Genomic DNA, 56,486 nt, shown 5'->3' with positions numbered 1-56,486 from the left:
GGCTAATGTAAATAAACAGTTCCTAAACATAAATAATAATCCTGTTTTATACTACTCGCTAAATACATTTTCTAAGAGTAAACTTATAGACGGAATAGTTGTTGTATGTGCAAAAGATGAGATAGAATATTGTAGAAAAGAAATAGTGGAAAGATATAAAATAGAGAAGGTATTAAAGGTTGTTGCCGGTGGAGAGGAAAGATATAACTCGGTATATAATGGCTTAAAGGAATTGCAGGATTGTGAAATTGTATTAATTCATGATGGGGCAAGACCTTTTGTAACTGAAAGAATTATAAGAGATGGCATAGAAAATGCTAAATTGTACGGTGCTTGTGCTTGTGGTGTACTTCCTAAAGATACAATAAAAATTAGAGATGAAAATGGATTTTCATATAAAACTCCTGATAGGAACAAGTTATTCTCTGTACAAACACCGCAATGTTTCAAGTATAGTCTAATCTTTGATTGCCATAGCAAATTGTCACAGAGTAATATTAATGTTACAGATGATACATCAGTAGCTGAGTTATATGGTAATAAGGTATACCTATACGAAGGAAGTTATGATAATATAAAAATCACCACACCAGGGGATATTTATATAGCTGAGAAGATAATTGAAAATTTTTAGATTAGTAACTAAGTCTCTTATCGCTTATGCGGTAAGAGACTTAGTTAAATATTTAGGTTTATTAATTACCCCAACATGGTTATACAAGGTTGTTTATACTATATTTTTAGATACTAATGGAAATACTAAAATAAGGGTTAAATAAGTTTTGATTATATGTTAAAATGTTTAGGTAATTAAATTTTTACTTTTGATGAAGTATTTAGACTATTTTGTTATTTTAAGGATAATATTAAAGATAAATGAAAAAATAAGCCTAATTAGGGGGTATAGATTAGTATGAAAGTATTTAATACAATGACAAGAAAAAAAGAAGAATTCGTTCCTCTAAAAGAGGGAGAAGTTAAGATGTATGTATGTGGGCCTACGGTCTATAATTTCTTTCATATAGGTAATGCAAGAACTTTTGTAGTTTTTGATACTGTAAGAAGATATTTCGAGTATAGAGGATATAAAGTTAGATTTATACAGAACTTTACAGACATTGATGATAAGATGATCAAGAGAGCTAATGAAGAAAGTATTACTGTTAAGGAATTAGGTGATAGATTTATAGAAGAGTACTATAAAGATGCAGATGCTTTAAATATAGAGAGAGCTACTGTAAATCCAAGAGCAACTCATTATATAGATCAAATAGTTGATTTTATAAAGGAATTAATAAATAGAGGTTACGCTTATGAGGTAAACGGAGATGTATACTTTAATACTAAAAAGTTTGAAGGATACGGAAAGTTGTCAGGTCAAAATCTTGAGGAGTTGCAATTAGGATCAAGAATAGATGTGGATGAAAGAAAAAAGGATCCAATGGATTTTGCGGTATGGAAAAGTCAAAAGCCAGGAGAGCCTGCTTGGGAAAGTCCATGGGGAATGGGAAGACCAGGTTGGCACATAGAGTGCTCATGTATGGCGCATGATTTGTTAGGAGAAACTATAGATATACATGCAGGAGGCTCAGACCTATCATTCCCACACCATGAAAATGAAATAGCACAAAGTGAAGGTAGAACAGGAAAAACTTTTGCAAGATACTGGATGCATTCTGCATTCGTAAATGTAAATAATCAAAAGATGTCAAAATCACTTAACAACTTCTTTACTGCAAGGGAAATACTAGAGAAATATGATTCAGATGTTGTAAGAATGTTTATGTTATCAGGGCATTATAGGACTCAGATAAACTTCAGCTTAGAGTTATTAGACTCTACTAAAGCAGCAGTAGATAGATTATATAATTCAATTGCAAATTTAGAAAATTTATTAGGTGAAGTTTCCTTAGATAATATGACTTCTACTGAGGAAGAGTATATTAAGAAGCTTAACTCATATAAAGAAAAATATATAGAGAAGATGGATGATGATTTTAATACTGCAGATGCTATATCTGTTATCTTTGATTTAGCAAGAGAGATTAATACAAATATTGGAACAAGTTCATCAAAGGAATTAGTTGAGTATTCTCTAGACTTGATAAGAGAACTTGGTGAACCTCTAGGAATATTACAAGTTTCAAAAAGAGGTAATTTAGAAGAGGAAATAGAGAGGCTTATAGAGCAGAGACAACAAGCAAGAAAAAATAAAGACTGGGCACTTTCAGATAAAATAAGAGATGATTTAAAAGCTCAAGGAATTATTCTCGAAGACACCCCACAAGGTGTGAGATGGAAAAGAATTTAGCATGATACAAATTTAGAATGGAGAATTCAAATGAATTTTAACTTAATAAAAGGTAAATTTACTATAGAGGATGCTAGACAAATAAATCCTTTAGTGCTGGCCTATATAGGCGATTCTGTTTATGAAGTTTTTGTAAGAGCATATTTAGTAGAAAAGAATAGAGATATGTCCGTACATAAACTTCATAAAAAGGCTATAGAATTTGTCAAAGCACATGCACAGAGTGAGTTTATAAAGAAGCTAGAGGATAAACTGAATGAGGAAGAAATATATTTCTTCAAAAGAGGAAGAAATTCCAAATCAGCTACAACTCCTAAAAATGCAGATATTCAAGAATATAGATTTGCTACTGGTTTTGAATCCTTGATAGGATTTCTGTACATAACAGAACAGTCTGAAAGACTAGAATATCTGCTTAACACTATTGTAGATTTACATGCAAATGGGGGAATATAGATGAAACTTAAAGTGAAGCTAATGGAATATACGCCTAATCCTGAAAAAGTTATAGCATCAGCAGCGAAGCTATGCTACAGTGCTTCAGGAATAGATCAGATACAGGAGAACTTACAAGATGAACGAGCTGAAAAATTTCTTAATATGCTTATGTCATATGGGCATGAATCTCCAGTAGAGCATGTATCATTTACATTTGCTGTTGAGGGTGTATCAAGAAGTTTAACTCATCAGCTAGTAAGACATAGAATAGCTTCATATTCACAACAGAGTCAAAGATATGTGAAGCTTGAGCAGTTCGAGTATATCATTCCTCCTGAAATTGAAAAAAATAGCGAGACAAAAGAGATTTTTATTAGTGCGATGAAAGATAGTCAGCAAGCTTATAGTCAGTTAACGAATATATTAAAGGATAAATACTTGAAAAATGGCATAGAGCCTTTGGCGGCAGAAAAAATGGCAATTGAGGATGCCAGATATGTTTTTCCAAACGCATGTGAAACTAAAATTATTTTCACAATGAATGCTAGAAGTTTAATGAATTTCTTTAGGCATAGATGTTGTAATAGAGCTCAGTGGGAAATTAGAGAGTTAGCTAATGAAATGCTAATTCAAGTTAAGAAAGTTGCACCTGTTCTATTTAGTAAGTGTGGCCCTTCCTGTGTTACTGGGATGTGTCCAGAAGGAAAAATGACTTGTGGAAAAGCGGAAGAAGTAAGAAAAAGATATGTTTAATAGATGTGGTTAGAAGAAGTTATTAGGAGACTTTAATTTTGTCTACGTACTAAATCTATAAAGTGAAAGAGGTAATAGTGTGAAAGAAACTAAAAGAGGTTCAAAAGAAAAAACTATAAAATCAAAGGGAAAAGATAATAACTTCAACAAAGCCATAACTGTAGAAGCTAGGGAAGATATAATTGAAGGTAGAAATGCAGTTATTGAGGCTTTGCGTTCTGATAGAACTATTGAGCAGATATTAATTGCTAACGGTGATATCTCTGGGTCAGTAAATGTAATATTAGGACTTGCAAAAGAAAAGAATGTTGTAGTTAAATATGTTGATAGAAGAAAATTAGACCAGATGTCTGAAACTGGAGCTCACCAAGGAGTAGTAGCTCAAGTTACACCTTACAAGTATTTTGAGGTGGAAGATATATTAAAATATGCGGAAGACAAAGGCGAAAATCCTTTTATAGTTATTCTTGATGAGATAGAAGATCCACATAACTTTGGTTCAATAATTAGAACTGCAGAAACCTGTGGAGCACATGGTATCATTATACCTAAAAGAAGAAATGTTGGCGTTACTCCTACTGTATATAAAACTTCAGCTGGAGCTATTGAATATATGAAAATAGCAAAGGTTACCAACTTAAATTCTACTATAGATAAGCTTAAGGAAAAAGGAGTGTGGGTGTATGGAGCAGACATGGCTGGAGAAGACTTCTGTTTTGAAGCTAATCTTTCTGGACCTGTAGCTCTCATTATAGGAAGTGAAGGAAAGGGTATTCTAAAGCTTACAAGGGAAAAATGTGATGCTCTTATAAAAATACCTATGGTAGGGAAAATATCATCTTTAAATGCTTCTGTGGCGGGAGGTATATTAATGTATGAAATTTTAAAACAAAAAATAAAATGTGATAAAAAGTGAAAAATATTTTTGTAGATGGATATAATGTAATAAATAGCTGGCCAGGATTGAAAGATGTGAAGGGATATAGCTTCGAATCGGCTAGACAGGAATTGATAGAGACTTTAAGTAACTATGCAGCATATAAAGGCCATAAGATCTTTATAGTTTTTGACGCTCATATGGTAAGCGGCAGTATAGAGAAAAGAGAAAAGATTAGTGATTATATTATAGTTATATTTACAAGAGAAGGAGAAACTGCAGATAATTTCATTGAGAGAGAAGTTAACAGAATAGGTCGAAAATCAGAGGTATGTGTCGTGACTTCAGACTCATTAGAACAGCAGATTGTCTTTCAAAGAGGGGCTGTCAGGATGTCATCTATAGAGTTTTATCATGAAATAAAATCTGTAGAATTAAAAATAAAAAGCAGAATAAGAAAAAAGTATTCTGAAAAGAGACATAGATTACAAGATAGGGTTTCTGAGAATATATTGGAAGAACTTGAAAAAATTCGAAGAAGCAAGTGAAATCTATTGACTGTAAATTTAGGTTTAATGTATAATCAATTGTGTGGCCTATATTTGTTGTGGAGGGGATACCTTGGAGAAAAGGGGTTATATTGCTAAAAATTCCTCCTTTGAAGGTAAGTTAGATGAGGAAATTGTTATAGAAGCAAAAAAAGGGGATATTAGAGCTCAAGAGTACCTTATTAACAAATATGAAAACTTTGTTAAATCTAAAGCTAAGTCGTATTTTTTAATTGGTGCAGATAAAGAAGATATATACCAAGAGGGAATGATAGGTTTATATAAGGCCATTAGAGATTTTAAATCCGATAAGTTATCTTCTTTTAAGGCTTTTGCAGAATTGTGTGTTACAAGACAGATAATAACTGCCATAAAAACTGCTACTCGGCAAAAGCATATACCGTTAAATACGTATGTTTCCCTAAACAAACCTATATATGACGAAGAGTCAGATAGAACTTTGTTAGATGTGTTATCTGAGGCCAGAGTTGCAGACCCTGAGGAGCTTATTATAAGTAGGGAAGAGTTAAATCACATACAAAATGAAATTGGTGAAGTATTATCAAGCTTAGAGATGGAAGTATTAATGTCATATCTTGATGGTAAGTCCTACCAGGAAATTGCATGTGACTTAGATAGGCACGCTAAATCAATAGATAATGCACTGCAGAGAGTTAAAAGAAAGTTAGAAAAGTGTTTAAACGATAAATAGAAATACATATTGACAAAATCACTTAATTGTATTAAAATTGATAATCGGTATATAACTTTTAATATAACTTTTACGATGATTTTGAAATAAGTGAGCGAGAGTAGTTCAGTGGTAGAACACCAGCTTCCCAAGCTGGCTGTCGCGGGTTCAATCCCCGTTTCTCGCTCCAATGATAAAATTGCCCATGTAGCTCAGTCGGCAGAGCGTCACCTTGGTAAGGTGGAGGTCACCGGTTCAATCCCGGTCATGGGCTCCAATAATATTTAAAGTTCACAACACACCAGGGTGAGTTTACCTAAATAAAATGTTTATGAAACAAGGAGGAACAATAAAATGTCAAAAGCAAAATTTGAAAGAAACAAACCACACGTAAACATAGGAACAATAGGACACGTAGACCACGGTAAAACAACATTAACAGCAGCAATAACAACAGTATTATCAAAAAAGGGATTTGCAGAAGCATTTGATTATGCAGCAATAGATAAAGCACCAGAAGAAAGAGAAAGAGGAATCACAATCAACACAGCACACGTTGAATATGAAACAGAAAACAGACACTATGCACACGTTGATTGTCCAGGACACGCTGACTATGTTAAGAACATGATAACAGGAGCAGCACAGATGGATGGAGCTATCTTAGTTGTAAGTGCAGCAGATGGTCCAATGCCACAAACAAGAGAGCACATACTACTAGCATCAAGAGTTGGTGTTGACTACATAGTAGTATTCTTAAATAAAGCTGACATGGTAGACGATGCAGAATTATTAGAATTAGTAGAAATGGAAGTTAGAGAATTATTAAGCGAGTACAACTTCCCAGGAGATGATACTCCAATCGTAGCTGGATCAGCATTAAAAGCATTAGAAAACCCAACAGATGAAGAAGCAATAAAACCAATAATGGACTTAATGGCTGCAGTAGACAGCTACATTCCAACTCCAGAAAGAGCAACTGACAAAGCATTCTTAATGCCTGTAGAAGATGTATTCACAATAACAGGAAGAGGAACAGTTGCAACTGGAAGAGTTGAAAGTGGAATATTAAAAGTTGGAGACGAAGTAGAAATCGTAGGAATAAAAGAAGAAAAGGGCAAAACTGTATGTACAGGAGTAGAAATGTTCAGAAAGCTTCTTGATCAAGCGATGGCAGGAGATAACATCGGAGCATTATTAAGAGGTGTTCAAAGAGATGATATCGAAAGAGGTCAAGTATTAGCAAAACCAGGTTCAGTACATCCACATAAGAAGTTCGTAGGTCAAGTATACGTACTAAAAAAAGAAGAAGGTGGAAGACACACTCCATTCTTCGATGGATATAGACCACAGTTCTACTTCAGAACAACAGACGTTACAGGATCAATCAAATTACCAGAAGGAATGGAAATGGTTATGCCTGGAGACCACATAGACATGAAAGTTGAATTAATCACTCCAGTAGCAATGGATGAAGGATTAAGATTTGCTATAAGAGAAGGCGGAAGAACTGTAGGTTCAGGAGTTGTTTCTAAAATAGAAGAGTAATTATAAGTTGTAGGACTGGGTTTCTATACCTAGTCCTTTTAAAAGTATAGAAGGTTAATGTAAATTAGTGCTAATATATACTTTTAATTTCAATTGACATAATAACTAAGTTGTGATAAATTATCTAAGTAATGCACATTTATAAATAGCAACAAACAATGTTTTGACATTATAGATAAGCATGTTTCAGGAGGTGGAAGCAATGAGAATAAAAATAACATTAGCATGTACAGATTGTAAACAAAGAAATTACAACACAATGAAGAACAAAAAGAATGATCCTGACAGATTAGAAATGAGAAAGTACTGCCCATTTTGCCATAAACATACAGCTCACAAAGAAACAAAATAACATTACATAGAGGCGTTGAATTAAAATAATGAGGATGTGAAAAAATGGCTGCACAGGACAATGTAAAAAAAGTAAATAAATCAGCAGCATCCGGAAACGGAGTTATTAGTTTTTTTAAAGAGTTAAAAGCAGAAACTAAGAGAATAACTTGGGCCTCTAAAGAAAATGTAAAAAAAGCAACAGCAACAGTTATGACATTTTGTGTTATATATGTAATAATAGTTGGATTACTTGATTTTGGATTTAAGAATCTTATTGGAGTAATCTTTAAATAACATAAAAAGGAGGTAGGGGTCGAGAGAAGATTCCCGTCCCTTGAATTATGGCAGATAAAGCTAGATGGTATGTAGTACACACATATTCTGGTTATGAGAATAAGGTTAAAGCAAACCTTGAAAAAACCATCGAAAATAGAAATTTATATCATTGGATAGATGATGTTCAAGTTCCTATAGAAGAACAAGTTGAAATTAAAGATGGTAAGAAGAAAATAACACAAAGAAAGATTTTTCCGGGATATGTCTTAGTGCATATGATAATGACAGATGATTCTTGGTATATAGTTAGAAATACTAGGGGAGTAACAGGATTTGTAGGTCCGGGATCAAAACCAGTACCGTTAACTGATGAAGAAGTTAAGGCAATGGGTATATCTGAAAAACCTATTAATGTAGATATTGAAGTCGGAGAAAACATTAAAGTTAAATCTGGCCCATTAGAAAACTTCCCGGCTATTATTCAAGAAATCAATACTGAAAAGAGAAAAATCAAAGCATTAGTTAACATGTTTGGCAGGGAAACCCCTGTTGAACTTGATTTTAATCAAATAGAAAAATTAGATTAGTTTGTAAGACGTAAGTCTTAACAAGTGGGAGGACAAAAGTCCGTATAACCACATTTTAGGAGGTGTAAATTCATGGCTAAAAAAGTAGTAGGAATGATTAAACTTCAACTTCCTGCAGGAAAAGCAACTCCAGCACCACCTGTTGGACCAGCACTTGGACAGCATGGGGTAAACATTATGGGATTCTGTAAAGAATTTAACGCTAAGACTGCTAACCAAGCAGGACTAATAATTCCTGTAGTAATCACTGTATATCAGGACAGATCTTTTAGTTTTATACTAAAAACTCCACCTGCAGCAGTATTATTAAAGAAAGCAGCAGGAATTGAAAGTGGATCTGGCGTACCAAACAGAACTAAAGTTGCTAAAGTAACTAAAGAACAAGTTAGACAAATAGCTGAAACAAAGATGCCAGACTTAAATGCAGGAACTATTGAAGCTGCTATGAGCATGGTAGCAGGAACAGCAAGAAGCATGGGAATAGTTGTAGAAGAATAGTTAACCAAAATAGTGGGAGGTAATAACCGTTAAAACCACGAAGGAGGATACAAAATGGGAAAGAATTACAATGAAAGCGTTAAGCTTGTTGATAGAAGTGTTCTATATACATCATCAGAAGCTATAGAGCTTGCTGTAAAAACATCAAAAGCTAAATTTGATGAAACTATTGAGCTAGCATTAAGACTTGGAGTTGATCCAAGACATGCAGATCAACAGGTTAGAGGAGCTGTAGTACTTCCTCACGGAACTGGTAAAAAAGTTAGAGTTTTAGTTTTTGCAAAAGGCGATAAGGCTAAGGAAGCTGAAGCTGCAGGCGCTGAGTTTGTAGGAGCAGAAGAGTTAGTTGATAAAATACAAAAAGAAAACTGGTTTGATTTTGACGTAGTTGTTGCAACTCCAGATATGATGGGTGTTGTTGGTAGACTAGGTAGAGTATTAGGACCTAAGGGTTTAATGCCGAATCCAAAGTCAGGTACAGTTACTTTTGATGTAGCAAAAGCTGTAGCAGACATTAAAGCTGGTAAGGTTGAATATAGAGTTGATAAAACTGCTATAGTTCACGTTCCAATTGGTAAAAGATCATTTGGAGAGCAAAAATTACTTGAAAACTTCCGTGTATTGATGGAAGCTGTTATAAAGGCAAAACCAGCAGCTGCTAAAGGTCAATACTTAAAATCTGTAGTAGTTTCAGCTACTATGGGACCTGGAATAAAAATAAATCCAGTAAAAGCATTAGATTAATATTGACATAGATTAAAAGTTAATGTACAATATTAGAGGTTAATAAGTAAATATTCCGTAGACAGTAGGTGCGAATGCATAACGGTTATACCAACCTACCGAGGGTTCCGATATAAGTGATTATAACTGGTCTCTCTACGTCTACGGGGAGACCTTTAAATTTGTATAACATTAATTTTAAACTGTGAGGAGGTGGACACACAGTGGGAAAAAATAGAGAAATAAAAGAAGCTAAAGTGTTAGAAATAAAGGAAAAAATGGAAAAAGCTCAAGGTATAATCTTCGCTAAGTATCAAGGATTAACTGTTGAAGAAGATACAGAGCTTAGAAAGCAATTAAGAGAAGCTGGTGTAGAGTATAAAGTTTACAAAAATACTTTAACTACATTAGCAGCAAGAGAACTAGGATTTGATGGTGTTGAAAGCATCCTTGAAGGACCAGTTTCAGTAGCATTCGGATATGAAGATCCAACAGCTCCTGCAAGAATCTTAAATGATTTTGCAAAAAATCATAAGAAGATGGAGTTAAAAGGTGGAGTTGTTCAAGGAGAAATATTTGATACTGATAAAGTTCAACAACTTGCTAAAATACCACCAAGAGAAGTTTTACTTGCTCAATTACTTGGAAGCTTCAAAGCTCCAATGTCAAACCTAGCATACTTATTAAATGCTGTTAAAGAAAAGAAAGAATCAGAAGAAGCTTAATTTGAATAAATAATAATTTGTTGAAGAGAAATTTTGGAGGTGTCTAATAATGACTAGAGAAGAAATAATTCAAGCTATAAAAGAAATGAGCGTTTTAGAATTAAACGAGTTAGTAAAAGCATGTGAAGAGGAATTCGGAGTAAGCGCAGCTGCTCCAGTAGCAGTTGCAGGTGTTGCAGCACCAGGTGCAGCAGCAGAAGAAAAGACTGAATTCGACGTAGTATTAGCTAACGCTGGATCAGAAAAGATAAAGGTTATAAAAGCAGTTAGAGAATTAACTGGTTTAGGATTAAAGGAAGCTAAAGAAGTAGTTGACGGAGCTCCTAAGACATTAAAAGAAGGCGTAAGCAAAGAAGATGCTGAAGCTATAAAGGCAAAACTTGCAGAAGTTGGTGCTACTGTAGAAATAAAATAGTATCTTATAAAAAAGAGGCACTTTTTATATAAAAAGTGCCTCTTTTAAAATTTAATGACATTATTTATTGACAAATGTTTATTATTATGGTAATATAATAAATTGCATTGATTAGTTAAATATAATGCAAATATTTTAGTTTTATATCAAAGATTGAATTAATTATAAAAAAAAGGTTATACTAAAAAGATGGTAATGTAATCAATCCAAAATCACATTTAAAGAGGTTGTGTTTTTGGTTATTTTTAGTTTATGCAAGGGGTGAAAGTCAATGGTACATCCTGTCCAGGTTGGTAAGAGAACGAGAATGAGCTTTTCCAAACTTAAAGAAGTTGGCGATATGCCTAATTTGATTGAGGTGCAGTTAGATTCCTATAATTGGTTTCTAAGAGAAGGCTTGCAAGAAGTGTTTGATGATATTAATCCTATTCAGGATTATACTGCTAATCTTAATCTTGAGTTTGTAGGCTACAAGTTAGATATGGATAATATCAAATACTCAGTTGAAGAATGTAAAGAAAGAGATGCTACATATGCAGCGCCTTTAAAAGTAAAAGTAAGATTACTGAACAAGGAAACTGGTGAAGTAAAGGAACAAGAAGTGTTCATGGGAGACTTTCCTCTTATGACAGAACAAGGAACCTTCATCATTAATGGTGCGGAGAGAGTTATTGTAAGTCAGTTAGTAAGATCACCAGGTGTATATTACGATATGGCAGTTGATAAAACAGGTAAAAAGCTTTTTTCATCAACTGTAATACCAAACAGAGGTGCTTGGCTAGAATATGAAACAGACTCAAATGACATAATATATGTGAGAATAGACAAGACAAGAAAATTACCTATAACCATACTTATAAGATCTATGGGATATGGTACAGATGCTGAAATAACAGAGTTTTTCGGCGAGGATGAAAGATTGAAAGCTTCCATAGAGAAAGATAATACAAAGACTCGTGAAGAAGCATTACTTGAAATATACAAGAGATTAAGACCAGGAGAACCACCTACAGTTGACAGTGCACAATCACTTATTGAATCCTTGTTCTTCGATCCTAAGAGATATGATTTATCAAGAGTTGGAAGATACAAGTTTAATAAAAAATTAGCTCTTCATTTGAGAATTGCAAATCAAATATCAAATGAAGATATTGTAAACCCACAAACAGGTGAGATTCTCGTACAAAAAGGCGAAAAGATTGATAGAGAGAAAGCAATTGAAATACAAAATTGTGGTATAAGGGCAGTAGATATTCAAGTTGAAGATAAAGTTCTTAAAGTAATAGGAAACAATTTTGTAAACATACATAGCTTTATTGATTTTAATATAGACGATTTAAATATAAAGGAACTTGTACATTATCCTACATTAAAGGAAATTTTGGATAACTACAGTGATGAAAGTAGTATAAAAGAGCAACTAAGAAAGAATATCCACGTGTTAATACCAAAACACATAATAAGAGATGATATATATGCTACTGTAAGCTATGAATTAGGATTAGCTTATAATATTGGTCATACAGATGATATTGATCACCTTGGTAATAGAAGAATTAGATCTGTAGGAGAACTTCTTCAGAATCAATTCAGAATAGGTCTTTCAAGAATGGAAAGAGTAGTTAAAGAAAGAATGACTATTCAAGATCAAGAAGTTATAACTCCGCAAGCGTTAATAAATATAAGACCAGTAGCAGCATCCATAAAAGAATTCTTTGGAAGCTCTCAGCTTTCACAGTTCATGGATCAGACAAATCCATTATCAGAGTTAACAAATAAGAGAAGACTTTCAGCCCTAGGTCCAGGAGGTCTTTCAAGAGAAAGAGCAGGATTTGAAGTAAGAGACGTTCACCACTCACACTATGGTAGAATGTGTCCTATAGAAACACCTGAAGGTCCAAATATAGGACTTATTAACTCATTAGCAACTTATGCTAGGGTAAATTACTATGGATTTATAGAAACTCCTTATAGAAAAGTTGATAAAAAGTCAGGTGTAGTTACTGAGAAACTAATATATATAACAGCAGATGAAGAAGATGAGTACCTAGTAGCACAGGCTAACGAACCTATTGACGAAAATGGACATTTTGTTGATAGTAAGGTAACAGTAAGAAACAAGGAAGATATAATGGTTGTTCCTCGTGAAGATGTTGATTTTATGGACGTATCACCAAGACAATTAGTTTCAGTAGCTACAGCTATGATACCGTTCCTTGAAAATGATGATGCCAGCCGTGCTCTTATGGGATCAAACATGCAGCGTCAGGCAGTGCCATTATTAAAGCCTCAAGCCCCTGTTGTAGGAACTGGAATAGAGTATAAGGCAGCTGTTGACTCAGGAGTACTACCTAAGGCTAAAAATGCTGGAACAGTTGTATATGTAAGTGCTAACGAAGTTAGAGTTAAGAGAGACTCTGACGGAGGAATAGATGTATACAGACTTCTTAAGTTTAAAAGATCAAACCAAGGTACTTGTATAAATCAAAGACCAATAGTTAATAAAGATGAACGTGTAGAGAAGGGTACAGTATTATCAGATGGTCCTTCTACTGACTTAGGAGAAATAGCATTAGGTAAAAATATAAGAATGGGCTTCATAACTTGGGAAGGATACAATTATGAAGATGCTATGCTTATATCTGAAGAATTGGTAAAGAATGATGTATTTACATCAATTCATATAGAAGAATATGAAGCTGAAGCAAGAGATACAAAATTAGGACCAGAAGAAATAACAAGAGATATACCGAACGTTGGAGAAGATGCATTAAAAGACATAGATGAAAGAGGAATAATAAGAATAGGTGCTGAGGTAAGATCTGGAGATATACTCGTAGGAAAGGTTACACCAAAAGGAGAAACTGAACTTACAGCTGAAGAGAGATTACTTAGAGCAATCTTTGGAGAAAAGGCTAGAGAAGTTAGAGATACTTCACTTAGAGTTCCTCACGGTGAAGCAGGTATAATTGTTGATGTTAAAGTATTTACTAGGGAAAATGGAGATGAGCTTCCACCTGGAGTTAATAAACTAGTAAGATGCTATATAGCTCAAAAAAGAAAAATATCTGTTGGAGATAAGATGGCAGGAAGACACGGTAATAAAGGGGTTATCTCTAGAGTATTACCAGAAGAAGATATGCCATTCTTACCAGATGGAAGACCACTTCAAATATGTCTAAATCCACTAGGGGTTCCTTCACGTATGAATATCGGTCAGGTACTTGAGGTTCACCTAGGATGGGCTGCAAGTGAATTAGGTTGGCATATAGCTACCCCTGTATTTGATGGTGCAACTGAAAGGGAAATAATAGAGTGCCTAGTAAAGGCTGGATATAGAGAAGATGGAAAGACTGTTCTTTATGATGGAAGAACAGGTGAACCATTTGACAACCCAGTAACCGTTGGATATATGTATATATTAAAGCTTGCACACTTAGTTGATGATAAGATTCATGCTAGATCTACAGGACCATACTCACTAGTTACTCAACAGCCATTAGGTGGTAAAGCGCAGTTTGGCGGACAGAGATTTGGAGAAATGGAAGTTTGGGCACTTGAGGCATATGGAGCAGCTCATACACTTCAAGAAATACTAACTGTGAAGTCCGACGATGTAGTTGGAAGGGTTAAAACTTATGAGGCAATTGTAAAAGGTGAAAACATACCTGAACCAGGAGTGCCAGAGTCATTTAAGGTACTTATAAAGGAATTACAAGCATTATGCCTTGATGTAAAAGTCCTAAATGATGACAATGAAGAGATAAAATTAAGAGAGTCAGTAGATGAAGAGGCAGAAGATTTAGGTGTCAATATTGAAGGAAATGAAGAATTGGTTCCACCAGTTCCTACTGATGATTATATCGAGAATGAAGATAGTGATGAAGAGTTAGAAATTGATTATGAAGATTTATCTTTAGATGATCTTCAAGGTGAATTGGAAATAGATGATTTTGGTGATGAACACTAGGAAGGGAGGATGTACCCTTGTTTGAATTAAATAATTTTGATGCACTGCAAATAGGATTAGCTTCTCCAGAGAAGATTAGAGAATGGTCTAGAGGTGAAGTTAAAAAACCAGAAACTATAAACTATAGAACTCTAAAGCCAGAAAGAGATGGATTGTTCTGTGAAAGAATATTTGGACCGATAAAAGACTGGGAATGTCACTGTGGAAAGTATAAAAGAATAAGATACAAAGGTATAGTTTGTGACAGATGTGGAGTAGAGGTTACAAAGGCTAAAGTAAGACGTGAGAGAATGGGGCATATAGAACTTGCTGCCCCTGTATCTCATATATGGTATTTCAAAGGAATACCATCACGTATGGGACTTATATTAGATATGTCTCCTAGAGCACTTGAAAAAATATTGTATTTTGCATCTTATGTAGTATTAGATCCAAAAGAAACACCATTATTAAAGAAGCAGCTACTAAATGAAAAGGAATATAGAGAAGCAGCTGATAAATATGGTGAAGAGAACTTTGTTGCTGGTATGGGAGCAGAATCAGTTAAAAAACTTTTAGAGGAAATAGATCTTGAACAGCTTTCAGCAGAGTTAAAAGAAGATTTAAAGAGCAGTACTGGGCAAAAGAAGGTAAGAATAATCAGAAGGTTAGAAGTTGTAGAATCCTTTAGAAAGTCTAGCAATAGACCAGAGTGGATGATTATTGATGTAATACCTGTAATACCTCCAGATTTGAGACCTATGGTTCAGCTGGATGGTGGCAGATTTGCAACGTCTGACTTAAATGATCTTTATAGAAGAGTAATTAATAGAAACAATAGACTTAAAAAACTTTTAGATTTAGGTGCTCCAGACATCATAGTAAGAAACGAAAAGAGAATGCTTCAGGAAGCTGTAGATGCACTTATTGATAACGGCAGAAGAGGAAGACCTGTAACAGGACCAGGAAATAGGCCGTTAAAATCATTATCAGATATGTTAAAGGGTAAGCAGGGAAGATTTAGACAAAACTTACTTGGAAAACGTGTTGACTATTCAGGACGTTCCGTTATAGTTGTAGGACCTGAACTGAAAATGTACCAATGTGGTCTTCCAAAAGAAATGGCGCTTGAATTATTTAAACCTTTTGTCATGAAGAAATTGGTAGAAAGCGGAGTAGCTCATAATATTAAAAGTGCAAAAAGAATGGTAGAGAGAGTTCAAACTCAGGTATGGGATGTACTTGAAGAAGTTATTGCAGACCATCCAGTTCTTTTAAACCGTGCTCCGACGCTTCATAGATTGGGAATTCAGGCATTCCAACCGGTACTTGTTGAGGGTAGAGCAATAAAGCTTCATCCATTATCATGTACAGCATATAATGCGGACTTTGATGGAGACCAAATGGCTGTCCATGTTCCATTATCTGTTGAAGCTCAAGCAGAAGCAAGATTTTTAATGCTTGCAGCACACAATATAATGAAGCCATCTGATGGTAAACCAGTTGTAGTTCCTACACAGGACATGGTGCTTGGTTCATACTACTTAACTATAGATAAAGATGGCGAAAAGGGAGAAGGAAGAAGTTTCTCATCACCAGATGAGGTAATCATGGCTTACCAGCTTAGCGAAATAAGTATTCACGCAAAAATAAGAGTGAAGATGGTTAAGATTAAGGATGACAAGGAGATTACTGGAATAATAGAAACTACTCCTGGAAAAATCATATTCAACGAAGCTATACCACAGGACTTAGGTTTTATAGATAGAAGTAAACCAGAAAATGAATTTAAGTTAGAGGTTGATTTCCTTGTTACTAAGAAAAACCTTGGAAAGGTTATAGATAAGTGCTACATGAAACATGGAGCAACTAAGACGTCTATAATGCTTGATAACATAAAAGCTAAAGGATATCACTACTCAAGTATAGGGGCTATTACTGTATCTACATCAGATATGGTTGTTCCAGAGAATAAAAAGAAGTTGCTTGAAGAAGCAGATGCTGCAGTTGATAAAATTGAAAAAATGTACAGAAGAGGATTTATATCAGAAGATGAAAGATATGAAAGGGTTATAGAAAAATGGACTAAGACCACTGAAGATGTAGCTGATGCACTTATGAATAACTTGGATAAGTTTAATCCTATATTCATGATGGCTGATTCAGGAGCCAGAGGTTCTAAGAGTCAGATAAAACAGCTTGCTGGTATGAGAGGTCTTATGGCTAACCCATCTGGTAAGATTATAGAATTACCTATAAGATCATCCTTTAGAGAAGGTCTCGATGTACTTGAATACTTTATATCAACACACGGAGCAAGAAAAGGTAATGCCGATACAGCTCTTAAAACAGCGGACTCTGGATATTTGACAAGAAGACTTGTTGATGTAAGCCAAGATGTTATAGTTAGAGTAGAAGATTGTGGAACTCGTGATGGCTACGAGGTTTCTGAAATAAAAGAAGGAAATGAGACTATAGAAAGTTTAGCAGAAAGACTTACAGGAAGATACTCCAGTGAAGATATTCTAGATCCTAAGACAGGAGAAGTAATTGTTGCAAGAGATGCTTATATGGATTCAACAGTTGCTGACAAAGTAGAAGATGCTGGAGTTAAGAAAGTAAAAATTAGATCTGTATTCACTTGTAAATCTAAGCATGGCGTATGTTCAAAATGTTATGGAATGAATATGGCCACTGCGCAAAAGATAAATATAGGCGAAGCAGTTGGTATAGTTGCAGCACAAAGTATAGGAGAGCCAGGTACTCAGCTTACAATGAGAACCTTCCATACTGGTGGAGTTGCTGGAGCTGATATAACTCAAGGTCTTCCTAGAGTTGAAGAATTATTCGAGGCTAGAAAACCGAAGGGTCTTGCTATAGTAAGTGAAGTTTCTGGTACTGTAAAAATGGAAGAAACAAAGAAAAAGAGAATAGTATCTGTTATTACAGCAGGTGGAGAAGAAGTTACCTATGATATACCATTTGGATCAAGACTTAAGGTATCTAACGGTGACGTTATAGAAGCCGGAGATGAAATTACAGAGGGATCTATTAATCCACATGATGTTTTAAGAATCAAAGGAGTTCTTGGAGTTAAGAACTACCTTTTATCTGAAGTTCAAAAGGTATATAGATTACAGGGTGTTGATATCAATGATAAACACCTTGAGGTAGTAGTAAGACAAATGACAAGAAAAGTTAAAATAGAGGAATCAGGAGATACTGAATTACTTCCTGGAACTATGATAGATATATTTGATTTTGAGGAAGAAAATGCAAGAGTAGAAGCTCAAGGAGGAGTTCCAGCTGAGGGAAGAGTTGCGTTGCTTGGTATAACTAAAGCTGCGTTAGCAACAGAATCATTCTTATCAGCAGCTTCCTTCCAAGAAACTACAAGAGTCTTAACTGATGCCGCTATAAAAGGAAAAGTTGATCCGTTATTAGGATTAAAGGAAAATGTAATTATTGGTAAGCTTATACCTGCAGGTACAGGAATGACAAGGTATAGATCAATAAGAATAAACACTGAAAAGGAAAATGAAGAGAATTTATTAAGTAATGAAGCATAAGCTTAACATTTAATTTGTTGACATACTGGTATTAAAGTGATAAAATACATCTGTGTGTTTTTGATGGAGGCAAAGTTTCAGCTTTGTCTCTATAACACTGTAAGGGGGAGCGGAGATTATGATTTGCAGACTTGAGGGAAACAAAGTTGTTGGTGTTAAACAAACAGTAAAAGCTATTAAAAATAATGCTGCTAAAACTGTTTATATAGCTAAGGATGCTGATGATAAGTTGATACAGTCGGTAAAAGTATTAGTTGATGAGAATTCCCAAAGTGTACTATATATAGACACGATGAAAGAATTAGGAAAACTTTGCGGGATAGATGTTGGTGCGGCTACAGCCGCAGTGCTAAACGACTAGTTTTCTTAATAAAGAAGCTTACAGATATTATTTAACATAAATAAAGTGTTACAATTTAGTTATTAAATTAGTTTAATACTAATTTAATTCATATCTTTAAAGGAGGTGTAGATATGCCAACTATAAGCCAATTAGTAAGAAAAGGCAGAAAGACAATAGGTACAAAATCAACAGCACCAGCATTAAAGGAATGTCCTCAAAAGAGAGGAGTTTGTACAGTAGTAAAAACTACAACGCCTAAGAAGCCAAACTCAGCGTTAAGAAAAATCGCTAGAGTTAGACTAACAAATGGATTTGAAGTAACTGCGTACATTCCAGGTGTAGGTCACAACTTACAAGAGCACAGCGTTGTTCTTATAAGAGGAGGAAGAGTTAAAGACCTTCCAGGTGTTAGATACCACATAGTTAGAGGAGCATTAGACTCAGCTGGAGTAGCTAACAGATTACAATCAAGATCAAAATATGGTGCTAAGAGACCAAAACAAAAATAAGATTTGGTCAAATTAAGTTGAAAAGTAGTGCTGCGTCTTCAGCATTTATATATAGATTTATAGATAATTTGCAGAAGTACAAAGCACTTTGCGGTTAAATGTACTATAAGTTATAGAAAATTTTAACCGAGTACCGATGAACTTAAAAGTTAAAATTGTTAAGGAGGGAAGAAAAGTGCCAAGAAAAGGACATATAGCTAAAAGAGATGTGTTACCAGATCCAATGTACAACAGCAAAGTTGTTACAAAGTTAATAAACAGTGTAATGGAAGATGGTAAAAAGGGAGTAGCTCAAAAAATATGCTACGACGCTTTTGAAATAATTCGTACAAAAACTGATAGAGAACCAATAGAAGTTTTTGAAGATGCAATGAATAATGTAATGCCACTTCTTGAAGTAAAAGCAAGAAGAATAGGTGGTGCTACATATCAAGTACCTATGGAAGTTAGACCAGAGAGAAGACAGACATTAGGTATTAGATGGATGCTTATCGCTGCAAGAAAAAGAGGCGAGAAGTACATGAGAGAAAGACTTGCTAACGAATTAATGGATGCAGCTAACAATACAGGTGCAGCTGTTAAGAAAAGAGAAGATACTCATAAAATGGCTGAAGCAAATAAGGCTTTTGCACATTATAGATATTAATATCACAAAACTGTTTTGGAGTTACCAAAACAGTTTTGTCAAATTTAAAATTCATACGTAAAAGGAGGAAATTTAAGTGGGAAGAGAATATCCATTAGAGAAATTCCGTAACATCGGTATTATGGCTCACATCGATGCTGGAAAAACTACGACAACTGAACGTATACTTTTCTACACAGGAAAGACTCACAAAATAGGTGAGGTTCACGAAGGTGCTGCAACAATGGACTGGATGGTTCAAGAGCAAGAAAGAGGAATAACTATAACTTCAGCAGCAACTTTCTGTCAATGGAAAGGTTATGCGATAAACATAATAGATACACCAGGACACGTGGATTTTACAGTAGAGGTTGAAAGATCATTAAGAGTTCTTGACGGATCAGTTACTGTATTAGACGCAAAGAGCGGAGTTGAACCGCAAACTGAAACTGTATGGAGACAGGCAGACAATTACAAAGTACCAAGAATGGTATATGTAAATAAAATGGACTCTACAGGTGCTGACTTCTACATGTGTGTTAACACATTAAGAGATAGATTACACTGTAATGCAATTCCAATTCAGATTCCAGTAGGAGCTGAAGACCAATTTAAAGGAATTATAGATCTTGTTAAAAATGAAGCTATAATATACGAAGATGATTTAGGAACAGTTATGGACTCAGTTGAAATACCAGCTGAATTAAAAGATAAGGCTGCAGAATACAGAACAGCTTTACTTGAAGCAGTAGCTGAACAAGATGAAGAGTTAATGATGAAATATCTTGAAGGCGAAGAGTTCACAGAAGAAGAAATAGTATTAGGACTTAGAAAAGGTGTTATAGCTAACGCTATAGTACCAGTAGTATGTGGATCATCATATAAGAACAAGGGTGTTCAACCAATGATCGATGCTGTAGTTGCATACATGCCATCACCATTAGATATCCCAGCTATACAAGGAACTAACCCAGATACTGGTGCAGAAGACGAAAGACCAGCAGATGATAATGCTCCAATGTCAGCATTAGCATTTAAGATTGCAACTGACCCATTCGTTGGTAAGTTAGCATTCGCGAGAATATACTCAGGTGTAGTTAAGAGCGGTACTTATGTACTTAACTCAACAAAAGGTAAAAAAGAGAGAATAGGAAGAATTGTTAAAATGCACGCTAATCACAGACAAGAGGTTGAAGAACTTCGTGCAGGTGATTTAGGAGCTATAATCGGATTAAAGGAAACAACTACTGGTAATACACTTTGTGATGAATCAGCTCCGATTATACTTGAGAGCATGGAATTCCCAGATCCAGTTATAGATGTTGCTATAGAGCCAAAAACTAAAGCTGGTCAAGAAAAGATGGGTATTGCTTTAGCAAAACTTGCTGAAGAGGATCCAACATTTAAAACATTTACTAACCAAGAAACTGGTCAAACAATTATATCTGGTATGGGTGAGCTTCACCTTGAAATAATTGTTGACAGACTTCAAAGAGAATTTAAAGTTGAGTGTAACGTTGGTAAGCCACAGGTTGCTTACAAAGAAACAATCAGAAAAGCTATTAAAGCTGAAGGTAAGTTTGTTAGACAGTCTGGTGGACGTGGTCAATACGGTCACTGTTGGATAGAAATGATTCCAACAGAAGGAGAATATTCATTTGAAAATGCTATCGTTGGAGGAGCTATTCCTAAGGAATACATTTCACCAATTGATAATGGAATACAAGAGGCTGCGGACAGCGGTATAATCGCAGGATATCCTGTTATCAACTTTAAGATTAAATTAGTTGATGGATCATACCACGATGTTGACTCATCAGAAATGGCATTTAAGATTGCTGGATCTATGGCATTTAAGAATGCAATGGCAAAAGCAGAGCCAGTATTACTAGAGCCTATGATGAAGGTTGAGGTTATAGTGCCTGAAGAGTATATGGGTGATGTAATGGGTGACATTAACTCAAGAAGAGGTAGAATTGAAGGAATGGAAGCTAGAGCTGGTGCTCAAGTTATTAGATCATTCGTACCACTTTCAGAGATGTTTGGTTATGCTACAACATTAAGATCAAGAACTCAAGGTAGAGGTGTTTACTCAATGGTATTTGATCACTATGAAGAAGTACCAAAGAGTATACAAGAGCAAGTAGCAGGAAGCAGAAATGCTTAATTAATAAAATAGATTACTACATTTAAGGAGGAATAATAAAATGTCAAAAGCAAAATTTGAAAGAAACAAACCACACGTAAACATAGGAACAATAGGACACGTAGACCACGGTAAAACAACATTAACAGCAGCAATAACAACAGTATTATCAAAAAAGGGATTTGCAGAAGCATTTGATTATGCAGCAATAGATAAAGCACCAGAAGAAAGAGAAAGAGGAATCACAATCAACACAGCACACGTTGAATATGAAACAGAAAACAGACACTATGCACACGTTGATTGTCCAGGACACGCTGACTATGTTAAGAACATGATAACAGGAGCAGCACAGATGGATGGAGCTATCTTAGTTGTAAGTGCAGCAGATGGTCCAATGCCACAAACAAGAGAGCACATACTACTAGCATCAAGAGTTGGTGTTGACTACATAGTAGTATTCTTAAATAAAGCTGACATGGTAGACGATGCAGAATTATTAGAATTAGTAGAAATGGAAGTTAGAGAATTATTAAGCGAGTACAACTTCCCAGGAGATGATACTCCAATCGTAGCTGGATCAGCATTAAAAGCATTAGAAAACCCAACAGATGAAGAAGCAATAAAACCAATAATGGACTTAATGGCTGCAGTAGACAGCTACATTCCAACTCCAGAAAGAGCAACTGACAAAGCATTCTTAATGCCTGTAGAAGATGTATTCACAATAACAGGAAGAGGAACAGTTGCAACTGGAAGAGTTGAAAGTGGAATATTAAAAGTTGGAGACGAAGTAGAAATCGTAGGAATAAAAGAAGAAAAGGGCAAAACTGTATGTACAGGAGTAGAAATGTTCAGAAAGCTTCTTGATCAAGCGATGGCAGGAGATAACATCGGAGCATTATTAAGAGGTGTTCAAAGAGATGATATCGAAAGAGGTCAAGTATTAGCAAAACCAGGTTCAGTACATCCACATAAGAAGTTCGTAGGTCAAGTATACGTACTAAAAAAAGAAGAAGGTGGAAGACACACTCCATTCTTCGATGGATATAGACCACAGTTCTACTTCAGAACAACAGACGTTACAGGATCAATCAAATTACCAGAAGGAATGGAAATGGTTATGCCTGGAGACCACATAGACATGAAAGTTGAATTAATCACTCCAGTAGCAATGGATGAAGGATTAAGATTTGCTATAAGAGAAGGCGGAAGAACTGTAGGTTCAGGAGTTGTTTCTAAAATAGAAGAGTAATCATAAGTTGTTTTTAATTTTTAAAGGCCTTTAAAATATAAAAGGAAAGAGGACGCTCTTTCCTTTTTATAAAATTAATTAATAAATAATTGGCAATTAATTAATTATTTATTAATTAAAATTTATGCTTGTCAAAAATAAAAATATATTGTATAATTAAGAAGTTGTAAAATGGTAACAGCGATGAGGCAAGAGGTTGCCGGGCTTCCGGGTAATTCTTAGCTGAGTATGCTAGGGTCTTGAACCAGGCGACGGTGGTTTTGTTTATTGGGGTGCTTTAAAAAAAAATTACGCAACACCCGGAACAGTTTACAGAATACATCCGCTGTTGTACGTAGGAAGTAAAGCGTGCATGAAAAGGAGGGAAATAGTAATGGCAAAACAAAAAATCAGAATTAGATTAAAAGCTTTTGATCACAATATATTAGATCAATCAGCTGAGAAAATTGTTGAGACTGCAAAATCAACTGGAGCAAAGGTGGCAGGTCCAGTACCTCTACCAACAGAGAAAGATGTTATAACAGTCTTAAGAGCTGTACACAAGTACAAAGATTCAAGAGAGCAGTTCGAAATAAGAACTCACAAGAGACTTATAGATATAATAAGCCCATCACCAAAGACTGTTGATGCGCTAATGAGATTAGATTTACCAGCAGGTGTTGATATTGAAATAAAACTATAATTGTAATAGATAACTATTACTAACTATTATGATCGTTAAGTCGATCCGCTAATATGTTGAGGAGGTGCAAGATAATGAAAAAAGCTATACTAGGTAGAAAACTTGGTATGACTCAAATATTCGATGAAAATGGAAAAATAATTCCTGTTACAGTAATCGAAGCAGGCCCATGTGTAGTTGTTCAAAAGAAAACTGTTGAAAAAGATGGTTATGATGCTATACAGGTAGGATTTGATGATATAAGAGAAAAGCTTGTTAACAAGCCAAGAAAGGGACATTTTGCTAAAGCAGGTGTTTCACTAAAGAGATTTGTAAGAGAATTTAGACTTGAAGACATAACTTCATATGAAGTTGGTCAAGAAATAAAAGCAGATGTATTTGCAGCTGGAGAAAAAATTGATGTTTCTGGAATATCTAAAGGTAAGGGATTCCAAGGTACAATCAAGAGATGGAATGGTCACAGAGGACCTATGTCCCACGGATCTAAATTCCATAGAGCAGTTGGTTCTATGGGAGCGTCATCAAGTCCATCAAGAACATTTAAAAACAAAAAGTTACCAGGACATATGGGTAATGTGAATACAACAGTATTAAACCTACAAGTTGCTAAGGTAATGCCTGAGAAAAACATCATATTAATAAAAGGTGGAGTACCAGGACCTAACAAAGGATTTGTAGTGATAAGAAATACAGTTAAGGCTTAAGTTTTGGTAGAAAGGAGGATGCAGAATGCTTACAGTAGGATTATTTAACAAAGAAGGTCAAAAAGTTGGAGATGTTCAACTATCAGATAACGTGTTCGGAGCTGAAGTAAATCAATATGCTTTACATCAAGTAGTTGTTGCTTTACTTGCAAATAAAAGACAAGGAACTCAATCAGCTAAAACTAGAGCTGAAGTTTCTGGAGGCGGAATTAAGCCTTGGAGACAAAAAGGAACTGGTAGAGCAAGACAGGGTTCAATAAGAGCACCACAATGGATACATGGTGGTATGGTTTTCGCAGTAAAACCAAGAAGCTATAGAATGTCAGTTCCAAAATCAATGAGAAGAGTAGCTATGAAATCTGCTTTAACTAGCAAGGTTAATGATAACGAAATTTTTGTATTAGAAAATCTTGAATTAGATGCTCCTAAGACAAAAGAAATAGTTAAAATGTTAAGCGCTCTTAACACTAAAAAGACATTAATAGTAACTGCTGAGTCAAATGAAAATGTATATAAATCAGCAAGAAACATTGAGGGAGTTGCAGTTTTACCTGTAAACAACTTAAATGTATATGATTTATTAAAATACGAAAATCTTGTAATAACTAAGGATGCTGTATCAAAAATTGAGGAGGTGTATGTATAATGAAGCTAACTAATTATGATATCATAAGAAGACCTATTATAACAGAAAAAAGTATGGCTTCTATGAGTGATAAGAAATACACCTTTATAGTTGATATACATGCTAATAAGTCTATGATAAAAAGAGCAGTAGAAGAAGTTTTCGGAGTAAAAGTTGAAGATGTAAAAACTGCAAGATACTTAGGTAAGACTAAGAGAGTTGGAGTACATGTTGGAAAAAGACCAGATTACAAAAAAGCAATAATTAAACTTTCAGATGAAAGTAAAGCTATTGAGTTCTTTGAAGGCATGTAATTTAAATAAAGCATTTATTGGTTGAGTACCAGATAAGCTATAAAAAGGAGGGAATACCGAAATGGCAGTTAAAGGTTTTAACCCTACCACACCTTCAAGAAGACAAATGACAATGAGTACTTTTGAAGAAATAACTACAAATGTACCTGAGAAATCTCTTCTTGTTTCAAAGAAAAGAACAGGTGGTAGAAACGCAAACGGTAAGATAACAGTTCGTCACATCGGTGGCGGTGCAAAGCAAAAATATAGAATAATAGACTTCAAGAGAAACAAAGATAGCATACCTGCAAAGGTGTCTACAATAGAGTATGATCCAAACAGATCAGCTTATATCGCTCTTGTAGTTTATGCTGATGGTGAAAAGAGATACATAATAGCTCCAGTTGGATTAAAAGTAGGAGATGTTATAGTATCAGGTGCAGATGCTGATATAAAAGTTGGTAACTGTCTTCCTATAAAGAATATACCTGTTGGTACAATAATTCATAACGTTGAATTATCAGCAGGAAAGGGAGGTCAGCTTGTAAGAGCAGCTGGAAGTTCAGCTCAACTTATGGCTAAAGATGGCAACTATGCAACATTAAGACTTCCAAGTGGAGAAATGAGATACGTTAGAATAGAGTGCAGAGCAACTATAGGAACAGTATCAAATTTAACACACGAAATCATAAACATAGGTAAAGCTGGAAGAAAGAGACATATGGGCGTAAGACCAACAGTTAGAGGATCTGTAATGAACCCTAACGATCACCCACACGGTGGTGGAGAAGGTAAATCTCCTATAGGACACCCAGGTCCACTTACTCCATGGGGTAAACCAGCACTTGGATACAAAACAAGAAAACATAAAAAATATTCAGATAGATTCATTATTAAGAGAAGAAATAAGTAGTTTAGAAGAGAATTTTATATTCTCTTCACTAACTATTAATCACATTGTATGAAGGGAGGCCAATTAAGTGAGCAGATCAGTTAAAAAAGGACCTTTTGTCCATGAAGGACTATTAAATAAAATCAATGAAATGAATAAAGCAGGGGAAAAGAAAGTTATAAAGACTTGGTCAAGAAGTTCAACTATATTCCCTCAAATGATAGGTCACACTATTGCGGTACATGACGGAAGAAAACATGTTCCTGTATATATATCAGAGGATATGGTGGGACATAAGTTAGGTGAGTTCGCACTAACTAGAACATATAAAGGACACGTTGATAAAAACGAAAAATCATCTCGTGTAAGATAATGCGGAAAGGAGGTAACATACGATGGAAGCTAAAGCTATAGCTAAATATATAAGAATGTCCTCAATGAAAATAGGTATTGTTCTTGATTTAATAAGAGGTAAGAATGTAAACGAGGCTTTTGCCATACTACAATATACTCCAAAGGATGCAGCAGAGGTTATTAATAAGGTTTTAAAATCAGCTGTTGCAAATGCGGAAAATAATTTAAATTTAGATATAAACAACTTATATGTTGCGGAAGCATATGTAGGTCAAGGTCCAACATTAAAGAGATTTAGACCACATGCTCAAGGTAGAGCGTTTAGAATAAAGAAAAGAACTAGCCACATAACTCTAGTAGTTAGAGAAAGAGCTTAAAAAGGAGGGAAACAGATGGGACAGAAAGTACATCCACACGGCTTAAGAGTTGGCGTAATCAAAGATTGGGATGCTAAGTGGTATGCAGGTAGTAAGGATTTTGCTAATAATTTAGTAGAAGACAATAAAGTTAGAGAATTTGTTAAACAAAGAACTGCTTCAGCTGGTGTTTCAAGAATTCAAATCGAAAGAGCAGCAAAAAGAATTAAATTAAACATACATACTGCTAAGCCAGGTATGATTATAGGAAAAGGCGGCCAAGGAATTGATGCTTTAAAAGCTGAAATTAAGAAAATGGTTGGCGATAAAAATGTTCTAATAAATATAGTTGAAATAAAGTCTGCTGAGGGAGACGCTCAACTTATGGCTGAGAACATAGCTCAACAACTTGAAAAGAGAATTTCATTCAGAAGAGCTATGAAACAAACAATACAAAGAGCAATGAAAACAGGTGTAAAGGGAGTTAAGACTGCATGTTCAGGAAGACTTGGCGGAGCAGAAATTGCAAGAACTGAGTCATATCATGAAGGCACAATTCCACTACAAACACTTAGAGCTGATATAGACTATGGATTTGCAGAAGCAGATACAACATACGGAAAAATAGGCGTAAAGGTTTGGGTATATAAAGGAGAAGTACTTCCTACTAAAAAGGTTGCTGAAAGTAAGGAAGAAGCTAACGCATAAGGAAGGAGGAATATGACATGTTAATGCCTAAAAGAGTAAAACATCGTAAGGTACAGCGTGGTAGAATGAAAGGCAAAGCTACAAGAGGTAACTTTATAGCATATGGAGATTACGCTATACAGGCTACTGAATGTGGATGGATTACAAGTAATCAAATAGAATCTGCCAGAATAGCTATTAATAGATATATCAAAAGAGGAGGAAAGCTTTGGATAAAGATTTTCCCGGATAAACCAGTTACAGAAAAGCCAGCTGAAACTCGTATGGGTTCCGGTAAAGGTTCACCAGAGTACTGGGTAGCAGTTATTAAGCCTGGTAGAGTATTATTTGAATTATCAGGAGTTAATGAAACAGTTGCAAGAGAAGCTATGAGACTTGCTTCACATAAGTTACCAGTTAAGACTAAATTTGTAACTAGAAGAGATTTTGAAGAAGTGGGTGGTGAAATAAATGAAGGCTAAAGAATTAAGAGAACTTAGACAAAATGGCCCTCAAGATTTGCATGCAAAACTTGATGATCTTAAGGCTGAGTTATTTAACTTAAGATTTCAGTTAGCTACAGGTCAGTTAGAAAACCCAATGAGAATAAGAGAAGTAAAAAAATCTATAGCCCAAATTAAAACCATCCTTAGAGAAGAAGAACTAAGGGCGTTTGAACAGTAGGCTGAAAGGAGGTTTGTCCTGTGGAAAGAGGAAATAGAAAGACAAGAATCGGAAGAGTAGTTTCTGATAAGATGGAAAAGACTATAGTGGTTGCTGTAGAAACTAAAGTTCGTCATCCTTTATATGGTAAAACAGTTAACAGAACTACTAAATTCAAAGCTCATGATGAAAATAACAATGCAAAGATTAATGATAGAGTTTTAATAATGGAAACAAGACCATTGTCAAAAGACAAGAGATGGAGACTTGTAGAAATAGTAGAAAAAGCTAAATAGTTTATGATGCTGAAAGGAGGGTATTTTCAATGATTCAGCAACAAACATTGTTGAAAGTTGCAGATAATTCCGGTGCTAAGGAAATTATGTGTATAAGAGTATTAGGTGGTTCCAGAAGAAAATGGGGAAATATTGGAGATATAATAGTTGCTAGCGTTAAAAGTGCAACACCAGGCGGTGTTGTTAAAAAAGGAGACGTTGTTAAGGCAGTTATCGTAAGATCTGTTAAAGGATTAAGAAGAGCAGATGGATCATATATAAGATTTGATGAGAATGCTGCTGTTATAATAAAAGATGATAAACAGCCAAAAGGAACTCGTATCTTTGGACCAGTTGCAAGAGAGCTAAGAGATAAGGATTTCACAAAAATATTATCATTAGCACCTGAAGTTCTATAGAATAAGGAGGTGGCTATAATGGCAACAAGCAAGATACATGTTAGAAAAAAAGACACAGTTATGGTTATATCTGGAAAAGATAAAGGTAAAATTGGTGAGGTTTTAGCTGTAATGCCTAAGACTGGAAAAGTACTTGTTAAAGGTGTAAACCTAGTAACAAAACACCAAAAACCTAATAGAGCAAATATGCAGGGCGGTATAATACAAAAAGAAGCTGCAGTTTATAGTTCAAAAGTTATGTTATATTGTGACAAGTGCAAATCAGTTACAAGAATAAGTCATAAGTTACTAGAAGACGGAACTAAAGTTAGAGTTTGCAAAAAGTGCGGAGAAACATTCTAATCTTTGAAAGGAGGGCTAAAAATGAGCGTAAGATTACAGGAAAAGTACGAAAAAGAAGTAATTCCAGCTTTAATGAATAAATTTGAATATAAGAACATTATGGAAGTACCAAAACTTGAGAAAGTTGTTGTAAACATGGGTGTTGGAGAAGCTAAAGATAATCCAAAGGTTCTAGAAGCAGCAGTAAGTGATTTAACAATCATTACAGGCCAAAAGCCAATACTTACTAGAGCTAAAAAATCTATAGCTAACTTTAAAATAAGAGAAAACATGCCAATAGGATGTAAAGTTACATTAAGAAAGCAAAAGATGTATGAGTTTGCTGATAAATTAATGAACGTTGCACTTCCAAGAGTAAGAGATTTCTCTGGAGTTTCAGATAAGGCTTTCGATGGAAGAGGAAACTATTCATTAGGAGTTAAAGAACAGTTAATGTTCCCTGAAATAGAATATGATAAAATAGACAAAGTAAGAGGTATGGATATAATCTTCGTTACAACTGCTAAGACTGACGAAGAAGCAAGAGAATTACTAAGATTCCTTGGAATGCCATTTGCTCAAAAATAAGGAGGGAAAAACGTGGCACGTAAAGCTTTAATAGAAAAGTGGAAGAAAGAGCCTAAATATTCAACTAGAGCTTACACAAGATGCAGAATATGTGGAAGACCACATTCTGTATTAAGAAAGTTTGGTATATGCCGTATTTGTTTTAGAGAACTTGCTTATAAAGGTGAAATACCTGGATGCAGAAAAGCAAGTTGGTAACTTAGTTATTGATGAAAGGAGGCACAATAAATGGTAATGACTGATCCTATCGCAGATTTACTTACTCGTATAAGAAACGCAAACATAGTTAGACATGAAATAGTGGAAGTACCTTCTTCAACTATAAAGAAGGCTGTTTTAGATATAATGCTTCAAGAAGGATATATAAAAAATGTAGAGGAATATACTGATGGTTCTGTAAACATGTTAAGACTTCAAATGAAGTATGGTCAAAACAAAGAAAGAGTTATAACTGGACTTAAGAGAATATCAAAGCCAGGATTAAGAGTTTATTGTAGAAAAGAAGAAATTCCTAAGGTTCTTAACGGACTTGGAGTTGCAGTTGTTTCAACTTCAAAAGGAATTGTTACAGATAGAGAAGCAAGAAAACTTGGTGTAGGCGGAGAAGTTCTTTGCTACATTTGGTAATCGAATAATACGGAAGGTGCAATGAGAGATATTTATTGCAGACTTACGAGGAATACAGGAGGTGTAATCATGTCAAGAATAGGAAAACTTCCTATAGCTATACCAGGTGGCGTAACTGTTACTGTAACACCAGACAACGTTGTTACAGTAAAAGGACCAAAAGGCCAGCTTGTTAAAGCTATGAGTGAGAAGATTAATATAGCTATTGAAGATAACTCTGTAGTAGTTACAAGAGACAATGATCAAAAGGAAAAAAGAGCTCTTCATGGATTAACAAGAGCATTAATAAATAACATGGTTATCGGAGTAACTGAAGGATTTGTAAAAACATTAGATTTAGTTGGTGTTGGTTACAGAGCTCAGTTACAAGGAAAGAAATTAGTTATGAACCTTGGATATTCACATCCAGTTGAAATAGATCAAGTTGAAGGAATAACATTTGAAACACCTGCTGCTACTAAGGTTGTTGTTAGAGGTATTGACAAGGAACTAGTTGGTGCAGTTGCAGCAGATATAAGAACTTGGAGAAAGCCTGAGCCTTACAAAGGAAAAGGAATTAAGTATGATAACGAAGTTATAAGACGTAAGGAAGGTAAGACTGGTAAGAAGTAATAGAAAGGAGTGAGCTTTATGTTTAATAAGGACGACAGAAAAAAATCAAGAGTAAGACGTCATTTAAGAGTTCGTAAAAAGATTTTTGGAACAACTGAAAGACCAAGACTTGCGGTTTATAGAAGTGAAAAGAACATATATGCACAAATTATAGATGATATAAACGGAATCACTTTAGTATCTGCTTCTACTCTAGATAAAGATTTCAACGGTGTTGGAAGCAATAAAGAGGCAGCTAAAGTTGTTGGTGAAATAGTAGCTAAAAGAGCTCTTGAAAAAGGAATTACAGAGGTAGTTTTTGATAGAGGTGGATACGTATATCACGGTAGAGTACAGAACCTTGCAGAAGGAGCAAGAGAAGCTGGCTTACAGTTCTAGAGAAGGAGGGAAATAAATGAGAATCGATCCTAGCACTTTAAATCTTAAAGAAAAAGTTGTATTCATAAACAGAGTTGCTAAGGTTGTTAAAGGTGGTAGAAACTTTAGATTCAGCGCGCTTGTTGTTGTTGGTGATGAGAACGGACACGTAGGCGTAGGTACTGGTAAGTCTATAGAAATACCAGAAGCAATCAGAAAAGCAATTGAAGATGCTAAAAAGAATTTAATTGAAGTTCCAATAGTTGGTACAACAGTACCTCACAACATATCAGGTGAATTCGGAACTGGTAAAGTACTTATAATGACAGCTTCAGAAGGTACAGGAGTTATAGCGGGTGGTCCTGCTAGAGCGGTACTTGAACTTGCTGGCTTAAAGGATGTTAGAGCTAAGTCATTAGGATCTAACAACCCAAGAAACATGGTTAACGCAACACTAAACGGTTTATCAAGACTAAGAACAGCTGAACATATAGCTAAACTTAGAGGTAAAACTGTTGAAGAGATTTTAGGTTAAGGGGGGGGAATGGCCTTGGCTAAACTTAAAATAACTTTAAAAAAGAGTTTAATAGGTAGAAGAGATGATCATATTGCTACTGTCAATGCTCTTGGATTAAAGAAAATCGGCAAGACTGTAGAACATGAGGAGACTCCTCAAATTAGAGGTATGATAAATAAAGTTAGCTATCTTTTATGCGTAGAAGAGGTATAATACAGAGGAGGTGTAGATAGAATGAAACTTCATGAATTAAAACCAGCTGCTGGTTCAAGAAAAGCTCCTAAGAGAGTAGGTAGAGGTACTGGATCAGGATTAGGAAGAAACGCTGGTAAAGGTGAAAAAGGACAGAAGGCTAGAAGTGGTGGTGGAGTAAGACCAGGATTTGAAGGAGGTCAGATGCCACTATACAGAAGACTTCCAAAGAGAGGTTTCACTAATATATTTGCAAAAGAATATTCTGAAATCAATATCGATAGATTAAATATATTTGAAGATGGCACAGAAATTACACCTGAACTATTACTAGAAAAAGGAATAGTTAAAAAAGCTAAAAATGGAGTAAAAGTATTAGGAAACGGTGAATTACAGAAGAAGCTAACAGTTAGAGCAGCAAAATTCACAAAAGCTGCTGCTGAGAAAATAGAAGCAGCAGGAGGAAAAGTTGAGGTGATATAGGTGCTATCAACCTTACGTAACGCCTGGAAAGTTCCTGAACTTCGAAAGAGACTATTATTCACATTATTTATGGTAGCAATTTTCAGGATGGGAAACTTCATTCCTGTTCCTGGAATTGACACTGCAAAGCTTGCAGATTTAACTAAGAGTGGATCGCTGTTTGGTTTTTACGATTTGATATCCGGTGGTGCATTTAGTAGATTTAGCATATTTGCCATGGGAGTAGTTCCATTTATCAACTCTTCCATCATAATGCAGTTGTTGACAATTGCAGTCCCTCGCTTAGAACAACTTTCTAAGGAAGGCGAAGATGGAAGAAAGAAGATACAACAGTATACTAGATATGCTGCAGTACCGTTGGGAATAGTTCAGGCATTTAGTACGTATGCTATCATAACTAGGGCTAATGCACTTCAAGATCCTTCAAATAAGTTTAATGTATTTTTAATAATACTTACGTTAACCACGGCTTCTACTTTTCTAATGTGGTTTGGTGACAAAATTACAGAAAAAGGAATCGGAAATGGTATTTCTCTTTTAATATTTGTAAATATTATTTCAAGATTTCCTACTACTATATATCAAGTTGTTGGACTTCAGAAAGCAGAAACTGTTAACTTTATTGAAGTTATAATATTTGTTATAGCAGTAGCTCTATTATTTATAGCAGTTGTAATTATGAGTTTAGCAGAACGAAGAATTCCCGTACAGTATGCCGGAAAAACTGCTGGTGGTAGACTCTACAAGGGTCAATCAACTCATATTCCTATTAATGTAAACGGAGCTTCAGTTATTGGAATAATATTTGCAATATCTGTAATGCAGTTTCCGATGACTATAGGACAGTTTTGGCCAGATTCTGCCTTTTATAAGTTTATAACAATGAGTAAGTTTAGTTTATTTAAAGAAAGCAGCTGGCAATATGCCTTAACTTACTTTATTTTAACTATTTTCTTTACTTGGTTTTACACTGAGGTTACATTTAAACCAGAAGAAATGGCTGAAAACATGTATAAGTCTTCTGGATTTATACCAGGAATCAGGCCGGGAGAACCAACAGCTAATTATATCGGAAAAGTTCTTACCAGGATAGCAATACTTGGAGGAGCTTTTGCAGGAATAATAGCTATAACTCCAATAGTAGCTGAATCTTATACAAACTTTAAAGGAATATACTTTGGTGGTACGGGTCTATTAATTATAGTGGGCGCTGCCCTAGATACTTTAAGACAAATTGAGTCGCAATTAGTAATGCGTCATTATCAAGGATTCTTGAAGTAATAAAGATATTTGGAGATGATGTAGGTGAAAATAATTTTACTAGGTCCTCCAGGAGCTGGAAAAGGAACACAGGCTAAATTGATTAGTGATGAATACTCAATACCTCACATATCAACAGGAGATATTTTCAGAAAAAACATTTCAGAAAAAACTCCTCTTGGAATTGAGGCTAAAGGTTATATGGATAACGGACAATTGGTGCCTGATGATGTTACTATACGTATAGTTGAAGATAGATTGAGTATGGATGATTGTAAGATTGGATTCTTATTAGATGGCTTTCCAAGAACAACAAAACAGGCTGAAGCCCTAGACTCATTCTTAAATTCCAATGGACAAAAAATTGACACTGCTCTTCTAATAGACGTTCCTAGAGAATTTATATTAGAAAGAATGACAGGAAGAAGAGTTTGTCCTACTTGTGGAGCTAGTTATCATATTAAGTTTAATCCTTCAAAAAATGAAGGCAAGTGTGATGCTTGTGGTAGCAGCTTGATACAGAGAAAGGATGATACTGAAGAAACAGTTAAAGAAAGATTAGATGTTTACGATAATCAAACTCAACCGCTAATTCAGTATTTTGATAATCAGAATAAACTCTCTCGTGTAGATGGAACAGGAGATATTAAGGAAGTTTTCCAAGATATTTCTAATGTTTTGGGAGCGGTTTAAAATGATTATAATTAAGAATGATAAAGAAATTGAGTATATGAGGGAAGCTGGAAAAATTGTTGCTAATACCCTGTTAAGACTTGAAGAGGTAATAAGACCTGGAATAACGACTGCAGAATTGGATATAATTGCAGAGGAGTATATTACAAAGCAAGGAGCAAAACCGTCCTTCAAGGGATATTACGGTTTTCCCGCTTCGATATGTGCTTCTGTTAACAAAGAAGTAGTTCATGGAATTCCATCTAATAAAGTAATTTTACAAGAAGGCGATATAATTAGTATTGATTGTGGAGCCGTACTCAATGGTTATCACGGAGATGCAGCACGAACTTTTGCAGTTGGAAAGATTTCTGACAAAGCTCAGCAATTAATTGATGTAACTAAAGAAAGTTTCTTTAGAGGGGTGAAAAAAGCAGTTATTGGTAATAAGCTAACTGATATTTCTGCCGAGATTCAAAAATACGCTGAGAGTTTTGGATACTCTCTTGTCAGAGATTATGTAGGCCATGGTATAGGAAAGGATATGCATGAAGATCCTGAGGTACCTAACTTTGGAAGACCTGGAAGAGGTCCGAAATTATGTAGGGGCATGGTTTTAGCAATAGAGCCTATGGTTAACATAGGAAATTATCATGTAAGAGTGGAATCTAATGATTGGACAGTTATAACTGAAGACGGAAGTTTGTCAGCTCATTATGAAAATACTGTCGCTATCTTGGATGATGGTCCCGAAATACTTACCTTAGTTTAGCAGAGGTGAATATATTGTTAGACAGTAATAACTATTTAGGAAGAATAGTTTACTCAAAAGCAGGAAGAGATAAAGATAAGTTTTTTATAATACTAGGTGTATTAAATAAGGAGTATGTCCATGTTGCTGATGGAGTACTCAGGACTGTAAATAGACAGAAGAAGAAAAAAGTAAAGCATCTAGGTTTCACTAGCGTAATGGCTGATGAAATAAAAAACTTATTATTATCAGGCAAACAAGTTACTGATGCAATGATAAGGGAAATTTTGCAGTCTTACGACAATAATAAGGAGGTTTGATTACCTTATGTCAAAAGATGACGTTATTGAAATGCAGGGTACTGTTCTTGAAGCATTACCTAACGCAATGTTTGAAGTAGAGTTGGAAAGCGGACATAAAATACTAGCACACATATCAGGTAAATTAAGAATGAATTTCATAAAAATTCTACCAGGTGATAAAGTTACAGTAGAACTTTCTCCATACGATTTAACTCGTGGAAGAATAACCTGGAGAGCAAAGTAATAAGGAGGGTTAGCTATGAAAGTGAGACCATCAGTTAAGCCTATTTGTGAAAAATGCAAGATCATTAGAAGAAAAGGAAGAGTAATGGTTATCTGTGAAAATCCTAAGCATAAGCAAAAACAAGGCTAATTAACTAGTTAAATAAAATGATTATTGTTTAGTTTAAGTTAGTAACGTTTTAGGTGCGGCTGTAATAGATAAATAATGTCTATTAACCTAAAACTTTATATAAATTTAAAATTAATACATGTAATTTATTCCATACCAATTAGATACTCAGGAGGTGTAAATTTTAATGGCAAGAATAGCAGGTATTGACCTACCAAAAGAAAAAAGAGTTGAAATAGGTCTAACTTATATATATGGAATAGGATTACCAACTTCTCAAAAGATTCTTAAAGAGACTGGAGTTAATCCTGAAACAAGAGTTAGAGATTTAACTGAAGATGAAGTAAATACATTAAGAGATTATGTTAACAAGAATATAAAGGTTGAGGGTGACTTAAGAAGAGAAATCGCTCTTAACATAAAGAGATTAATAGAAATTGGTTGTTATAGAGGAATTAGACACAGAAGAGGTCTACCAGTAAGAGGACAAAAGACTAAAACTAATGCTAGAACGAGAAAAGGTCCTAAGAAGACAATAGCAGGTAAGAAGAAGAAATAATAGTATAAGGAGGGAAAATGATGGCAGCTGGAGCAAGAGGTAAAAAGACAAGAAGAAAAAAAGAGAGAAAAAATATTGAGCACGGTTGTGCACATATAAAATCAACTTTCAACAACTCAATAGTTACAATTACTGATGCTGTTGGAAATGCTTTATCATGGGCTAGCGCAGGCGGTTTAGGATTTAGAGGTTCAAGAAAGAGCACTCCATTTGCAGCACAGATGGCAGCTGAAACTGCATCAAAAGCAGCAATGGAACATGGATTAAAGAGTGTTGAAGTTTACGTAAAAGGACCAGGAGCTGGTAGAGAAGCAGCGATAAGATCATTACAAGCTGCTGGTTTAGAAGTTACTTTAATAAAGGACGTTACTCCAATACCACACAACGGATGTAGACCACCAAAAAGAAGAAGAGTTTAGTAGTAGGAGGTGTAATTTATATGGCAAGATATACTGGACCTGCATGTAGAATTTGCAGAAGAGAAGGTTTAAAACTATTCCTTAAGGGAGATAGATGTTATACAGATAAGTGCTCATTCTCAAGAAGAGGTTATGCGCCAGGACAGCACGGACAGGGTAGAAAGAAGTTATCCAACTATGGATTACAATTAAGAGAAAAGCAAAAGGCTAAGAAGATGTACGGATTGTTAGAAGGACAATTTAGAAAGACTTATGAAAGAGCTGAAAGAATGAGAGGAATAGCAGGTGAAAACCTACTAAAGCTTCTTGAATTAAGACTTGATAATGTAGTTTACAGATTAGGTTTTGGTGGATCTAGAAGTGAATCAAGACAGCTAGTAACACATGGACATTTCTTAGTTAACGGAAAGAAAGTAGATATTCCTTCATATCAAGTATCAGCTAATGATGTTATAACTGTTCGTGAAAAGAGTAGAGCATCAGAGAAGTTCAAGGTTTTCGCTGAGAATCCAAAGACTGTACCAGCTTGGTTAGAGGGAAGCACTGCGGAGTTTGAAGGAAAGGTTACAAGAGAGCCTTCAAGAGAAGATATAGATATTCCTGTTAACGAAACATTAATAGTTGAGTTATATAGTAAGTAATTAATATAGAATCAGTTGCCCTCAAAATACATTATTAGATAAATAGAAGGAGGGTTATATTCATGTTAGAGATAGAAAAGCCAAAAATAGAATGTGTTGAAGTAAGTGAAGATGGCACCTATGGTAAATTTGTTGTAGAGCCATTAGAAAGAGGTTATGGTATTACTCTAGGCAATGCTTTAAGAAGAATTCTTCTTTCCTCATTGCCAGGAGTTGCCGCTAACCACATCAGAATTGATGGAGTACTTCATGAGTTTTCAACTGTTCGTGGAGTAAAAGAAGATGTTGCTGAGTTAATTCTAAATATTAAAGGCCTAGCTTTAAAAATGAGTGGAGACGGTTCTAAGACTATCGTTATAGATGCCCAAGGACCAGGTGAAGTTACTGCTGGAGACATAAAAGCTGATGGAGATGTAGAGATAATTAACAAAGACTTACATATTGCGACTCTTGATGATGACGGGAAGTTATATATGGAGATTTTAGTTAATAGAGGTAGAGGTTACGTTTCCCAAACTAAAAACAAATCTGAAGATATGCCTATAGGTACTATTCCTGTAGACTCAATATATACTCCTATTAAGAGAGTTAACTTTATTGTAGAGAATACAAGAGTAGGTCAGATTACTGACTACGATAAGCTATCTCTTGAAGTATGGACTAATGGTACAATAATGCCAGATGAGGCTATAAGTTTATCAGCAAAGATTCTAATTGAGCATTTCAAATTGTTCATGACTTTAACAGATCATGCAAACAATGTAGAAATAATGGTAGAAAAAGAAGAAGATAAGAAAGAAAAAGTTCTAGAAATGACAATTGAGGAACTTGACTTATCTGTTAGAAGCTATAACTGCTTAAAAAGAGCTGGTATAAATACAGTGCAGGAATTAACTGAAAGAACAATGGATGATATGATGAAGGTTAGAAACCTTGGTAAGAAGTCCTTAGAAGAAGTTGAGCAAAAGCTTGAGGCATTAGGATTGTCTCTAAAGCAAAGCGAAGAGTAAAATCGGATTATATTTATATACTCAGAGAAAAGTCAAGGTAAGGAGGTATAGAGATGGCAGGATATCGTAAATTAGGTCGTCCAACTGACCAAAGAAGAGCAATGCTTAGAAACCTTGTTACTAGTTTCTTAAAGCATGGAAAAATCGAAACAACAGAGACTAGAGCAAAGGAAACTAAAAATTTAGCTGAGAAAATGATCACTCTTGCAAAAAGAGGAGATCTTCATGCTAGAAGACAGGTGCTTTCTTTCGTAACAGAAGAGGAAGTTGTAAGAAACTTATTTGATAATGTAGCTCCTAAGTATGCTGAAAGAAATGGTGGATATACTAGAATGTATAAAGTAGGTCCAAGAAGAGGCGACGGAGCTGAATTAGTTATACTAGAGTTAGTATAATATACAGGGGATTAAGTAAACTAACTTAATCCCCGTTTTGCTATAATTTATAAAAGTTTCTTTAATGCTTCATTAAGTTTGAGAGGTGTTCCCATGGAGGATAAGATGATAGAGTGTAATGGTGTTATTTATAGATATGCTTCTAGTGATAAAGATGATGGGAAATTAGCTTTAAATGGCGTTAATCTACAGGTAAATAAAGGGGAATTTCTTGTAATATTAGGTAGAAACGGATCGGGTAAATCTACTATAGCTAAGCATATGAACGCACTGCTGGTTCCATACGATGGAAAAGTATACGTAGATAAACTTGATACATCAGATGAAAGAAATATCTGGGATATAAGAAACAAAGCTGGTATGGTATTTCAGAATCCAGATAATCAAATTGTTGCTACTATAGTTGAAGAAGATGTAGCTTTTGGTCCAGAAAACTTAGGAGTTGAGCCTACTGAGATTAAACAAAGAGTTGATGAGTCATTAAAAAGCGTAAATATGCAGGACTACAGGAGGCATGCCCCTCATTTGTTGTCTGGAGGCCAGAAACAAAGGGTAGCTATAGCTGGAGTATTAGCAATGAGACCAGAGTGCATAATATTTGATGAATCTACTGCTATGCTTGATCCGTCAGGTAGAAAAGAAGTTATAAGTTCTATAAAAGAGCTTAATGGCAAACATGGCATAACTATAGTATTAATTACTCATTATATGGAAGAGGCTGTTGAAGCAGATAGAATAATTGTTATGGATGAAGGAAAGATTATAATGGAAGGCAATCCTAAGTCTGTTTTTCCAAATGTAAGTAAAATGCAAAAGATAGGACTAGATGTCCCTCAAATGACAGAATTAGCTTATGAGCTTAAAAATAGTGGAATTGATATAAGAAAAGATATATTAACAATAGATGAGATGGTGGATGAATTATGTCGATTAAAATAGAGAATTTAACTCATATATATATGAAAGGCTCTCCCTTTGAAAAAAAGGCACTTGATAATGTAACTATCAATATTAATACAGGTGAATTTATTGCCTTAATCGGTCATACTGGTTCAGGAAAGTCTACGCTTATCCAACACATAAATGGTCTTTTAAAACCTAATTCAGGCAAGATAATAATAGAAGATGTAGATATTACTGAAAAAAAGATTAACCTAAGTTCCATTAGAAAGAAGGTAGGTCTAGTTTTTCAGTATCCCGAATATCAATTATTTGAAGAAACTATAGAAAAAGACATTGCTTTCGGTCCTAAAAATTTGGGGCTAAGTGATGATGAGATAAATAAAAGAGTAAAAAGAGCCATGAATATGGTTGGTTTAGACTATGAGAGTTATAAAGACAAGTCCCCTTTTGAATTAAGTGGTGGTCAGAAGAGAAGAGTAGCAATTGCTGGAGTTGTGGCTATGGAGCCAAAGGTTTTAATATTAGATGAGCCTACTGCAGGACTGGATCCTAAAGGAAGAGATGATATTTTAGGACAGATAAAGAAGCTGCATAATGAGTATAAAATGACTATAATTCTTGTTTCACATAGTATGGAAGACGTAGCAAAACTAGCTGATAGAATATTAGTTATGCATAAAGGACAGTGTATACTAGATGGGCCACCAGCTAAGGTATTTAGGGAAATAGATACATTAGAAAGTGTAGGTCTTGCAGTGCCACAGGTAACCTATCTTGTAAGAAGACTTAAAAATTTAGGAATGAGTATACCTGAAGATATATTTACTGTGGAACAGGCTAAACTGGAAATACTCAAAATACTAAATAAAGGTTAGGAGAGCTAGCAAATGATTAAAGATATTACCATAGGTCAATATGTTCCAGGTGATTCGTTTGTACATAAATTAGATCCAAGAGTTAAAATTTTAATATCTTTAATATATATAATTGATTTATTTATTGTAAATAGTTTTAAAGGTTATATATTTATAACTTTATTTACCTTTGTTGTAATAGTTATTTCCAAGGTGCAATTTAGGTATATTTATAAAGGACTTAAGCCCATATTAATACTAGTACTTATCACTGCAATATTAAATCTACTTATGACAGAAGGAGCAAATCCTCCGTTATTTCACTGGAGGTTTATAACTATATATAAAGAGGGATTAATTTTAGCTGCATTCATGATTCTAAGACTAGTATTTTTAATAATAGGAACCTCCTTGCTTACTTTAACCACATCACCAATTGAATTAACCGACGGAATTGAAAAGCTTTTAAATCCGTTAAAAAAGGTAGGAGTACCTGCTCACGAATTAGCAATGATGATGACTATTGCCCTTAGATTTATACCAACTTTAATGGATGAAACTGATAAAATTATGAAAGCTCAAATGGCAAGAGGAGCAGATTTTGAATCTGGAAACCTTATTCAAAGAGCTAAAAACTTAATTCCTATACTAGTTCCACTTTTTATTAGTTCCTTTAGAAGAGCTGATGAATTAGCCATGGCTATGGAAGCAAGATGTTATAGAGGGGGAGAAGGAAGAACTAGAATGAAGCAATTAAAGTTAACTAGCAGGGATCTTATAGCATCTACTGCTATGCTATGCTTAGTGTTTATATCTATATTGAGCAGGATGTGGGTATAATGAGAAATATAAAATTAGTAATAGAGTATGATGGATCTAATTATGCTGGATGGCAAAAACAGAACAAGGAAATTACAATTCAGCAAAAAATTGAAGAGGCAGTAGAAAGAGTGACAGGGGTATTTTCTGAAGTAATAGGTTCTAGTAGAACTGATGCTGGAGTTCATGCAAAAGGATTTGTATGTAACTTTCTTACTGAGAGTAAAGTTCCTTCTGAAAGATTTAAGAAAGCCTTAAATAGTTTTTTACCAGATGATATTGTTATAATAAAATCTGAAGAAGTTGATTTAGATTTTCATGCAAGGTATGATAGTACAGGCAAGAGATATGTTTATACTGTCATGTTGGCAAAACAAAGGCCTGCTATCGGAAGAAACTATGTCTATTATTTTCACCGAGATTTAGATATAGATAAAATGAAAGAAGCAGCGAAGAACTTTATAGGAACACATGATTTTTCTGCTTTTAAAAAAAGTGGAAGTAGTGTAAAAACTTCTGTTAGAACAATAAGTCAAGTTAACATAGTAGAAGATGAGAATGTTATTAAATTTACTATTGTAGGTGATGGGTTTTTATATAACATGGTAAGAATAATGGTCGGTACCTTGCTAGAGGTAGGAGTAGGTAGATTTGAGCCAAAGTATTTAGTAGAAATACTTAAATCTAAGGATAGAACTAAAGCCGGAAAATCTGTCCCTGCTAGCGGACTGTGTCTAGAAGAAGTATTTTATTAGAAGTTATTTATATAATGAATTATATTGACACGCCAGGCAGATTGTATTATAATATTATGTGTTTGTATCTAAAGTATAAAAGATCCACTAGCCCCGGATCTTTATATATAGAAACGTATTTTGTATAGAAGAATTCAGGGAGGGAAAATGATGAAATCATACATAGCAAAAACACAAGAAGTTGAAAGAAAATGGTATGTTGTTGATGCTGCTGGAAAGCCATTAGGAAGAGTAGCAAGTCAAGTTGCTTCAATTTTAAGAGGAAAGAACAAACCTACATTTACACCACACGTAGATACTGGAGATTTTGTTATAATAATTAATGCAGAAAAGGTTGTTTTAACTGGTAAGAAATTAGATCAAAAAATGTTAAGACACCACTCATTATATCCAGGTGGATTAAAAGAGACTCCATATAGAGAAGCTATAGCAAAGAAGCCTGAGTTTGTATTCAGTGAAGCTGTTAGAAGAATGCTTCCAAAGGGAGTATTAGGAAGACAAATGCTTAAGAAGCTAAAAGTATACAGAGGTGCTGAGCACAATAATGAAGCTCAAAAACCAGAAGTATTAGAATTAAGATATTAATTGGAAGCTGGAAGGAGGAGAAAAAATGGCTAAAGTGCAATATTTTGGAACAGGAAGAAGAAAGAAATCTGTTGCGAGAGTAAGACTTGTACCTGGAGAAGGTAGAGTAATAATAAATAAGAGAGATATAGAGAACTTTTTTGGATTGGAAACTTTAAGAGTAATAGTTAACCAACCATTAGTTTTAACTGAAACTAAAGAGAAATTCGACGTTTTAGTAAATGTTCATGGTGGTGGATATACTGGTCAGGCAGGAGCTATAAGACACGGTATATCAAGAGCTCTTTTAAAAGCAGATGAAAGCTTAAAGCCAGAACTTAAGAAAGCTGGTTTCTTAACAAGAGATCCAAGAATGAAGGAAAGAAAGAAATACGGTCTTAAGAAAGCTAGAAGAGCTCCACAATTCTCAAAGAGATAATGAAAAGAGAGGTAATAACCTCTCTTTTTTTTATTTTATATTAAATTATTATTAATTAAATAGCACATATTAAGCATAAAATATATAGGAAGTTATCATTAAGGAGGAGGATGGGTTGAACTATAGAAATAGAAAATTGATATTAATAACACTTGTAATTTTCTTGGGTATGACTTCTGTATTATATGCAAACATAAAATATTCTACGCCTACAACTAAAAACAAGTTCCATTTTATAAATAGTGAAGAAGATAGGGTTATACTTATAGATCCGGGACACGGTGGTGTAGATGGAGGAGCCTCTGGAATAAAAAGTGGCATTTTGGAAAAAGATATTAATCTAAAAATTAGCACTAGGCTTAGGGATAAGCTAGAAAAACAAGGTTATAAAGTAGTAATGACTAGAGAGGACGATAGAGGATTATACGAAGACGAAGGTAGAATAAGAAAAAAGAAGTTAGAAGACTTGAATAACAGAGTTAAAATTAAAAAGGATTCTAACTGTGATATGTTTATTAGTATACATTTAAACGCATTTCCTGAGACTAGATATTACGGAGCACAGGTGTGGTACTCCAGAAATAAGGATAGCCAAAGACTTGCTAGAATAGTCCAAGAAAACTTTAAAAAAGACTTAGATATAAATAATAATAGACAAGAGAAGCCGGCATTAGACTCCTATAAAGTCTTGAGGGTTAATGATGATATGCCTAGTATATTAATTGAATGTGGATTTTTATCTAATCCTGGTGAGGAGCAGAAGCTTACCACTGATGAGTATCAAAATATAATAGCTGAATCTATAGTAAAATCTTTAAATACATACTATGGTGGATAAAAAGCAATAAAAGCTGCATATTACAGTAAAAAAATGCAGCTTTTATTGCTTTTTTATTCATGACTAAATTTTTAAAAAATGAATATTTATTAGTGCCATATTAAGGAATGGATTTATAAAAGTCCAATAGTTAAATGTTTTCAGTGCCAATAGCTGAAATATAAACTATGAATAATTATTAATATATACAGAATAAGTAATAACCATATGTGAATTCATAACAAAATTTTCTTAAATTTGAATTTTGTTAGAAAATTATTGATGTCCATTCTATACTGTGCTATCATAAAATTATAAAATGGATTGGTCCATTAATCCAATAAACTTTGGGGTGATTATTATAGAGATTAGAATAAATAAAGAGAGCGGCGTTCCGCTTTACTTGCAAGTAAAAAAACAAATCATGGACTTAATAAAGAATGGGTTCTTAAAGGTTGGAAATAAAATGCCAACTGAGAGAGAGTTATCTGAAAAGTTAAAAGTAAGCAGAAATACAATTAGTACAGCTTATAATGAACTAGAGCAAGAGGGAGTTTTAAAATCTTACCAGGGAAGAGGAACTTTTGTAGCAGAAGAGGCAAACCCATGGAAAGCTCAAAATATAAAAGAGAAGATAATTAAGTTTGTTGATCTTGGACTAGAAGAAGCTCTTGAAATAGGAATGGATGTAGATGAATTTTTAGAAATAGTCACTCAAAGAGTAAAAGAAAAGAAAGAATTAATGAGTAAAATAACGGCACTATATGTTGAATGTAATATTGAACAATCAAGAATGTTTAGTAAGCAGTTAACGGATAGCACAAATATGAGTGTAATTCCGTTGACCTTAGATGATATAAGAATCATAGATAAAAAAACAAAAGAACTTGTAGAAAAATCTCAAGTTATAATAGCTACATTTAATCATGTTAACGAAGTTGTAGAGTTAACCAAGCCTTTTAAGAAGGAGGTAATTGGTGTAGCTATCAATGTAGATTTAGAAACTATAGTTAAAATTGCTAGGTATCCAGAGAGTACTAGATTTGCATTTGTGTGTATGTCACAAGAATTTATGTTTAAAGCTAGAGGTGCTCTAGAAAAAGCTGGACTTGGCAATATAAATATTCAATATACAAATACTAGTGAAAAAAGTGAGTTGGTAAAAGTTATAAATAACTCTGATGTAATAATAGTGTCACCTGGTAGATACAACGATGTAAAGGAAAATATTAAAGGTGATAAGGAAATAATGAGATTTTTATATAGCCTTGATGACAGCTCAGTAAAAGCTCTAAAGTCAAAAATCATAGAATTAAAATATCAAAAGTAATTTTCAGGGGGTTTCATAATGAAAACTTTAGTTATAGGTGTAATCGGTTCAGACTGCCACGCTGTTGGGAATAAGATATTGGAACATTCTTTTACGCAGGCAGGATTTAATGTTGTTAATATAGGAGTTCTTTCTCCACAAGAAGATTTTATAAATGCAGCAATAGAAACTAATGCAGATGCAATATTAGTATCTTCATTATATGGACATGGAGAAATAGATTGTAGAGGATTAAGAGAAAAGTGTGATGAGGCCGGACTTAAGGGAATTCTCATGTATGTAGGAGGAAACTTAGTTGTAGGAAAACAAAAATGGGAAGATGTTCACCAAAAGTTCAAGGAGATGGGATTTAACAGAGTATACGCACCTGGAACATCACCAGAAATTACAATAGAGGATTTAAAGGTTGATTTGAAAATAGAAGGTTAATAAAAATAAACCTCTGTGGGGAAAACAGGAGTGATGGATTTGGATAGTTACTTGCTCATAGATTTTGGTAGCACCTATACTAAGCTTACTGCCGTAGATATAGAGAATGAAGAAATAATTGCTACAGCTAAAGATATTACTACTATTGAAAACGATATAATGGTAGGCTTTGATAACGCCTTTCAAAAACTGGAGGATCAATTAAAGGGTAAAGAAATCAATTTTACTAAAAAGTTAGCATGTTCTTCTGCAGCAGGTGGTTTGAAAATGATTGCTATAGGACTTGTACCAGAGCTTACAGCTGAAGCAGCAAAAAGGGCTGCATTAGGAGCTGGAGCTAGAGTATTAAATGTTTATAGTTATGATCTGACATCAAAGGAAATAGAGGAAATTAGAAATTCAAAACTAGATATTATCCTTTTAGCTGGAGGAACGGATGGAGGAAACAAAGATTGTATAATCCATAATGCGAAGATGCTAGCGGAAAGTGGAATGAAAGTACCAATAGTTGTAGCTGGAAATAAAGTTGCAGTAGATGATGTAGAAAAAATACTAAAAGATGCAGGTATGTTTTATAAAATAACTAGCAATGTAATGCCTAAGCTTAATGTTTTAGATGTTGAGCCTGCTAGAGAAGAAATAAGAAAAATATTTATGGAAAAAATAATAGAAGCTAAGGGCATGAAAAATGCTGAAAACTATATAAGCGGAATTTTAATGCCAACTCCAGCTGCAGTACTTAAAGCTGCTAGAGTTTTAAGTGAGGGAACTGATAAGGAAGAAGGGTTAGGCGATTTAATTGTGGTTGACATTGGAGGAGCAACTACCGATGTGCATTCACTAGCAGATGGTGAGCCTTCAAAGGCAGGAGTAACATTAAGAGGACTTCAGGAACCTTTTGCAAAGAGAACAGTTGAAGGTGATTTAGGAATGAGGTACTCTGCTGTTGCATTATGGGAAGCGGCCACAACAAGAAAAATTCAGAAATATCTTGATGATAAAACAGTAGATGTTGAGGAAAACTGTAGATATAGATCAGAGAATATAAGAATGGTTCCAACCACAGAAGAGGAAATAAAGTTCGACGAAGCGATGGCTAAAGTTGCAACTGAGTTAGCATTAGAAAGACATGTTGGGGTTCTTGAAACCTTATATACTCCGTGTGGAGTAGTATACTCTCAGGAAGGCAAGGACTTATTAGAGGTTAAGTATCTAATAGGAACAGGTGGGGTATTGGTTCATAGTGAACATCCTGCTGAGATATTAAAAGCAGGAAACTTTGATAAAGTCGATCCTACACATTTAAAGCCACAAAATCCTGAATATTTAATGGACAAAACGTATATAATGTCAGCTATGGGATTGTTAGCAGAAGAGAATTCAGATATGGCAGTTAGAATCATGAAAAAATATTTATTGAAGGTTGTTTAGGAGGTAATTCGATTGGAACTTAAAAATAAAAAATGGACAGATGAAGAATTTTTTAACATGAGAAAAGAGGTATTAGCTCAATGGCCTACTGGCAGTGAAGTAGACCTTCAAGAAGCTATAGATTATTTAAAAAGTATACCTGAAGAAAAGAGTTTCCCAGCAAAGTTAAGAAAAGCTAAAGAATCTGGAGTAACATTAGCTCAACCGAGAGCAGGCGTTGCTTTAATAGATGAGCATATAGAACTTTTAAATCATCTTCAAGATGAAGGTGAAGCAGATTTACTTCCATCAACTATAGATAGTTATACAAGACAGAATAAGTATGATGAATGTGAAATAGGAATAAAAGAGAGTATTGCTGCTGGAAGATCACTATTAAATGGTTTTCCAGGAGTTAACCACGGAGTAAAAGGATGTAGAAAGGTATTTGAGTCTGTTAATCTGCCACTTCAAGCAAGACACGGTACACCAGATGCTAGACTACTTTCAGAAATAATTCATGCAGCAGGCTGGACTTCAAATGAGGGTGGTGGAATATCTTATAATATTCCATATGCTAAGAGTGTATCCATAGAAAAGACTCTATTAGACTGGCAGTACTGTGATAGACTTGTAGGTTTCTATGAAGAACAAGGTATATCAATAAATAGAGAACCTTTCGGTCCTTTGACAGGTACATTAGTTCCACCAAGTATTTCAAATACGGTAGCTATAATAGAAGCATTACTTGCGGCAGAACAAGGAGTTAAAAATATAACTGTTGGATACGGACAATGTGGAAATCTTGTTCAGGACGTAGCAGCTATAAGAGCTTTAGAAGAGCAGGTAAATGAATATTTAGAGCAGTATGGATATAAGGATGTATATATAACTACAGTTTTCCACCAATGGATGGGAGGATTTCCTCAAGACGAATCAAAAGCATTTGGGGTAATATCTTCTGGAGCAGCAACAGCAGCTTTAGCTGGAGCTACAAAGGTTATAGTAAAAACACCTCATGAGGCTATGGGTATACCAACAAAAGAAGCAAATGCATCAGGAATAAAGGCAACAAAGATGGCTTTAAATATGTTACAAGGTCAAAGACTTCCTATGTCAAAGGAATTAGAAACTGAGATTGCTATAATAAAAGCTGAAACTAAATGCATGATGGATAAATTGTTTGAACTTGGTAATGGTGATTTAGCAATAGGAACAGTAAAAGGATTTGAGGCTGGAGTAGTAGACATTCCATTTGCTCCAAGTAAGTATAACGCAGGAAAAATGATGCCAGCAAGAGATAACAATGGTGCAGTTAGATACCTTAATTTCGGTAACGTACCTTTAACTGATGAATTAAAGGAATTTAATATGAAGAAGCTAGAAGAAAGAGGTAGGTTTGAAGGAAGAGAAGTTAGTTTCCAGATGACTATTGATGATATATTTGCTGTTGGTAAAGGAAAACTTATCGGAAGACCTTAATAAAAGAATATACAATTATTAAAAGAAAATATGACTACCGTATCAAATGCGGTAGTCAATATATAATATTTAATAAATAATTTGTAATTAGGAAACAATTAAAGAAAGACAGGTGTAAAATATGAAAATTGTTGACGTTATATGCTCAGAAGGAAAAACAGGATTTTACTTTGATGACCAGAGAGCCATAAAAAAAGGCGCAAAACATGATGGATTTACGTATGTAGGAGAGGCTGTAACAGATGGTTTTACAAAGGTTAGACAAGCGGGAGAAGCTATATCTGTAATGTTAATACTTGAAGATGGTCAGGTGGCATACGGAGACTGTGCTGCTGTTCAATATTCAGGAGCTGGCGGAAGAGATCCATTATTCTTAGCTAAAGATTTTATACCAGTGATAGAGAAAGAAATAGCTCCAAAACTTATTGGCAGAGAATTAACAGAATTTAAGGCTCTAGCAGAAGAATTCGATACAATGCAAGTTAATGGAGAAAGATTACATACTGCTATAAGATATGGAATAACTCAAGCTATTTTAGATGCTGTAGCAAAATCACAAAAAATTACTATGGCTGAGGTTATAAGAAATGAATATAACCCAGAAGCAGAAATAAAGAGAGTTCCAATATTTACTCAATCAGGAGATGACAGATACGATAATTCTGATAAGATGATTATTAAAGGCGCAGATGTAATGCCTCATGCTCTTATAAATAACGTTGAAGAAAAATTAGGACTTGGTGGAGAAAAGCTATTAGAATATGTTAAATGGCTAAGAGACAGAGTGTTAAAACTTAGAACAACTGAGGAATATAACCCAGTATTTCATATAGATGTATATGGAACAATTGGTATTGCATTTAATTATGATACAAAGGCTATGGCAGATTATATAGCAACATTAGAGGAAGCTGCAAAACCATTCCATTTAAGAATTGAAGGACCTATGGACGTAGAACACAGACAAAAGCAAATGGAAGCTATGAGAGACTTAAGAGCAGAAATTGACGGAAGAGGAATTCAAGTAGAATTAGTTGCAGACGAGTGGTGCAACACTGTTGAAGATGTTAAGTTCTTTACAGATAATAAAGCTGGACATATGGTACAGATTAAAACTCCTGACCTAGGTGGTGTCAACAATATTGCTGAGGCTATTATGTATTGCAAAGAGCATGGAATAGGAGCTTATTGTGGTGGAACTTGCAATGAAACAAATAGATCTGCCGAAGTAACTACAAACATTGGAATGGCTTGTGGAGCAAAACAAGTACTTGCTAAACCAGGAATGGGCGTTGACGAAGGTTATATGATAGTCAATAATGAAATGAATAGAGTACTTGCATTAATAAATAGAAGAAAATAGTAGTTAACTTAAATTGGTTATTGAGAAGGCGGTTTTATTAAACTGCCTTTTCATCTATTTAATAAAGGAGAGGAAGTTAATGAGAGAGATAAATGTATCTGAAATAACAAAGGCTGTAAAAGGATTATGTATAGACTCTAATTATTATCTTTCAGAGGACGTTAAAGCTAAACTTAAAGAAGCATACGAAAATGAAAGTTGGTCTATGGCAAAGGGAATCTTGGATAAGATAATTACAAATGTAGATATAGCTAAAAATGAACAGATGCCTATGTGCCAAGATACGGGTATGGCCTGTGTCTTTATAGAAATTGGTCAGAATGTCCATGTAGTAGGAGGAAGCTTAGAAGAAGCAATAAATGAAGGTGTAAGACTAGGCTATGGAGAGGGTTACCTAAGAAAGTCAGTGGTAAAGGATCCGTTAGATAGAGTTAACACTAAGGATAACACTCCGGCAGTTATATACTACGATATAGTTCCGGGAGATAAACTAAAAATAACTGTAGCACCTAAAGGCTTTGGTTCTGAAAACATGAGTCAGCTTAAGATGTTAAAACCAGCAGATGGTTTGAAAGGCGTTAAGGAATTTGTGTTAAAAGTAGTAAAAGAAGCAGGTCCAAATCCATGTCCACCAATTGTTGTTGGAGTAGGATTAGGAGGTACCTTTGACAAAGCTGCTAATTTAGCTAAAAAAGCATTAATAAGACCTTTAGCACAGAGAAACAATAATAGCTTTTATTCTGATTTAGAAAAAGAACTTTTAGAGGAAATAAATGCTTTAGGTATAGGACCACAAGGTTTTGGTGGGAAGACTACTGCACTTGCAGTAAATATAGAAACATATCCAACTCATATAGCAGGATTACCTGTAGCGGTAAATATTAATTGCCATGTTACAAGACATGCAGAAATAGAACTATAACAGTTAGAAGTTAGAAGAAAAAACTATAATATAGTTATAACTCTTAACTAAGAATTGTGGAGGAAGATAGTATGGAAAAAAGAATAACTACTCCTTTAACTGAGGATAAAGTTAAAGATTTAAAAGCTGGGGATAGTGTTTTAATTTCAGGAACCATATATACTGCTAGAGATGCAGCTCATAAGAGGCTCGTAGAACTTTTAGATAAGGGAGAAAGTTTACCCTTAAACATTAAAGATGAAATTATATACTATGTAGGACCATCTCCGGCAAAACCAGGTCAACCAATAGGTTCAGCAGGTCCAACGACAAGTTATAGAATGGATTCATATACACCACGACTTCTAGATATTGGATTAAGAGGTATGATTGGAAAAGGATTAAGATCAAAAGAAGTAGTAGATTCAATGGTAAAGAATAAAGCAGTTTATTTTGCAGCCATAGGTGGAGCTGCAGCGCTAATGGGTAAGTCTATTAAAAAAGCTGAAATTATTGCCTATGAGGATTTAGGTTCTGAGGCAATAAGAAAACTTGAGGTAGAAGACCTACCGGTGGTTGTGGTAATAGATTCCGATGGAAACAATCTGTATGAACAAGGACAGAGGGAATATCTTAAATCAACTAAATAGTCACTATTTTGCTTTTAATGTCAGGAGGATTAAGATGAAAATAAATAAGGTAGCAAAGGCTGGAACCCTTGAATCAAATGATATATTAATAATGATTATGCCAAATGAGAACAGTGGAATAGAATTGGAGCTAGAAAGCATAGTTATGAAGCAATTTGGCAATCAAATAAAGTCAGTAATATTAAATAAAATAGATGAATTAGGTCTAGAAGATGTAGTTATAAAAGCTCAGGATAAGGGAGCTTTAGACTACACAATAAGAGCTAGAGTACAAACTGCTGTAGAGAGAGCAGTGGAGTAATTTTAAAATAAACTTACTATATTAAGGTAAAGGTATATATTTATAAATATCTCCGTAAAACTACATTTAATTTTCACTAAGAAGGGGAAATGAATATGAAAACATTAAGAAGAACAATGCTTTTTATGCCTGGAAATAATCCAGGAATGCTTCAGAATGCACCAATACTTGGAGCAGATTCAGTAATACTTGACTTAGAAGATGCAGTAAGTTTAACTGAAAAAGATAGTGCAAGAATATTGGTTAGAGAGGCTATAAAATTTATAGACTATTCTCAAGTAGAATTGGTTGTAAGAGTTAACCCTCTTGACACAGAATATGGTATTAAGGATATAGATGTTATAGCTAGAGTTAAACCAGATAGTTTAATGATTCCAAAAGCTACAGAAGAACAACTCCAGCAAATAGATAAGATGCTAGACAGGATAGAGAGCGAAGAAGGATTTGAAAAGAGCAGCATTAAGCTCATACCAATTGTTGAAACTGCTTATGGATTAGAAAATGTTTATAGTATAATAAATTCTTCAAAAAGAGTAGTTGCAGTACTTCTAGGAGGGGAAGATTTGACCTCTGACTTTGGAATTAAGAGAACTAAAGAAGGAGAAGAAATTTTCTATGCTAGAAATAGAGTATCCACAGCATGTAGGGCTGCTAGAGTTCATGCAATAGATACACCTTTCACCGATACAAATGATTATGAAGGTCTTTCAAAAGATACGTTAAAGGCTAAAAGTTTAGGATTTACAGGTAAGGCAGCCATTAATCCTAGACAGATTGATACTATACATTCTGTGCTTGCACCAACAGAACAGGAAATTAATCATGCACTTAGGATACTACAGGCTAGGGATGAGGCAAAGGAAAAGGGCTTAGGCGTATTTTCATTAGACGGAAAAATGGTAGACGCACCTATTATAAATAGAGCAATAACAACAGTAGAACTAGCTAAGGTATTAGGCCTTATATAAGCATACGATTAAAAAGTGAGGGATTAAAATGAAAAATATACTAGGAAGAGATATTCCTGATTATATAGAGGGTTATGGAAGTGTTAAACATTTTGAAGGAGCCTTTTCAAATTATGGAGTGAAAGAAAAGGTTGGAGTTAAAGTAAGTACTGTGAAGCCTGGAGAAGAAAAAGTTCTTAACAGTATTGATGAAGCTTTAGATAGATTAGAATTAAAGGATGGAATGACTATATCTTTTCATCATCACCTAAGAAACGGTGATTTCGTACTTAACAATGTAGTGTATGCAATTTCAAAAAGAGGAATTAAAGATATAAAAATAGCTGCAAGCTCCATCTTTCCAGTACATGAGCCTTTAGTAGAGCATATTAAAAATGGCGTAGTTACTGGAATAATAGCAAACTACATTTCTGGACCTGTTGCAGAAGCTGTATCAAGAGGAGAACTTAAAAATCCAGCAGTTATGATGACTCATGGAGGAAGACCAAGAGCCATAGAGAGTGGAGACTTACATATAGATGTTGCATTTATAGGGGCACCAACAGCAGATACATATGGAAACATAAATGGAGTTTATGGAGATGCTGCTTGTGGATCACTAGGTTATGCAGTATCAGACGCAGAGTATGCAGATAAGGTAGTAGCGATTACAGATAACTTAGTACCATATCCTGCGTCACCGATAGAAATAAGCCAGATTTATGTAGATTACGTAGTAAAAGTAGATTCCATAGGAAATCCAGCTGGAATTGTATCTGGTACTACAAAGGTAACAAAGGACCCTGTAGGACTTAAAATTGCTAAGATGGCAGCTAAGGTTATAGAAGCTTCTGGCTTAGTAAAGGATGGAATGTCTTTTCAAACAGGAGCGGGAGGAACCTCCCTTGCAGTAGCTGTAGAATTGAAAGAAATAATGAAGAAGAAAGATGTTGTAGGAAGTTTTGCAGCAGGTGGAATAACTGGATACATAGTAGATATGTTAGAGGAAGGATTATTTAGAAGCCTGTTCGATGTTCAATGCTTTGATTTAAAAGCAGTTGAATCCTATAGAAATAATCCTAAACATCAAGGTATGTCTGGATCTATGTATGGAAATCCTCATAACAAGGGAGCAGTAGTAAACAATCTAGATGTTATGATACTAGGAGCTACAGAAATAGATACAGACTTTAATGTAAATGTAACTACAGGCTCTAGTGGAGTAATAATGGGCGGTTCAGGAGGACATAGTGATACAGCAGCAGGATCAAAGCTTTCAATAGTTGTTACAAATTTAATAAAGGGAAGACTTCCAATTATAAAAGATAGAGTAACCACGGTAACAACACCGGGAGAAAGTATAGATGTAGTTGTTACTGAAAGAGGCATAGCTGTAAATCCTGCAAGAGAGGATCTAATAGAAGAGCTAAAGAAAACAAATCTGCCAGTTATGACTATAGAAGATTTAAAACAATTAGCAGAAACCATGACAGGGAAACCAGAGGAGATACAAACTTCAGAGGAAATTGTGGCTGTAGTTGAATATAGAGATGGAACTGTAATTGATGTGGTGAAAAAGCCATTAGAATAAAAGATTTGAGATATAGTTTAGCCTTATATTAACTTTCGCATACAGGTTAGCTGTAAACAACATATAATCTAATCAAAAGGAGCTATTATAATGTACGATTTTAAACTTCAAAGTATAAATTTAAAAAATGAAAAAGAAAAAAATGAGGTGTACAGATTCCTAGAACAGTTCCAGTTAACTTTAGACAAAGATGTGGATTATACTGTGGTTTTAAGAGATGGGAATGAAACTATTAAGGCTACCTGTTCTAAGGAAAAGAATATTTTCAAATGTTTTGCTATATCGGAAGACTTAAGAGGAGAAAATGTGACTTCTTCTCTTATTTCCCATCTTATTGATAAAGCCTTTGAAGAAGGAATATATCATAACTTTGTCTTTACAAAACCTGATAAAATAAAAATATTTACAGCTTTAAATTTTAAATTGATATATGAAGTAGAGGAAGCTGCCCTTCTAGAATATGGCATTTACGATATAAATAAGTCCTTAAATAAAATGATAGATAGATATAGCATAAATCCACAGAGCTTAAAAGGAGCTTTAGTTATGAATTGCAATCCTTTTACCAAGGGACATAGATATATAATAGAAGAGGCTGCCAAGAGATGTGAAGAAGTATTGGTATTCATTGTAGAGGAAGACAGATCAATATTTCCATTTAAGCATAGGTATTCTATTGTGAAAGAAGGAGTAAAGGATTTGACAAATGTTACTGTAGTACCAGGAGGAGAGTATATTATATCCTCTGCCACTTTCCCTAATTATTTCATAAGAAAAGAAGATGATAGAATGAGAGCCTATCAAAATGTGGATTGCAACATTTTTGGAAAGTATTTCTGTAGTAGATTTAATATAGATAAGAGGTTTGTAGGTGAAGAGCCATATTGCAATGTAACTAATTCCTATAACCAGACCTTAAAGGATATAATGCCTAAGTATGGTGTAGAAGTTATAGAATTAAAAAGAAAAAAGAACGATGAAGAATTTATAAGTGCCTCAAAGGTAAGGGAGCTTATAAGAAACAATAAAATGGATAAGGTTAGAGAATTAGTTCCTGAGGTAACCTGGAATTTCTTAAACTCCCAATTAGGAAAGGAGATAAGTGAGAGAATAAAGATTAGTAATTCTCCTCATTAAGTTTATGAAAGAAGATGTAGTAATTTTTAATGAAGAAGAACTAGGGTTAACAGAAGCTATATGTAAGCTTTGTACAGAAGAAGATGAATTGGATAAAAGAATAGATATTCGCTATATAAGAAAATATAGTCCGGAAGATATATTATCAGAAAGAGAAGAAAGAGTATATAGGCAGCAATCGCTAATTGGGAAATATAAGGGTACTTTGATTGTGATTAGGGTTAATTATCCAGGAACGAATAAAAACAATTATATATCTTTTGGTATATTAAAAGAAATTAGTGCTTTAATTATTGCTGTGTTTAAAAATTTTATTTTGTATAAGAATTTTGAAATAACTGCAGAGGGACCAATAGTAACTATGGTCCTTAATGAAAGCTGTAATAATGCAAAAAACAAGACTGTAGAAATAGAAGAAAATCATCTTTTAGGAAGATGTGTTGATATAGATGTATATGATGAAAATGGGAATAGCTTGAGCAGAAGAGAATTGGGAATATCTGAAAGAAAGTGCTATCTTTGTTGCAGCCCAGCGCAGAACTGTGTCAGGTCAAGAAAACACAGTATTGATGAAATTGAAAACTTTATGAGGTTAAAATATCAACAATTTTGTGATTTATCTATTCTATAAAAATATAGATAATGTGTATGATGGATTTTAAGGTAT

The 56,486-nt window shown here is 34.4% G+C and carries 73 protein-coding genes, 2 tRNA genes and 1 other annotated feature (1 of these 76 cut by a window edge); all 75 genes read left to right on the top strand.

The genetic code is table 11. The features are described from left to right. Positions 1-634 carry the 3' portion of a 2-C-methyl-D-erythritol 4-phosphate cytidylyltransferase gene (gene ispD / locus P8V03_RS03410; protein WP_318796768.1) on the top strand. Its footprint begins 53 nt before the window's first position, so the window shows 634 of its 687 coding nt (coding positions 54-687); the start codon falls outside the window, past its left edge; the stop codon is at positions 632-634. Positions 635-913: 279 nt separating this feature from the next. Beyond that, the gene (cysS, locus tag P8V03_RS03405) at positions 914-2,311 is read left to right on the top strand and encodes a cysteine--tRNA ligase (protein ID WP_318796767.1); all 1,398 of its coding nucleotides are present in this window, start codon (positions 914-916) and stop codon (positions 2,309-2,311) included. A gap of 30 nt (positions 2,312-2,341) precedes the next feature. Further along, on the top strand, positions 2,342-2,767 hold the full coding sequence (locus tag P8V03_RS03400; protein WP_318796766.1) for a Mini-ribonuclease 3: 426 nt from the start codon (positions 2,342-2,344) through the stop codon (positions 2,765-2,767). Then, positions 2,768-3,502 (top strand): FAD-dependent thymidylate synthase, encoded by a 735-nt coding sequence (thyX, locus tag P8V03_RS03395; RefSeq protein WP_318796765.1) that lies wholly within the window; start codon positions 2,768-2,770, stop codon positions 3,500-3,502. Positions 3,503-3,617: 115 nt separating this feature from the next. Next, a complete protein-coding gene (rlmB, locus tag P8V03_RS03390) occupies positions 3,618-4,418 on the top strand; it encodes a 23S rRNA (guanosine(2251)-2'-O)-methyltransferase RlmB (RefSeq protein ID WP_318796779.1) in 801 nt (266 codons plus the stop codon). Further along, positions 4,415-4,927 (top strand): NYN domain-containing protein, encoded by a 513-nt coding sequence (locus tag P8V03_RS03385; RefSeq protein ID WP_318796764.1) that lies wholly within the window; start codon positions 4,415-4,417, stop codon positions 4,925-4,927. Before rlmB ends, P8V03_RS03385 begins: the two co-directional genes overlap by 4 nt. A gap of 73 nt (positions 4,928-5,000) precedes the next feature. Then, positions 5,001-5,639: an RNA polymerase sporulation sigma factor SigH gene (sigH, locus tag P8V03_RS03380; protein ID WP_261671224.1), complete on the top strand. Its 639-nt coding sequence runs from the start codon at positions 5,001-5,003 to the stop codon at positions 5,637-5,639. 94 nt (positions 5,640-5,733) lie between these two features. Next, positions 5,734-5,808: transfer RNA gene (locus P8V03_RS03375), tRNA-Gly, on the top strand. Between the two features lie 11 nt (positions 5,809-5,819). Continuing rightward, positions 5,820-5,895 (top strand) — tRNA-Thr (locus tag P8V03_RS03370). Between the two features lie 77 nt (positions 5,896-5,972). Further along, positions 5,973-7,166, top strand: a complete 1,194-nt coding sequence (gene tuf / locus P8V03_RS03365) for an elongation factor Tu (RefSeq protein WP_261671211.1) — start codon at positions 5,973-5,975, stop codon at positions 7,164-7,166. A gap of 202 nt (positions 7,167-7,368) precedes the next feature. Beyond that, entirely contained in the window at positions 7,369-7,518 is a 150-nt protein-coding gene (gene rpmG / locus P8V03_RS03360) for a 50S ribosomal protein L33 (RefSeq protein ID WP_261671249.1), read from the top strand. Between the two features lie 44 nt (positions 7,519-7,562). Continuing rightward, entirely contained in the window at positions 7,563-7,793 is a 231-nt protein-coding gene (gene secE, locus P8V03_RS03355; protein WP_261671223.1) for a preprotein translocase subunit SecE, read from the top strand. 47 nt (positions 7,794-7,840) lie between these two features. After that, positions 7,841-8,362: a transcription termination/antitermination protein NusG gene (nusG, locus tag P8V03_RS03350; protein ID WP_318796763.1), complete on the top strand. Its 522-nt coding sequence runs from the start codon at positions 7,841-7,843 to the stop codon at positions 8,360-8,362. Positions 8,363-8,434: 72 nt separating this feature from the next. Beyond that, on the top strand, positions 8,435-8,860 hold the full coding sequence (gene rplK, locus P8V03_RS03345) for a 50S ribosomal protein L11 (RefSeq protein ID WP_261671221.1): 426 nt from the start codon (positions 8,435-8,437) through the stop codon (positions 8,858-8,860). A 54-nt stretch (positions 8,861-8,914) separates the two neighbouring features. After that, a complete protein-coding gene (rplA, locus tag P8V03_RS03340) occupies positions 8,915-9,604 on the top strand; it encodes a 50S ribosomal protein L1 (protein ID WP_261671220.1) in 690 nt (229 codons plus the stop codon). A gap of 37 nt (positions 9,605-9,641) precedes the next feature. Continuing rightward, positions 9,642-9,773: a sequence feature (ribosomal protein L10 leader region), on the top strand. A gap of 34 nt (positions 9,774-9,807) precedes the next feature. Beyond that, positions 9,808-10,308, top strand: coding sequence for a 50S ribosomal protein L10 (rplJ, locus tag P8V03_RS03335; protein ID WP_261671219.1), 501 nt, complete (start codon positions 9,808-9,810; stop codon positions 10,306-10,308). Between the two features lie 49 nt (positions 10,309-10,357). Further along, on the top strand, positions 10,358-10,723 hold the full coding sequence (gene rplL / locus P8V03_RS03330; protein ID WP_261671218.1) for a 50S ribosomal protein L7/L12: 366 nt from the start codon (positions 10,358-10,360) through the stop codon (positions 10,721-10,723). Between the two features lie 271 nt (positions 10,724-10,994). Next, positions 10,995-14,693, top strand: coding sequence for a DNA-directed RNA polymerase subunit beta (rpoB, locus tag P8V03_RS03325; RefSeq protein ID WP_261671217.1), 3,699 nt, complete (start codon positions 10,995-10,997; stop codon positions 14,691-14,693). A gap of 17 nt (positions 14,694-14,710) precedes the next feature. Continuing rightward, positions 14,711-18,241: a DNA-directed RNA polymerase subunit beta' gene (gene rpoC / locus P8V03_RS03320; protein ID WP_318796762.1), complete on the top strand. Its 3,531-nt coding sequence runs from the start codon at positions 14,711-14,713 to the stop codon at positions 18,239-18,241. A gap of 118 nt (positions 18,242-18,359) precedes the next feature. Then, positions 18,360-18,602, top strand: a complete 243-nt coding sequence (locus tag P8V03_RS03315) for a ribosomal L7Ae/L30e/S12e/Gadd45 family protein (protein ID WP_261671215.1) — start codon at positions 18,360-18,362, stop codon at positions 18,600-18,602. Between the two features lie 113 nt (positions 18,603-18,715). After that, entirely contained in the window at positions 18,716-19,093 is a 378-nt protein-coding gene (gene rpsL, locus P8V03_RS03310; RefSeq protein WP_261671214.1) for a 30S ribosomal protein S12, read from the top strand. Between the two features lie 175 nt (positions 19,094-19,268). Continuing rightward, complete coding sequence (rpsG, locus tag P8V03_RS03305; protein WP_261671213.1) at positions 19,269-19,739, top strand: 30S ribosomal protein S7; 471 nt, start codon at positions 19,269-19,271, stop codon at positions 19,737-19,739. A gap of 76 nt (positions 19,740-19,815) precedes the next feature. Continuing rightward, positions 19,816-21,885 (top strand): elongation factor G, encoded by a 2,070-nt coding sequence (gene fusA, locus P8V03_RS03300; RefSeq protein ID WP_261671212.1) that lies wholly within the window; start codon positions 19,816-19,818, stop codon positions 21,883-21,885. Between the two features lie 40 nt (positions 21,886-21,925). Then, a complete protein-coding gene (gene tuf, locus P8V03_RS03295) occupies positions 21,926-23,119 on the top strand; it encodes an elongation factor Tu (protein ID WP_261671211.1) in 1,194 nt (397 codons plus the stop codon). 373 nt (positions 23,120-23,492) lie between these two features. Beyond that, positions 23,493-23,801, top strand: a complete 309-nt coding sequence (gene rpsJ / locus P8V03_RS03290) for a 30S ribosomal protein S10 (RefSeq protein WP_261671210.1) — start codon at positions 23,493-23,495, stop codon at positions 23,799-23,801. Between the two features lie 74 nt (positions 23,802-23,875). Then, on the top strand, positions 23,876-24,505 hold the full coding sequence (gene rplC, locus P8V03_RS03285; protein WP_261671209.1) for a 50S ribosomal protein L3: 630 nt from the start codon (positions 23,876-23,878) through the stop codon (positions 24,503-24,505). Positions 24,506-24,530: 25 nt separating this feature from the next. Beyond that, positions 24,531-25,151, top strand: a complete 621-nt coding sequence (rplD, locus tag P8V03_RS03280; protein WP_318796761.1) for a 50S ribosomal protein L4 — start codon at positions 24,531-24,533, stop codon at positions 25,149-25,151. Further along, complete coding sequence (rplW, locus tag P8V03_RS03275; protein WP_261671207.1) at positions 25,151-25,444, top strand: 50S ribosomal protein L23; 294 nt, start codon at positions 25,151-25,153, stop codon at positions 25,442-25,444. Before rplD ends, rplW begins: the two co-directional genes overlap by 1 nt. Positions 25,445-25,505: 61 nt before the next feature. Next, on the top strand, positions 25,506-26,336 hold the full coding sequence (rplB, locus tag P8V03_RS03270; protein WP_261671206.1) for a 50S ribosomal protein L2: 831 nt from the start codon (positions 25,506-25,508) through the stop codon (positions 26,334-26,336). Between the two features lie 67 nt (positions 26,337-26,403). After that, positions 26,404-26,688 carry a 30S ribosomal protein S19 gene (gene rpsS, locus P8V03_RS03265; RefSeq protein WP_261671205.1) on the top strand — a complete coding sequence of 95 codons (285 nt, stop codon included), beginning with the start codon at positions 26,404-26,406 and terminating at the stop codon, positions 26,686-26,688. Positions 26,689-26,710: 22 nt separating this feature from the next. Further along, positions 26,711-27,046 (top strand): 50S ribosomal protein L22, encoded by a 336-nt coding sequence (gene rplV, locus P8V03_RS03260; RefSeq protein ID WP_261671204.1) that lies wholly within the window; start codon positions 26,711-26,713, stop codon positions 27,044-27,046. Positions 27,047-27,061: 15 nt separating this feature from the next. Next, positions 27,062-27,733 carry a 30S ribosomal protein S3 gene (gene rpsC / locus P8V03_RS03255; protein ID WP_261671203.1) on the top strand — a complete coding sequence of 224 codons (672 nt, stop codon included), beginning with the start codon at positions 27,062-27,064 and terminating at the stop codon, positions 27,731-27,733. A 17-nt stretch (positions 27,734-27,750) separates the two neighbouring features. Beyond that, positions 27,751-28,194 carry a 50S ribosomal protein L16 gene (rplP, locus tag P8V03_RS03250; protein WP_261671202.1) on the top strand — a complete coding sequence of 148 codons (444 nt, stop codon included), beginning with the start codon at positions 27,751-27,753 and terminating at the stop codon, positions 28,192-28,194. Then, positions 28,184-28,396 carry a 50S ribosomal protein L29 gene (gene rpmC, locus P8V03_RS03245; protein ID WP_261671201.1) on the top strand — a complete coding sequence of 71 codons (213 nt, stop codon included), beginning with the start codon at positions 28,184-28,186 and terminating at the stop codon, positions 28,394-28,396. Before rplP ends, rpmC begins: the two co-directional genes overlap by 11 nt. A gap of 20 nt (positions 28,397-28,416) precedes the next feature. Continuing rightward, positions 28,417-28,671: a 30S ribosomal protein S17 gene (gene rpsQ, locus P8V03_RS03240; protein ID WP_261671200.1), complete on the top strand. Its 255-nt coding sequence runs from the start codon at positions 28,417-28,419 to the stop codon at positions 28,669-28,671. A gap of 29 nt (positions 28,672-28,700) precedes the next feature. Further along, positions 28,701-29,069, top strand: a complete 369-nt coding sequence (rplN, locus tag P8V03_RS03235; RefSeq protein ID WP_261671199.1) for a 50S ribosomal protein L14 — start codon at positions 28,701-28,703, stop codon at positions 29,067-29,069. An 18-nt stretch (positions 29,070-29,087) separates the two neighbouring features. Beyond that, entirely contained in the window at positions 29,088-29,411 is a 324-nt protein-coding gene (gene rplX, locus P8V03_RS03230) for a 50S ribosomal protein L24 (protein ID WP_261671198.1), read from the top strand. Between the two features lie 21 nt (positions 29,412-29,432). After that, a complete protein-coding gene (gene rplE / locus P8V03_RS03225) occupies positions 29,433-29,978 on the top strand; it encodes a 50S ribosomal protein L5 (RefSeq protein ID WP_261671197.1) in 546 nt (181 codons plus the stop codon). 12 nt (positions 29,979-29,990) lie between these two features. Then, positions 29,991-30,176, top strand: coding sequence for a type Z 30S ribosomal protein S14 (locus tag P8V03_RS03220; RefSeq protein WP_261671196.1), 186 nt, complete (start codon positions 29,991-29,993; stop codon positions 30,174-30,176). A 30-nt stretch (positions 30,177-30,206) separates the two neighbouring features. Next, complete coding sequence (rpsH, locus tag P8V03_RS03215) at positions 30,207-30,605, top strand: 30S ribosomal protein S8 (RefSeq protein ID WP_261671195.1); 399 nt, start codon at positions 30,207-30,209, stop codon at positions 30,603-30,605. Positions 30,606-30,674: 69 nt separating this feature from the next. Next, on the top strand, positions 30,675-31,217 hold the full coding sequence (gene rplF, locus P8V03_RS03210; RefSeq protein ID WP_261671194.1) for a 50S ribosomal protein L6: 543 nt from the start codon (positions 30,675-30,677) through the stop codon (positions 31,215-31,217). Between the two features lie 18 nt (positions 31,218-31,235). Beyond that, positions 31,236-31,595, top strand: a complete 360-nt coding sequence (rplR, locus tag P8V03_RS03205) for a 50S ribosomal protein L18 (protein WP_261671193.1) — start codon at positions 31,236-31,238, stop codon at positions 31,593-31,595. Between the two features lie 16 nt (positions 31,596-31,611). Continuing rightward, positions 31,612-32,109 (top strand): 30S ribosomal protein S5, encoded by a 498-nt coding sequence (gene rpsE, locus P8V03_RS03200; RefSeq protein ID WP_261671192.1) that lies wholly within the window; start codon positions 31,612-31,614, stop codon positions 32,107-32,109. A 15-nt stretch (positions 32,110-32,124) separates the two neighbouring features. Beyond that, positions 32,125-32,304, top strand: a complete 180-nt coding sequence (gene rpmD / locus P8V03_RS03195) for a 50S ribosomal protein L30 (RefSeq protein ID WP_261671191.1) — start codon at positions 32,125-32,127, stop codon at positions 32,302-32,304. 21 nt (positions 32,305-32,325) lie between these two features. After that, on the top strand, positions 32,326-32,766 hold the full coding sequence (gene rplO, locus P8V03_RS03190) for a 50S ribosomal protein L15 (RefSeq protein ID WP_261671190.1): 441 nt from the start codon (positions 32,326-32,328) through the stop codon (positions 32,764-32,766). Beyond that, positions 32,767-34,047, top strand: a complete 1,281-nt coding sequence (gene secY, locus P8V03_RS03185; RefSeq protein ID WP_318796760.1) for a preprotein translocase subunit SecY — start codon at positions 32,767-32,769, stop codon at positions 34,045-34,047. 24 nt (positions 34,048-34,071) lie between these two features. Continuing rightward, the gene (locus tag P8V03_RS03180; protein WP_318796759.1) at positions 34,072-34,719 is read left to right on the top strand and encodes an adenylate kinase; all 648 of its coding nucleotides are present in this window, start codon (positions 34,072-34,074) and stop codon (positions 34,717-34,719) included. Between the two features lies 1 nt (position 34,720). Then, positions 34,721-35,470 (top strand): type I methionyl aminopeptidase, encoded by a 750-nt coding sequence (gene map, locus P8V03_RS03175; RefSeq protein WP_318796758.1) that lies wholly within the window; start codon positions 34,721-34,723, stop codon positions 35,468-35,470. A 5-nt stretch (positions 35,471-35,475) separates the two neighbouring features. Further along, positions 35,476-35,769, top strand: a complete 294-nt coding sequence (locus P8V03_RS03170; RefSeq protein ID WP_318796757.1) for a KOW domain-containing RNA-binding protein — start codon at positions 35,476-35,478, stop codon at positions 35,767-35,769. Positions 35,770-35,776: 7 nt separating this feature from the next. After that, a complete protein-coding gene (gene infA / locus P8V03_RS03165; RefSeq protein ID WP_261671186.1) occupies positions 35,777-35,995 on the top strand; it encodes a translation initiation factor IF-1 in 219 nt (72 codons plus the stop codon). 15 nt (positions 35,996-36,010) lie between these two features. Further along, positions 36,011-36,124 (top strand): 50S ribosomal protein L36, encoded by a 114-nt coding sequence (gene rpmJ, locus P8V03_RS03160; RefSeq protein WP_003448032.1) that lies wholly within the window; start codon positions 36,011-36,013, stop codon positions 36,122-36,124. A gap of 166 nt (positions 36,125-36,290) precedes the next feature. Further along, positions 36,291-36,662, top strand: a complete 372-nt coding sequence (gene rpsM, locus P8V03_RS03155) for a 30S ribosomal protein S13 (RefSeq protein ID WP_261671185.1) — start codon at positions 36,291-36,293, stop codon at positions 36,660-36,662. Between the two features lie 20 nt (positions 36,663-36,682). Continuing rightward, complete coding sequence (gene rpsK, locus P8V03_RS03150) at positions 36,683-37,081, top strand: 30S ribosomal protein S11 (protein ID WP_261671184.1); 399 nt, start codon at positions 36,683-36,685, stop codon at positions 37,079-37,081. Positions 37,082-37,101: 20 nt separating this feature from the next. Continuing rightward, positions 37,102-37,722, top strand: coding sequence for a 30S ribosomal protein S4 (gene rpsD, locus P8V03_RS03145; RefSeq protein ID WP_261671183.1), 621 nt, complete (start codon positions 37,102-37,104; stop codon positions 37,720-37,722). 62 nt (positions 37,723-37,784) lie between these two features. Then, positions 37,785-38,732 (top strand): DNA-directed RNA polymerase subunit alpha, encoded by a 948-nt coding sequence (locus P8V03_RS03140; RefSeq protein ID WP_261671182.1) that lies wholly within the window; start codon positions 37,785-37,787, stop codon positions 38,730-38,732. A gap of 53 nt (positions 38,733-38,785) precedes the next feature. Next, a complete protein-coding gene (gene rplQ, locus P8V03_RS03135; protein ID WP_261671181.1) occupies positions 38,786-39,127 on the top strand; it encodes a 50S ribosomal protein L17 in 342 nt (113 codons plus the stop codon). Positions 39,128-39,220: 93 nt separating this feature from the next. After that, on the top strand, positions 39,221-40,066 hold the full coding sequence (locus P8V03_RS03130) for an energy-coupling factor transporter ATPase (protein ID WP_318796756.1): 846 nt from the start codon (positions 39,221-39,223) through the stop codon (positions 40,064-40,066). Then, the gene (locus P8V03_RS03125) at positions 40,051-40,905 is read left to right on the top strand and encodes an energy-coupling factor transporter ATPase (RefSeq protein WP_318796755.1); all 855 of its coding nucleotides are present in this window, start codon (positions 40,051-40,053) and stop codon (positions 40,903-40,905) included. Before P8V03_RS03130 ends, P8V03_RS03125 begins: the two co-directional genes overlap by 16 nt. Positions 40,906-40,917: 12 nt before the next feature. Further along, positions 40,918-41,724 (top strand): energy-coupling factor transporter transmembrane component T family protein, encoded by an 807-nt coding sequence (locus P8V03_RS03120; protein ID WP_318796754.1) that lies wholly within the window; start codon positions 40,918-40,920, stop codon positions 41,722-41,724. After that, the gene (gene truA / locus P8V03_RS03115; RefSeq protein ID WP_318796753.1) at positions 41,724-42,458 is read left to right on the top strand and encodes a tRNA pseudouridine(38-40) synthase TruA; all 735 of its coding nucleotides are present in this window, start codon (positions 41,724-41,726) and stop codon (positions 42,456-42,458) included. Before P8V03_RS03120 ends, truA begins: the two co-directional genes overlap by 1 nt. 150 nt (positions 42,459-42,608) lie before the next feature. Next, the gene (rplM, locus tag P8V03_RS03110) at positions 42,609-43,043 is read left to right on the top strand and encodes a 50S ribosomal protein L13 (protein ID WP_261671176.1); all 435 of its coding nucleotides are present in this window, start codon (positions 42,609-42,611) and stop codon (positions 43,041-43,043) included. Between the two features lie 25 nt (positions 43,044-43,068). Beyond that, the gene (gene rpsI, locus P8V03_RS03105; protein ID WP_261671175.1) at positions 43,069-43,461 is read left to right on the top strand and encodes a 30S ribosomal protein S9; all 393 of its coding nucleotides are present in this window, start codon (positions 43,069-43,071) and stop codon (positions 43,459-43,461) included. A gap of 115 nt (positions 43,462-43,576) precedes the next feature. Next, positions 43,577-44,299, top strand: a complete 723-nt coding sequence (gene cwlD / locus P8V03_RS03100; protein WP_318796752.1) for an N-acetylmuramoyl-L-alanine amidase CwlD — start codon at positions 43,577-43,579, stop codon at positions 44,297-44,299. Positions 44,300-44,597: 298 nt separating this feature from the next. Beyond that, positions 44,598-45,608, top strand: coding sequence for a GntR family transcriptional regulator (locus tag P8V03_RS03095; protein ID WP_318796751.1), 1,011 nt, complete (start codon positions 44,598-44,600; stop codon positions 45,606-45,608). A gap of 18 nt (positions 45,609-45,626) precedes the next feature. After that, positions 45,627-46,037, top strand: coding sequence for a methylaspartate mutase subunit S (gene glmS, locus P8V03_RS03090; RefSeq protein WP_261671172.1), 411 nt, complete (start codon positions 45,627-45,629; stop codon positions 46,035-46,037). 39 nt (positions 46,038-46,076) lie between these two features. After that, a complete protein-coding gene (glmL, locus tag P8V03_RS03085; protein ID WP_318796750.1) occupies positions 46,077-47,468 on the top strand; it encodes a methylaspartate mutase accessory protein GlmL in 1,392 nt (463 codons plus the stop codon). 12 nt (positions 47,469-47,480) lie between these two features. Further along, a complete protein-coding gene (locus P8V03_RS03080) occupies positions 47,481-48,929 on the top strand; it encodes a methylaspartate mutase subunit E (RefSeq protein WP_318796749.1) in 1,449 nt (482 codons plus the stop codon). 121 nt (positions 48,930-49,050) lie between these two features. After that, positions 49,051-50,292 carry a methylaspartate ammonia-lyase gene (locus P8V03_RS03075; protein ID WP_318796748.1) on the top strand — a complete coding sequence of 414 codons (1,242 nt, stop codon included), beginning with the start codon at positions 49,051-49,053 and terminating at the stop codon, positions 50,290-50,292. A 79-nt stretch (positions 50,293-50,371) separates the two neighbouring features. Further along, positions 50,372-51,214 carry a fumarate hydratase gene (locus P8V03_RS03070; protein WP_318796747.1) on the top strand — a complete coding sequence of 281 codons (843 nt, stop codon included), beginning with the start codon at positions 50,372-50,374 and terminating at the stop codon, positions 51,212-51,214. A gap of 71 nt (positions 51,215-51,285) precedes the next feature. Further along, positions 51,286-51,843, top strand: a complete 558-nt coding sequence (locus P8V03_RS03065) for a Fe-S-containing hydro-lyase (RefSeq protein ID WP_318796746.1) — start codon at positions 51,286-51,288, stop codon at positions 51,841-51,843. Between the two features lie 34 nt (positions 51,844-51,877). Continuing rightward, positions 51,878-52,144 (top strand): citrate lyase acyl carrier protein, encoded by a 267-nt coding sequence (gene citD, locus P8V03_RS03060; RefSeq protein WP_261671166.1) that lies wholly within the window; start codon positions 51,878-51,880, stop codon positions 52,142-52,144. A 95-nt stretch (positions 52,145-52,239) separates the two neighbouring features. Then, the gene (locus P8V03_RS03055) at positions 52,240-53,112 is read left to right on the top strand and encodes an HpcH/HpaI aldolase/citrate lyase family protein (RefSeq protein WP_318796745.1); all 873 of its coding nucleotides are present in this window, start codon (positions 52,240-52,242) and stop codon (positions 53,110-53,112) included. A 28-nt stretch (positions 53,113-53,140) separates the two neighbouring features. Continuing rightward, the gene (gene citF / locus P8V03_RS03050) at positions 53,141-54,682 is read left to right on the top strand and encodes a citrate lyase subunit alpha (protein WP_261671164.1); all 1,542 of its coding nucleotides are present in this window, start codon (positions 53,141-53,143) and stop codon (positions 54,680-54,682) included. 90 nt (positions 54,683-54,772) lie between these two features. Continuing rightward, positions 54,773-55,819 carry a [citrate (pro-3S)-lyase] ligase gene (gene citC / locus P8V03_RS03045; protein WP_318796744.1) on the top strand — a complete coding sequence of 349 codons (1,047 nt, stop codon included), beginning with the start codon at positions 54,773-54,775 and terminating at the stop codon, positions 55,817-55,819. Between the two features lie 4 nt (positions 55,820-55,823). After that, positions 55,824-56,450, top strand: a complete 627-nt coding sequence (gene citX, locus P8V03_RS03040) for a citrate lyase holo-[acyl-carrier protein] synthase (RefSeq protein WP_318796743.1) — start codon at positions 55,824-55,826, stop codon at positions 56,448-56,450. Positions 56,451-56,486: the final 36 nt, after the last annotated feature.

Origin of the sequence: Clostridium tanneri (assembly GCF_033659955.1) — a bacterium.
Lineage (GTDB): Bacteria > Bacillota > Clostridia > Clostridiales > Clostridiaceae > Clostridium_AM > Clostridium_AM tanneri.
Note: the sequence above shows the minus strand (reverse complement) of the source record. Positions and strands in the feature narration are given on the sequence as shown.

What these genes read in the sequence shown, in the direction of transcription:
- citF (WP_261671164.1), top strand. Translation starts at nt 53,141, where the DNA reads ATGAAAAATATACTAGGAAGAGATATTCCTGATTATATAGAGGGTTAT.
- P8V03_RS03095 (WP_318796751.1), top strand. Translation starts at nt 44,598, where the DNA reads ATGGATTGGTCCATTAATCCAATAAACTTTGGGGTGATTATTATAGAG.
- rplX (WP_261671198.1), top strand. Translation starts at nt 29,088, where the DNA reads ATGGCAACAAGCAAGATACATGTTAGAAAAAAAGACACAGTTATGGTT.
- thyX (WP_318796765.1), top strand. Translation starts at nt 2,768, where the DNA reads ATGAAACTTAAAGTGAAGCTAATGGAATATACGCCTAATCCTGAAAAA.
- infA (WP_261671186.1), top strand. Translation starts at nt 35,777, where the DNA reads ATGTCAAAAGATGACGTTATTGAAATGCAGGGTACTGTTCTTGAAGCA.
- rplO (WP_261671190.1), top strand. Translation starts at nt 32,326, where the DNA reads ATGAAACTTCATGAATTAAAACCAGCTGCTGGTTCAAGAAAAGCTCCT.
- rpmJ (WP_003448032.1), top strand. Translation starts at nt 36,011, where the DNA reads ATGAAAGTGAGACCATCAGTTAAGCCTATTTGTGAAAAATGCAAGATC.
- rpsL (WP_261671214.1), top strand. Translation starts at nt 18,716, where the DNA reads ATGCCAACTATAAGCCAATTAGTAAGAAAAGGCAGAAAGACAATAGGT.
- P8V03_RS03065 (WP_318796746.1), top strand. Translation starts at nt 51,286, where the DNA reads ATGGAAAAAAGAATAACTACTCCTTTAACTGAGGATAAAGTTAAAGAT.
- map (WP_318796758.1), top strand. Translation starts at nt 34,721, where the DNA reads ATGATTATAATTAAGAATGATAAAGAAATTGAGTATATGAGGGAAGCT.
- rplQ (WP_261671181.1), top strand. Translation starts at nt 38,786, where the DNA reads ATGGCAGGATATCGTAAATTAGGTCGTCCAACTGACCAAAGAAGAGCA.
- P8V03_RS03400 (WP_318796766.1), top strand. Translation starts at nt 2,342, where the DNA reads ATGAATTTTAACTTAATAAAAGGTAAATTTACTATAGAGGATGCTAGA.
- rplB (WP_261671206.1), top strand. Translation starts at nt 25,506, where the DNA reads ATGGCAGTTAAAGGTTTTAACCCTACCACACCTTCAAGAAGACAAATG.
- secE (WP_261671223.1), top strand. Translation starts at nt 7,563, where the DNA reads ATGGCTGCACAGGACAATGTAAAAAAAGTAAATAAATCAGCAGCATCC.
- P8V03_RS03055 (WP_318796745.1), top strand. Translation starts at nt 52,240, where the DNA reads ATGAAAACATTAAGAAGAACAATGCTTTTTATGCCTGGAAATAATCCA.
- tuf (WP_261671211.1), top strand. Translation starts at nt 5,973, where the DNA reads ATGTCAAAAGCAAAATTTGAAAGAAACAAACCACACGTAAACATAGGA.
- cysS (WP_318796767.1), top strand. Translation starts at nt 914, where the DNA reads ATGAAAGTATTTAATACAATGACAAGAAAAAAAGAAGAATTCGTTCCT.
- rplW (WP_261671207.1), top strand. Translation starts at nt 25,151, where the DNA reads ATGAAGCTAACTAATTATGATATCATAAGAAGACCTATTATAACAGAA.
- P8V03_RS03140 (WP_261671182.1), top strand. Translation starts at nt 37,785, where the DNA reads ATGTTAGAGATAGAAAAGCCAAAAATAGAATGTGTTGAAGTAAGTGAA.
- rplE (WP_261671197.1), top strand. Translation starts at nt 29,433, where the DNA reads ATGAGCGTAAGATTACAGGAAAAGTACGAAAAAGAAGTAATTCCAGCT.
- rpsJ (WP_261671210.1), top strand. Translation starts at nt 23,493, where the DNA reads ATGGCAAAACAAAAAATCAGAATTAGATTAAAAGCTTTTGATCACAAT.
- rpoB (WP_261671217.1), top strand. Translation starts at nt 10,995, where the DNA reads ATGGTACATCCTGTCCAGGTTGGTAAGAGAACGAGAATGAGCTTTTCC.
- rplD (WP_318796761.1), top strand. Translation starts at nt 24,531, where the DNA reads ATGCTTACAGTAGGATTATTTAACAAAGAAGGTCAAAAAGTTGGAGAT.
- rplC (WP_261671209.1), top strand. Translation starts at nt 23,876, where the DNA reads ATGAAAAAAGCTATACTAGGTAGAAAACTTGGTATGACTCAAATATTC.
- rpsH (WP_261671195.1), top strand. Translation starts at nt 30,207, where the DNA reads ATGGTAATGACTGATCCTATCGCAGATTTACTTACTCGTATAAGAAAC.
- nusG (WP_318796763.1), top strand. Translation starts at nt 7,841, where the DNA reads ATGGCAGATAAAGCTAGATGGTATGTAGTACACACATATTCTGGTTAT.
- P8V03_RS03130 (WP_318796756.1), top strand. Translation starts at nt 39,221, where the DNA reads ATGGAGGATAAGATGATAGAGTGTAATGGTGTTATTTATAGATATGCT.
- rpsE (WP_261671192.1), top strand. Translation starts at nt 31,612, where the DNA reads ATGAGAATCGATCCTAGCACTTTAAATCTTAAAGAAAAAGTTGTATTC.
- rpmC (WP_261671201.1), top strand. Translation starts at nt 28,184, where the DNA reads ATGAAGGCTAAAGAATTAAGAGAACTTAGACAAAATGGCCCTCAAGAT.
- rplN (WP_261671199.1), top strand. Translation starts at nt 28,701, where the DNA reads ATGATTCAGCAACAAACATTGTTGAAAGTTGCAGATAATTCCGGTGCT.
- rpsK (WP_261671184.1), top strand. Translation starts at nt 36,683, where the DNA reads ATGGCAGCTGGAGCAAGAGGTAAAAAGACAAGAAGAAAAAAAGAGAGA.
- P8V03_RS03120 (WP_318796754.1), top strand. Translation starts at nt 40,918, where the DNA reads ATGATTAAAGATATTACCATAGGTCAATATGTTCCAGGTGATTCGTTT.
- citC (WP_318796744.1), top strand. Translation starts at nt 54,773, where the DNA reads ATGTACGATTTTAAACTTCAAAGTATAAATTTAAAAAATGAAAAAGAA.
- rplV (WP_261671204.1), top strand. Translation starts at nt 26,711, where the DNA reads ATGGAAGCTAAAGCTATAGCTAAATATATAAGAATGTCCTCAATGAAA.
- rpsI (WP_261671175.1), top strand. Translation starts at nt 43,069, where the DNA reads ATGGCTAAAGTGCAATATTTTGGAACAGGAAGAAGAAAGAAATCTGTT.
- P8V03_RS03125 (WP_318796755.1), top strand. Translation starts at nt 40,051, where the DNA reads ATGTCGATTAAAATAGAGAATTTAACTCATATATATATGAAAGGCTCT.
- rplA (WP_261671220.1), top strand. Translation starts at nt 8,915, where the DNA reads ATGGGAAAGAATTACAATGAAAGCGTTAAGCTTGTTGATAGAAGTGTT.
- citX (WP_318796743.1), top strand. Translation starts at nt 55,824, where the DNA reads ATGAAAGAAGATGTAGTAATTTTTAATGAAGAAGAACTAGGGTTAACA.
- rpmG (WP_261671249.1), top strand. Translation starts at nt 7,369, where the DNA reads ATGAGAATAAAAATAACATTAGCATGTACAGATTGTAAACAAAGAAAT.
- tuf (WP_261671211.1), top strand. Translation starts at nt 21,926, where the DNA reads ATGTCAAAAGCAAAATTTGAAAGAAACAAACCACACGTAAACATAGGA.
- rplK (WP_261671221.1), top strand. Translation starts at nt 8,435, where the DNA reads ATGGCTAAAAAAGTAGTAGGAATGATTAAACTTCAACTTCCTGCAGGA.
- rpsC (WP_261671203.1), top strand. Translation starts at nt 27,062, where the DNA reads ATGGGACAGAAAGTACATCCACACGGCTTAAGAGTTGGCGTAATCAAA.
- rplL (WP_261671218.1), top strand. Translation starts at nt 10,358, where the DNA reads ATGACTAGAGAAGAAATAATTCAAGCTATAAAAGAAATGAGCGTTTTA.
- truA (WP_318796753.1), top strand. Translation starts at nt 41,724, where the DNA reads ATGAGAAATATAAAATTAGTAATAGAGTATGATGGATCTAATTATGCT.
- glmS (WP_261671172.1), top strand. Translation starts at nt 45,627, where the DNA reads ATGAAAACTTTAGTTATAGGTGTAATCGGTTCAGACTGCCACGCTGTT.
- rplR (WP_261671193.1), top strand. Translation starts at nt 31,236, where the DNA reads ATGTTTAATAAGGACGACAGAAAAAAATCAAGAGTAAGACGTCATTTA.
- P8V03_RS03075 (WP_318796748.1), top strand. Translation starts at nt 49,051, where the DNA reads ATGAAAATTGTTGACGTTATATGCTCAGAAGGAAAAACAGGATTTTAC.
- rpsM (WP_261671185.1), top strand. Translation starts at nt 36,291, where the DNA reads ATGGCAAGAATAGCAGGTATTGACCTACCAAAAGAAAAAAGAGTTGAA.
- rplM (WP_261671176.1), top strand. Translation starts at nt 42,609, where the DNA reads ATGAAATCATACATAGCAAAAACACAAGAAGTTGAAAGAAAATGGTAT.
- P8V03_RS03315 (WP_261671215.1), top strand. Translation starts at nt 18,360, where the DNA reads ATGATTTGCAGACTTGAGGGAAACAAAGTTGTTGGTGTTAAACAAACA.
- citD (WP_261671166.1), top strand. Translation starts at nt 51,878, where the DNA reads ATGAAAATAAATAAGGTAGCAAAGGCTGGAACCCTTGAATCAAATGAT.
- rpsD (WP_261671183.1), top strand. Translation starts at nt 37,102, where the DNA reads ATGGCAAGATATACTGGACCTGCATGTAGAATTTGCAGAAGAGAAGGT.
- P8V03_RS03070 (WP_318796747.1), top strand. Translation starts at nt 50,372, where the DNA reads ATGAGAGAGATAAATGTATCTGAAATAACAAAGGCTGTAAAAGGATTA.
- rplF (WP_261671194.1), top strand. Translation starts at nt 30,675, where the DNA reads ATGTCAAGAATAGGAAAACTTCCTATAGCTATACCAGGTGGCGTAACT.
- rplP (WP_261671202.1), top strand. Translation starts at nt 27,751, where the DNA reads ATGTTAATGCCTAAAAGAGTAAAACATCGTAAGGTACAGCGTGGTAGA.